47 protein-coding genes and 1 riboswitch (2 of these 48 cut by a window edge) are annotated in these 57,306 nt (G+C 68.4%); of the genes, 15 read left to right on the forward strand and 32 right to left on the reverse strand.

Annotation, left to right across the window (positions count from 1 at the left end):
• The 6 genes from D8S75_RS00520 to D8S75_RS00545 all read left to right on the forward strand — a co-directional run.
• Positions 1 to 1,656, forward strand: the 3' portion of a protein-coding gene (locus tag D8S75_RS00520; protein ID WP_119963981.1) for a 3-hydroxyacyl-CoA dehydrogenase NAD-binding domain-containing protein. The gene continues 441 nt to the left of window position 1, outside the view; the window shows 1,656 of its 2,097 coding nt (coding positions 442-2,097); its start codon lies beyond the left edge, outside the window; its stop codon occupies positions 1,654 to 1,656.
• Positions 1,657 to 1,677: 21 nt separating this feature from the next.
• Complete coding sequence (locus D8S75_RS00525) at positions 1,678 to 2,856, forward strand: acetyl-CoA C-acyltransferase (protein ID WP_119963982.1); 1,179 nt, start codon at positions 1,678 to 1,680, stop codon at positions 2,854 to 2,856.
• Between the two features lie 46 nt (positions 2,857 to 2,902).
• The gene (locus D8S75_RS00530) at positions 2,903 to 3,676 is read left to right on the forward strand and encodes an SDR family oxidoreductase (RefSeq protein ID WP_119963983.1); all 774 of its coding nucleotides are present in this window, start codon (positions 2,903 to 2,905) and stop codon (positions 3,674 to 3,676) included.
• Between the two features lie 16 nt (positions 3,677 to 3,692).
• Positions 3,693 to 4,919 carry an acyl-CoA dehydrogenase family protein gene (locus tag D8S75_RS00535; RefSeq protein ID WP_119963984.1) on the forward strand — a complete coding sequence of 409 codons (1,227 nt, stop codon included), beginning with the start codon at positions 3,693 to 3,695 and terminating at the stop codon, positions 4,917 to 4,919.
• A 9-nt stretch (positions 4,920 to 4,928) separates the two neighbouring features.
• A complete protein-coding gene (locus tag D8S75_RS00540; RefSeq protein WP_119963985.1) occupies positions 4,929 to 6,626 on the forward strand; it encodes a long-chain fatty acid--CoA ligase in 1,698 nt (565 codons plus the stop codon).
• A 108-nt stretch (positions 6,627 to 6,734) separates the two neighbouring features.
• On the forward strand, positions 6,735 to 7,556 hold the full coding sequence (locus tag D8S75_RS00545; protein ID WP_157982571.1) for a type IV pili methyl-accepting chemotaxis transducer N-terminal domain-containing protein: 822 nt from the start codon (positions 6,735 to 6,737) through the stop codon (positions 7,554 to 7,556).
• Positions 7,557 to 7,619: 63 nt separating this feature from the next.
• Here the strand turns inward: D8S75_RS00545 and D8S75_RS00550 are convergent, their stop codons facing one another.
• The 7 genes from D8S75_RS00550 to D8S75_RS00580 all read right to left on the reverse strand — a co-directional run bounded on the left by D8S75_RS00550 (position 7,620) and on the right by D8S75_RS00580 (position 15,707).
• On the reverse strand, positions 7,620 to 8,786 hold the full coding sequence (locus tag D8S75_RS00550) for an ABC transporter substrate-binding protein (RefSeq protein ID WP_119963987.1): 1,167 nt from the start codon (positions 8,784 to 8,786) through the stop codon (positions 7,620 to 7,622).
• Between the two features lie 201 nt (positions 8,787 to 8,987).
• Entirely contained in the window at positions 8,988 to 9,695 is a 708-nt protein-coding gene (locus D8S75_RS00555) for an ABC transporter ATP-binding protein (protein ID WP_119963988.1), read from the reverse strand.
• Complete coding sequence (locus tag D8S75_RS00560; RefSeq protein WP_119963989.1) at positions 9,682 to 10,446, reverse strand: ABC transporter ATP-binding protein; 765 nt, start codon at positions 10,444 to 10,446, stop codon at positions 9,682 to 9,684. The genes D8S75_RS00555 and D8S75_RS00560 overlap by 14 nt, the downstream gene beginning before the upstream one ends.
• The gene (locus tag D8S75_RS00565; RefSeq protein WP_119963990.1) at positions 10,433 to 11,401 is read right to left on the reverse strand and encodes a branched-chain amino acid ABC transporter permease; all 969 of its coding nucleotides are present in this window, start codon (positions 11,399 to 11,401) and stop codon (positions 10,433 to 10,435) included. The genes D8S75_RS00560 and D8S75_RS00565 overlap by 14 nt, the downstream gene beginning before the upstream one ends.
• Positions 11,402 to 11,403: 2 nt before the next feature.
• Positions 11,404 to 12,267, reverse strand: coding sequence for a branched-chain amino acid ABC transporter permease (locus D8S75_RS00570; protein ID WP_119963991.1), 864 nt, complete (start codon positions 12,265 to 12,267; stop codon positions 11,404 to 11,406).
• 395 nt (positions 12,268 to 12,662) lie between these two features.
• Positions 12,663 to 13,385: an outer membrane lipoprotein gene (locus tag D8S75_RS00575; protein WP_119963992.1), complete on the reverse strand. Its 723-nt coding sequence runs from the start codon at positions 13,383 to 13,385 to the stop codon at positions 12,663 to 12,665.
• A 258-nt stretch (positions 13,386 to 13,643) separates the two neighbouring features.
• Positions 13,644 to 15,707 (reverse strand): putative bifunctional diguanylate cyclase/phosphodiesterase, encoded by a 2,064-nt coding sequence (locus D8S75_RS00580; protein WP_157982572.1) that lies wholly within the window; start codon positions 15,705 to 15,707, stop codon positions 13,644 to 13,646.
• Positions 15,708 to 15,944: 237 nt separating this feature from the next.
• On the opposite strand from D8S75_RS00580, the gene D8S75_RS00585 reads away from it, so the two are divergent.
• On the forward strand, positions 15,945 to 16,487 hold the full coding sequence (locus D8S75_RS00585) for a shikimate kinase (RefSeq protein WP_119963994.1): 543 nt from the start codon (positions 15,945 to 15,947) through the stop codon (positions 16,485 to 16,487).
• On the opposite strand, the gene D8S75_RS00590 is transcribed toward D8S75_RS00585, so the two are convergent.
• Entirely contained in the window at positions 16,475 to 17,857 is a 1,383-nt protein-coding gene (locus D8S75_RS00590) for a sigma-54 interaction domain-containing protein (RefSeq protein ID WP_119963995.1), read from the reverse strand. The genes D8S75_RS00585 and D8S75_RS00590 overlap by 13 nt on opposite strands.
• 237 nt (positions 17,858 to 18,094) lie before the next feature.
• Between D8S75_RS00590 and ccoG the strand changes: the two genes are divergently transcribed.
• The gene (gene ccoG / locus D8S75_RS00595) at positions 18,095 to 19,504 is read left to right on the forward strand and encodes a cytochrome c oxidase accessory protein CcoG (protein WP_119963996.1); all 1,410 of its coding nucleotides are present in this window, start codon (positions 18,095 to 18,097) and stop codon (positions 19,502 to 19,504) included.
• A 125-nt stretch (positions 19,505 to 19,629) separates the two neighbouring features.
• Here ccoG and metH read toward each other — a convergent pair whose 3' ends face one another.
• The gene (gene metH / locus D8S75_RS00600) at positions 19,630 to 22,365 is read right to left on the reverse strand and encodes a methionine synthase (protein WP_119963997.1); all 2,736 of its coding nucleotides are present in this window, start codon (positions 22,363 to 22,365) and stop codon (positions 19,630 to 19,632) included.
• A 26-nt stretch (positions 22,366 to 22,391) separates the two neighbouring features.
• Positions 22,392 to 22,472: riboswitch (S-adenosyl-L-homocysteine riboswitch) on the reverse strand.
• Between the two features lie 230 nt (positions 22,473 to 22,702).
• Between metH and D8S75_RS00605 the strand changes: the two genes are divergently transcribed.
• The gene (locus tag D8S75_RS00605) at positions 22,703 to 24,646 is read left to right on the forward strand and encodes a diguanylate cyclase (RefSeq protein ID WP_119963998.1); all 1,944 of its coding nucleotides are present in this window, start codon (positions 22,703 to 22,705) and stop codon (positions 24,644 to 24,646) included.
• Between the two features lie 159 nt (positions 24,647 to 24,805).
• Here D8S75_RS00605 and D8S75_RS00610 read toward each other — a convergent pair whose 3' ends face one another.
• Positions 24,806 to 25,252, reverse strand: coding sequence for a PACE efflux transporter (locus tag D8S75_RS00610; protein WP_119964363.1), 447 nt, complete (start codon positions 25,250 to 25,252; stop codon positions 24,806 to 24,808).
• A 63-nt stretch (positions 25,253 to 25,315) separates the two neighbouring features.
• Here D8S75_RS00610 and D8S75_RS00615 point away from each other — a divergent pair, with 63 nt between their 5' ends.
• The 5 genes from D8S75_RS00615 (at position 25,316) to D8S75_RS00635 (ending at position 32,077) form a co-directional block, all read left to right on the forward strand.
• Entirely contained in the window at positions 25,316 to 26,248 is a 933-nt protein-coding gene (locus tag D8S75_RS00615; protein ID WP_119963999.1) for a LysR family transcriptional regulator, read from the forward strand.
• Between the two features lie 108 nt (positions 26,249 to 26,356).
• Positions 26,357 to 27,265, forward strand: a complete 909-nt coding sequence (locus D8S75_RS00620; RefSeq protein ID WP_119964000.1) for a PPK2 family polyphosphate kinase — start codon at positions 26,357 to 26,359, stop codon at positions 27,263 to 27,265.
• A gap of 127 nt (positions 27,266 to 27,392) precedes the next feature.
• Positions 27,393 to 28,706 (forward strand): Glu/Leu/Phe/Val family dehydrogenase, encoded by a 1,314-nt coding sequence (locus D8S75_RS00625; RefSeq protein WP_119964001.1) that lies wholly within the window; start codon positions 27,393 to 27,395, stop codon positions 28,704 to 28,706.
• Between the two features lie 273 nt (positions 28,707 to 28,979).
• On the forward strand, positions 28,980 to 30,620 hold the full coding sequence (locus D8S75_RS00630; protein WP_119964002.1) for a class I adenylate-forming enzyme family protein: 1,641 nt from the start codon (positions 28,980 to 28,982) through the stop codon (positions 30,618 to 30,620).
• Complete coding sequence (locus D8S75_RS00635; protein WP_232828806.1) at positions 30,617 to 32,077, forward strand: MFS transporter; 1,461 nt, start codon at positions 30,617 to 30,619, stop codon at positions 32,075 to 32,077. The genes D8S75_RS00630 and D8S75_RS00635 overlap by 4 nt, the downstream gene beginning before the upstream one ends.
• Before the next feature lie 30 nt (positions 32,078 to 32,107).
• Here the strand turns inward: D8S75_RS00635 and D8S75_RS00640 are convergent, their stop codons facing one another.
• The 13 genes from D8S75_RS00640 to D8S75_RS00700 all read right to left on the reverse strand — a co-directional run bounded on the left by D8S75_RS00640 (position 32,108) and on the right by D8S75_RS00700 (position 45,307).
• Positions 32,108 to 32,806, reverse strand: coding sequence for an SH3 domain-containing protein (locus D8S75_RS00640; protein WP_198673109.1), 699 nt, complete (start codon positions 32,804 to 32,806; stop codon positions 32,108 to 32,110).
• Positions 32,807 to 32,935: 129 nt separating this feature from the next.
• Positions 32,936 to 34,000: a hypothetical protein gene (locus tag D8S75_RS00645; RefSeq protein WP_119964004.1), complete on the reverse strand. Its 1,065-nt coding sequence runs from the start codon at positions 33,998 to 34,000 to the stop codon at positions 32,936 to 32,938.
• 299 nt (positions 34,001 to 34,299) lie between these two features.
• The gene (locus D8S75_RS00650) at positions 34,300 to 35,364 is read right to left on the reverse strand and encodes a homocysteine S-methyltransferase family protein (protein WP_119964365.1); all 1,065 of its coding nucleotides are present in this window, start codon (positions 35,362 to 35,364) and stop codon (positions 34,300 to 34,302) included.
• Positions 35,365 to 35,421: 57 nt separating this feature from the next.
• Positions 35,422 to 36,231 carry an N-formylglutamate deformylase gene (gene hutG / locus D8S75_RS00655; protein WP_119964366.1) on the reverse strand — a complete coding sequence of 270 codons (810 nt, stop codon included), beginning with the start codon at positions 36,229 to 36,231 and terminating at the stop codon, positions 35,422 to 35,424.
• A gap of 79 nt (positions 36,232 to 36,310) precedes the next feature.
• Positions 36,311 to 37,573, reverse strand: a complete 1,263-nt coding sequence (gene hutI, locus D8S75_RS00660; protein WP_119964005.1) for an imidazolonepropionase — start codon at positions 37,571 to 37,573, stop codon at positions 36,311 to 36,313.
• Between the two features lie 65 nt (positions 37,574 to 37,638).
• Positions 37,639 to 38,214: a HutD/Ves family protein gene (locus D8S75_RS00665; protein WP_119964006.1), complete on the reverse strand. Its 576-nt coding sequence runs from the start codon at positions 38,212 to 38,214 to the stop codon at positions 37,639 to 37,641.
• 18 nt (positions 38,215 to 38,232) lie between these two features.
• A complete protein-coding gene (gene hutU, locus D8S75_RS00670; RefSeq protein ID WP_119964007.1) occupies positions 38,233 to 39,930 on the reverse strand; it encodes a urocanate hydratase in 1,698 nt (565 codons plus the stop codon).
• 33 nt (positions 39,931 to 39,963) lie between these two features.
• The gene (gene hutH / locus D8S75_RS00675) at positions 39,964 to 41,499 is read right to left on the reverse strand and encodes a histidine ammonia-lyase (RefSeq protein ID WP_119964008.1); all 1,536 of its coding nucleotides are present in this window, start codon (positions 41,497 to 41,499) and stop codon (positions 39,964 to 39,966) included.
• A gap of 56 nt (positions 41,500 to 41,555) precedes the next feature.
• Positions 41,556 to 42,347 (reverse strand): histidine utilization transcriptional repressor HutC, encoded by a 792-nt coding sequence (gene hutC, locus D8S75_RS00680; RefSeq protein ID WP_119964009.1) that lies wholly within the window; start codon positions 42,345 to 42,347, stop codon positions 41,556 to 41,558.
• Between the two features lie 85 nt (positions 42,348 to 42,432).
• On the reverse strand, positions 42,433 to 43,821 hold the full coding sequence (locus D8S75_RS00685) for a HAMP domain-containing sensor histidine kinase (RefSeq protein WP_119964010.1): 1,389 nt from the start codon (positions 43,819 to 43,821) through the stop codon (positions 42,433 to 42,435).
• Positions 43,818 to 44,504 carry a response regulator transcription factor gene (locus D8S75_RS00690; RefSeq protein WP_119964011.1) on the reverse strand — a complete coding sequence of 229 codons (687 nt, stop codon included), beginning with the start codon at positions 44,502 to 44,504 and terminating at the stop codon, positions 43,818 to 43,820. Before D8S75_RS00690 ends, D8S75_RS00685 begins: the two co-directional genes overlap by 4 nt.
• Before the next feature lie 7 nt (positions 44,505 to 44,511).
• Positions 44,512 to 44,805, reverse strand: coding sequence for a hypothetical protein (locus D8S75_RS00695; protein WP_119964367.1), 294 nt, complete (start codon positions 44,803 to 44,805; stop codon positions 44,512 to 44,514).
• Between the two features lie 28 nt (positions 44,806 to 44,833).
• Positions 44,834 to 45,307, reverse strand: coding sequence for a Spy/CpxP family protein refolding chaperone (locus D8S75_RS00700; protein WP_119964012.1), 474 nt, complete (start codon positions 45,305 to 45,307; stop codon positions 44,834 to 44,836).
• Positions 45,308 to 45,552: 245 nt separating this feature from the next.
• Between D8S75_RS00700 and recQ the strand changes: the two genes are divergently transcribed.
• The gene (recQ, locus tag D8S75_RS00705) at positions 45,553 to 47,412 is read left to right on the forward strand and encodes a DNA helicase RecQ (protein ID WP_119964013.1); all 1,860 of its coding nucleotides are present in this window, start codon (positions 45,553 to 45,555) and stop codon (positions 47,410 to 47,412) included.
• 43 nt (positions 47,413 to 47,455) lie between these two features.
• Here the strand turns inward: recQ and D8S75_RS00710 are convergent, their stop codons facing one another.
• The 9 genes from D8S75_RS00710 to D8S75_RS00745 all read right to left on the reverse strand — a co-directional run.
• On the reverse strand, positions 47,456 to 48,541 hold the full coding sequence (locus D8S75_RS00710; protein ID WP_232828808.1) for an ATP-binding protein: 1,086 nt from the start codon (positions 48,539 to 48,541) through the stop codon (positions 47,456 to 47,458).
• Positions 48,542 to 48,545: 4 nt separating this feature from the next.
• Positions 48,546 to 49,667, reverse strand: coding sequence for an FIST signal transduction protein (locus D8S75_RS00715; protein ID WP_119964014.1), 1,122 nt, complete (start codon positions 49,665 to 49,667; stop codon positions 48,546 to 48,548).
• Between the two features lie 260 nt (positions 49,668 to 49,927).
• Positions 49,928 to 51,274: a response regulator c-di-GMP phosphodiesterase, NosR family gene (nosR, locus tag D8S75_RS00720; protein ID WP_119964015.1), complete on the reverse strand. Its 1,347-nt coding sequence runs from the start codon at positions 51,272 to 51,274 to the stop codon at positions 49,928 to 49,930.
• Complete coding sequence (locus D8S75_RS00725) at positions 51,267 to 52,685, reverse strand: PAS-domain containing protein (RefSeq protein WP_232828810.1); 1,419 nt, start codon at positions 52,683 to 52,685, stop codon at positions 51,267 to 51,269. The genes nosR and D8S75_RS00725 overlap by 8 nt, the downstream gene beginning before the upstream one ends.
• On the reverse strand, positions 52,682 to 54,874 hold the full coding sequence (locus D8S75_RS17835; RefSeq protein WP_198673110.1) for a PAS domain S-box protein: 2,193 nt from the start codon (positions 54,872 to 54,874) through the stop codon (positions 52,682 to 52,684). Before D8S75_RS17835 ends, D8S75_RS00725 begins: the two co-directional genes overlap by 4 nt.
• 62 nt (positions 54,875 to 54,936) lie before the next feature.
• On the reverse strand, positions 54,937 to 55,812 hold the full coding sequence (locus tag D8S75_RS00735) for an HDOD domain-containing protein (protein WP_119964017.1): 876 nt from the start codon (positions 55,810 to 55,812) through the stop codon (positions 54,937 to 54,939).
• Complete coding sequence (locus tag D8S75_RS17350) at positions 55,809 to 56,021, reverse strand: hypothetical protein (protein WP_157982573.1); 213 nt, start codon at positions 56,019 to 56,021, stop codon at positions 55,809 to 55,811. The genes D8S75_RS00735 and D8S75_RS17350 overlap by 4 nt, the downstream gene beginning before the upstream one ends.
• Entirely contained in the window at positions 56,003 to 56,863 is an 861-nt protein-coding gene (locus D8S75_RS00740; RefSeq protein WP_370807172.1) for a response regulator, read from the reverse strand. Before D8S75_RS00740 ends, D8S75_RS17350 begins: the two co-directional genes overlap by 19 nt.
• Positions 56,799 to 57,306, reverse strand: the 3' portion of a protein-coding gene (locus D8S75_RS00745; RefSeq protein ID WP_198673111.1) for a hypothetical protein. It continues 140 nt past the right edge of the window; the window shows 508 of its 648 coding nt (coding positions 141-648); the start codon falls outside the window, past its right edge — the gene reads right to left on this strand; its stop codon occupies positions 56,799 to 56,801. The genes D8S75_RS00740 and D8S75_RS00745 overlap by 65 nt, the downstream gene beginning before the upstream one ends.

Genomic DNA, 57,306 nt, shown 5'->3' on the forward strand with positions numbered 1-57,306 from the left:
CTGATCGGGCTGGAGGACGCCCTGAACATGGTCGTCTCGGGCCAACCCGCGCCGGCCCAGGCCTTCGCCGGCACGCCGCTGGTGCACGCGCTGATCGAGGGCGACCTGGTCGAAGGCGCGGTGGCCTTCGCCGCCCAGGTGGCGGCCCGGGGCGAACCGCTGCCGCGCGCCCGCGATCGGAAGGTCAAGCAACCCAACGCCGACGCCTTCCTGCAGTTCGCGCGCAACACCGTGGCGGCCGCGAGCAAGCCCTTCCCGGCGCCGCTGCAGTGCGTGGAGGCCGTGGCGGCCTCGCTCAAGCCCTTCGACGAAGGCCTGCAGACCGAACGCACGCTGTTCCAGGCGCTGATGCAAACGCCCGAGTCGCGCGCGCTGCGCCATGTGTTCCAGGCCGAGCGCGCCGCGGCCAAGGTGCCCGGCCTGCCCGAGGGCACGCAGCTGCGCCCCATCGCCCGGGTGGGCGTGATCGGCGCCGGCACCATGGGCGGCGGCATCACCATGAACTTCCTCAACGCCGGCATCCCCGTGGTGCTGCTGGAGATGAAGCAGGAGGCGCTGGACCGGGGCCTGGCCACGATCCGCAAGAACTACGAGAACTCCATGAAGAAGGGCAAGCTCAAGCCCGAGCAGGTGGAGCAGCGCATGGGCCTGATCACGCCAACGCTGGAGTACGCCGCGCTGAAGGACGCGGACCTCATCGTTGAGGCCGTGTTCGAGGAAATGGGCGTGAAGGAAACCGTTTTCCGCCAGCTCGACGCCGTGGCCAAGCCGGGCGCCATCCTGGCGTCGAACACCTCGTACCTGGACATCGACCGCATCGCCACCTTCACGCAGCGCCCGCAGGACGTGATCGGCCTGCACTTCTTCAGCCCCGCCAACGTGATGCGCCTGCTGGAGATCGTGCGTGGCGCCCAGACCGCGCCCGACGTGCTGGCCACCAGCCTGGCCTTGGCCAAGCAGATCAAGAAGGTGGCCGTGGTCTCGGGCGTGTGCGACGGCTTCATCGGCAACCGCATGCTGGCGCGCTACGGCGCCGCCGCCCAGGGCCTGATCAACGCGGGCGCCCTGCCCCAGCAGATCGACGGCGCTCTGCAGAAGTTCGGCCTGGCCATGGGACCGTTCCGCATGGGCGACCTCGCGGGCCTCGATATCGGCTGGGCCACGCGCAAGCGCAAGGCCGCCGAGGCGGGCGTGGCAATGCAACCCATCGTGGCCGACAAGCTCTGCGAAGCCGGGCGATTCGGCCAGAAGACCGGCGCGGGCTGGTACCGCTACGAGGCCGGCAACCGCACGCCCCTGCCCGACAGCGTGACAGAGCAGCTCATCGCCGACTACCGCGCCGCCCACGGCATCACGCCGCGCAAGATCAGCGACGAGGAGATCGTCGAGCGCTGCATCTTCGCGCTGGTGAACGAGGGCGCGCGCATCCTGGAGGAAGGCATCGCCGCGCGCGCCTCGGACATCGACCTCGTCTACCTCAACGGCTACGGCTTCCCGCTGCACCGGGGCGGCCCCATGCTGTACGCCGACACCGTGGGCCTGCCCCAGGTGGTGCGCAGCCTGCGCCGCTTCGCCGCCGAGCCGGGCGCCGACGCCTCGTGGCAACCCGCGCCACTGCTCGTGCGCCTGGCCGAAGCCGGCCAGAGCTTCAACTAACACCCCACAGGACAGCACACCATGACAGAAGCAGTGATCGTTTCCACCGCCCGCACCGGCCTGGCCAAGAGCTGGAAGGGCGCCTTCAACATGACCTACGGCCCCACGCTGGGCGGCCATGCCGTGCAGCACGCCGTGGCGCGCGCGGGCATCGACCCGGCCGAGGTCGAGGACGTCATCATGGGCGGTACCTTCGGCGAGGGCACGACCGGCGGCAACGTGGCGCGCCAGATCGCGCTGCGTGCCGGCCTGCCCATCACCACCGGGGGCATGACCATCAACCGGTTCTGCTCCTCGGGTCTGCAGACCATCGCGCTGGCCGCGCAGCGCATCATCGCGGGCGAAGGCCAGGTGTACGTGGCCGGCGGCGTGGAGAGCATCTCCTGCGTGCAGAACGAGGCCAACACCCACATGCGGCGCGACCCCTGGCTGGTCGAGCACAAGCCCGAGATCTACTGGAACATGCTGCAGACCGCCGAGCAGGTGGCCCAGCGCTACGGCATCGGCAAGCAGGCCCAGGACGAGTACGGCGTGCGCAGCCAGCTGCGCGCCGCCGCCGCCCAGGCCGCCGGCCTGTTCAAGGACGAGATCGCTCCCATGACCACCACCATGGGCGTGGTGGACAAGGCCACGGGCCGCATCACCATGAAGGAGGTGACGATAGCCTCCGACGAGGGCATCCGCCCCGACACCACCCTGGAGGCCGTGCAGAAGATCCGCGCCGCCCTGCCCGGCGGCGTGGTCACGGCCGGCAACGCCAGCCAGTTCTCGGACGGTGCCTCGGCCTGCGTGCTGATGGACCGCCAGCTCGCCGAACGGCGCGGCCTGCAGCCCTTGGGCATCTTCCGTGGCTTCGCCGTGGCGGGCTGCGAGCCCGACGAGATGGGCATCGGCCCGGTGTTCGCCGTGCCCAAGCTGCTGGCCAAGGCCGGCCTGAAGGTGGACGACATCGGCCTGTGGGAGCTCAATGAAGCCTTCGCCGTGCAGGTGCTCTACTGCCGCGACAAGCTGGGCATTCCCGACGAGCGGCTCAACGTCAACGGCGGCGCCATCGCCGTGGGCCACCCGTATGGCGTGTCGGGCTCGCGCCTGACGGGCCACGCCCTGATCGAGGGCAAGCGCCGGGGCGTGAAGTACGTGGTGGTCACCATGTGCATCGGCGGCGGCCAGGGCGCGGCCGGTCTTTTCGAAGTGTGCTGACACAACGGCCCCGTCGCGGGCCATGAACAACCAAGGAGCAACAGCAATGAGCGTGAAACAACTTTTTGATCTGACCGGGCAGGTCGCCCTCGTCACCGGCGGCTCGCGCGGCCTGGGCCTGCAGATGGCCGAGGCGCTGGGCGAGATGGGTGCCAAGCTCGCCATCACGGCGCGCAAGGCCGATGAACTGGCGCAGGCCAAGGCCCACCTCGAAGGCCTGGGCTACGAGGTCGAGACCGTGGTCAACGACCTGTCGAAGTTCGACCAGATCCCGGCCATGGTGGACCAGGTGCTGGCGCGCTTCGGCACCATCGACATCCTGGTGAACAACGCCGGCGCCACCTGGGGCGCCAACGCCGAGGACTACCCCGACGCTGCCTGGAACAAGGTGATGGACCTGAACGTGAACGCGCCCTTCTTCCTCTCGCGCGAGGTGGGCAAGCGCGTGATGATCCCCAAGGGCCGGGGCAACATCATCATCACCGCCTCGGTGGCCGCCATCAAGGGCACGCCGCCGGGCATGAACACCATCGCCTACAACACCTCCAAGGCCGCCGCGCTGCATTTCGCGCGCACGCTGGCGTCCGAGTGGGGCCACTACGGCATCCGCGTCAACGCCATCTGCCCGGGCTTCTTCCCGAGCAAGCTGGCCAACGGCCTGATCGAGAAGCTCGGCCCCACGATGGTGGAGCGCACGCCGCTGCGCCGCATCGGCGGTGACGAGGACCTCAAGGGCGCCGTGGTCTTCCTGGCCTCGGACGCGTCGCGCCACATCACCGGGCAGGGCTTGGTGGTGGACGGTGGCGCCAGCCTGATCTGACCGCAAAGGACTACCCATGGATTTCTCCTACTCCCCCAAGGTCATCGATCTGCAGAAGCGCGTCACCGCCTTCATGGAAGAACACATCTACCCCGCCGAGGCCGTGTACCACCACGAGGTGGACGAGAACCGCAAGGCCGGCAATCCCTGGCAACCCACGAAGGTGATGGAGGAACTCAAGGCCAAGGCCAAGGCGGCCGGCCTGTGGAACCTGTTCCTGCCCGAGTCGAAATACGGCGCGGGCCTGACCAACCTGGAATACGCACCGCTGTGCGAGATCATGGGCCGCTCCCACGTGGCGCCCGAGGCCTTCAACTGTTCGGCGCCCGACACCGGCAACATGGAAACCCTGGTGCGCTACGCCACCGAAGAGCAGCAGCAGCGCTGGCTGCTGCCCCTGCTCGACGGCACGATCCGCTCGGCCTTCGCCATGACGGAACCCGCCGTGGCCTCGTCGGACGCGACCAACATCGAGGCGCGCATCGAGCGCGATGGCGATGAGTACGTGATCAACGGCCGCAAGTGGTGGACCTCGGGCGCGCCCGACCCGCGCTGCGAGATCCTGATCTTCATGGGCAAGACCGACCCTGGCCATGCCAGCCGCCACCGCCAGCAGTCCATGATCCTCATCCCCATGAAGACCCCGGGCGTGACCATGGAGCGCGCCCTGCCCGTCTTCGGCTACGACCACGCGCCGCACGGCCATGGCGAGGTCAGCTTTGACAACGTGCGCGTGCCGGTCAGCAACGTGCTGCTCGGCGAGGGCCGGGGCTTCGAGATCGCCCAGGGGCGCTTGGGCCCCGGGCGCATCCACCACTGCATGCGCCTGATCGGCGTGGCCGAGCGCGCGCTCGAACTCATGTGCAAGCGCGCCCTGGGTCGCGTGGCCTTCCACCGCCCCGTGGCCGACCAGGGCGTGACGCGCGAGCGCATCGCCAACGCGCGCATCCTGATCGACCAGGCGCGCTTCCTGGTGCTCAACGCCGCCTACATGATGGACACCGTGGGCAACAAGGTCGCGCAGAAGGAAATCGCCATGATCAAGGTGGCCGCGCCGAGCATGGCCTGCCAGGTGATCGACTGGGCCATGCAGGTGCACGGCGGCGCGGGGGTGAGCGACGACTTCCCGCTCGCCGCCGCATACGCGAGCGCGCGCACGCTGCGCTTCGCCGACGGCCCCGACGAGGTACACCGCAACCAGATCGGCAAGATGGAACTCGCACGCTACATGACCGCCAGCTGAGCACCGCCCATGTCCGACCGCCACTTCGCCCACTGGCCGCGCACGCTGCCGCGCCACCTCACGGTACCGGCCACGCACCTCTACCGCAACATCGAAATCTCGGCCCTGCGCTACCCGGACAAGGCCGCGCTGGTGTTCTACGACTCGGTCATCTCCTACGCCCGGCTTCAGGACGAGACCGAACGCCTGGCGGCCCACCTGCAGCAGGTGTGCGGCGTGCGCAAGGGCGACCGCGTGCTGCTCTACATGCAGAACAGCCCGCAGTTCGTGATCGGCTTCTACGCCATCCTGCGCGCCGACGCGGTGGTGGTGCCGGTCAATCCGATGAACCTCACCGAGGAACTGCGCCACTACGTGAGCGACGCCGGCGCAAGCACCATCCTCGCGCCGCAGGACCTGTTCGCCCAGGTGCGCCCGCTGCTGCGCGAGGGCCTGGCCGCCGCCGCGGCCGACCCCGCAGCGCCCGGCATGCGCCACGCCGTGGTGGCGGCCTACAGCGACTACGCCACCGCGCCCACCGATCTGACGGTGCCCTCTTTCGTCAGCGCACCGCGCGAGCCCGTCACCGAGCCGGGGGCCGTGGCCTGGACGGAGGCGTTGGCAGCCGGCCGCCGCCCCGCACCGATCGAGGCCGGGCCCGACGACCTGGCCGTGATGCCCTACACCTCGGGCACCACGGGCCACCCCAAGGGCTGCATGCACACGCACCGCAGCGTGATGTACAACACCGTCGCCGGCACACAGTGGCTGGGCACGCCGCAGGACGCGGTGTCGCTGGTGGTACTGCCGCTGTTCCACGTCACCGGCATGCAGAACGGCATGAACGGCTCGCTCTACGTGGGCGCCACCATCGTGCTGCTGCCCCGCTGGGACCGCGACGCCGCCGCGCAGCTCATCCAGCGCTACCGCGTAACGGGCACGCAGATGATCGTGACCATGGTGGTGGACCTGCTGTCCAACCCGCGCCTGGCCGAATACGACCTCTCCAGCATCAGCCGCCTGAGCGGCGGCGGCGCGGCCATGCCCGAGGCCGTGGCCACCCGGCTCAAGGAACTGTGCCAGCTCGACTACATCGAGGGCTATGGCATGTCCGAGACCATGGCGCCCACACACATCAACCCGCCCGAGCGCCCCATGAAGCAGTGCCTGGGCATCCCGATCTTCGACGTGGACGCGCGCGTGGTGGACCCGGCCACCTTCGCCGAGCTGCCCCCGGGCGAGGTCGGCGAGATCATCGTGCACGGCCCGCAGGTCATGCAGGGCTACTGGGGCCAGCCCAGCGCCACCGAGGCGGCGTTCATCACGCTGGACGGCAAGCGTTTCCTGCGCACCGGCGACCTGGCGCGCACCGACGAGCATGGCTACTTCTACATGGTGGACCGGCTCAAGCGCATGATCAACGCCAGCGGCTTCAAGGTCTGGCCGGCCGAGGTGGAGGCGCTGATGTACGCCCACCCCGCCATCCAGGAGGTCTGCGTGATCGCCGCGCGCGACGAGCGCCGGGGCGAGACCGTGAAGGCCGTGGTGGTGCTGCGCGACGCCTTCAAGGGCCAGGTGAGCGAGCAGGAGATCGTCGACTGGGCGCACGGCCACATGGCGGCCTACAAGAGCCCGCGCCTGGTGCAGTTCGTGGACAGCCTGCCCAAGTCGGGCACCGGCAAGGTGCAGTGGCGCGCGCTGCAGGACCGCGAGGCGGCCACCCGCTGACCGGGGAAGACCCGCCTTCCGCCAAGGCCGCCCCCTATACTGCTGCGGGCACCCTGCCCCGAAGAGCCGGTTCATCGGCCTTTTCCCTTCGCTTTCGCGGGAGGTATCGTGGATCGACTCCAATTCTGCGCGACGCTCCTGGGCGGCATGGCGCTGGCGGCGCTGCCACGGGTGGCGCTTCCCCAGACGCCACGCAGCCTCCGGCTGGACACACCCACCGCCGTCGACATGGCCGGCCGCCTGCGCATGCTCTCGCAGCGCAGCACCAAGGCCTACCTGCAATGGGGCCTGTCCATCGCGCCGGAGGGCGCCCGCGCGCTGCTGCGGGACTCGGTCGAACGCTTCGATGCCCATCTTGCCGCGCTCAAGACCTTCCAGCCCACCCCCATGGTGCAGGCCAGCCTGCCGCCGCTGGAAACACGCTGGACCGACTTCAAGGCGGTGCTCGCGGGCCTGCCCAGCCGCGACGGCGCGGCGGCGCTCTACGATGCCAGCGAACTGCTGCAAAGCGCCGCGCACCGGACCACCGTGGCCTACGAAAACACCACCGGCTCGCCGCTGGACCACCTGGTCGGCATCGCCGGGCGCCAGCGCATGCTGTCGCAGCGCATGGCCAAGTTCTACCTCTACCGCGCCTGGACGCTCCATGACGCACCGGCGGACATGGAGCTGCACCTGAGCCGCGCGCATTTCACCGCCGTGCTGACCCAGCTGGAAAGCTCGCCCCGCGTGGCCCCACCCGCCAAGGCCGCCGCCACGCGCGTGCGGCACGCCTGGGAGCCATACCAGAACGCCCTGTTCACCCACAAGGACCCGGCGCTGCTGCGCCAGGGCGCCGTACTCATGGCCGAAGAAAGCGAGCGCATCCTGGCCGCCACGGAAGAGCTGGTGGGCCTGCTCGTGGCCCAGGCCCAAGGGCAGCCGCTGTAGCCCCGGCGCCTGGACCAACGCCCGCCACCGAGCGGCAGCGGGCGTTCCGGTGGCACGCTCGGCTTACTTGGCCAGCGCGCTCAGGCGCACTTCCTTGATCTTGCCGGACTCGACCACGGCCACGCGGGTGTTGGCCGTGGTGCCGCCGCGCTCGTTCACGCCGTCGATGTCGTGCGGGTTGTGCGCGTCGGGCAGGGCCTTGAAGGCCTTGTCGAGGTTGGCGCGGATGGCGGCGGCATCGGTGGCGCTGCCGGCCATTTGCATGGCCAGGGCCGTGGCGTGCACCGCCGTGTAGTTCAGCGACACCTCGGAACTCGGGTCGCGGCCCGGGTTGAGCTTGCGGTAGCGCTCGACGAAGGCCTTGGTGATCGGCGAGCTGTCCTCCACCACGGGCAGCACGCCGATGGAGCCTTCCAGGGGGCCGTAGCCGCCCGTGATCTTTCCGATCTCGTCCATCTTGGCCTGGTCGATGATGACGAAGCCGCCCTTGAAGCCCAGTTCGCGCGCCTGCTTGACCACCAGGCCCGTGGGCTCGGAGGCGCCGCCGATGAACAGCACGTCGGGCTTGGCCGCCAGCACGCGGCTCACGCCGCTGTAGAAGTCGGTGGCGCGGTTGTAGGACATGGGGTTCTCGGCCACCACCTTGCCGCCGGCCGCTTCCCAGGCCGGCTTGAAGGCCGCCGTCCAGGCCTTGGCGTAGTCGTGGTCGGCATTGGCCACGGCCATGGTCTTGCCATACTTGCCCATGGCATGGCCCACGAAGGGCTTGATGTAGGAGGTGAACTCGGGCGGAATGCGCAGCGTGAGCTTGTTGCCCTTCTCGGTGATCTGCGGCACGCTGGTGTAGGACAGCAGCAGCACTTTCTGCTGCTCGTTGATGGCTTGCACGGCGAAGCTGCCACCCGAGTGCGGCACCAGCACGGCGGCGGCCTTGTGCTCCTGCACCAGGCGCTGGGTGTTGATGGCGGTCTCCGACGGGTTGTACTTGTCGTCGAGCGCGACGATCTCGAACTTGACCTTCTTGCCCGCCACGTCCAGGCCGGCCTCGTTGATTTCCTTCACGGCCATTTCCATGCCGCTGAGCACGTTCTTGCCGTACAGCGCGGCGCCGCCGCTCAGGGGGCCGGAGTAGCCGATCTTCACGACCTGCTGGGCCATGGCCGGGGCGATGCCCAGCAGCGTCGCGGCGAAGGTGCTGGCGCACAGGCGGAGGATGGTCTTGCGTTTCATGCTGTCTCCTTGGAGTGGAAAAAAAGAGGTGTCACGCGGTTTTGAGCCGTCTTGTTTGTTCATTGCACCGCGCGGCCCAGGCCAGGGCCACCGCGCAAGGGCCGCCCCGCCGCGCGGGTGGCGTCCCCCTTCCCCGCGTCGCGCAGCGATGCGAGAGAGAAGGGGGAAGCGGCGTAGCCGCTCAGGGGGTTGGCCCTCATCTCAAGCGCCGATGTAGGCTTTGCGGACCGCTTCGTTGTTCATGAGGCTTTCGCGGTCGCCTTCCATGACGATGCGCCCGCTCTCGATGACGTAGGCGCGGTGCGCGATCTTCAGCGCGGCGAAAGCGTTCTGCTCGGCCAGCAGCACCGTGGTGCCGGCCTGGTTGATGCGCTGGATGACCTCGAAGGTCTGCTTGATGACCAGCGGCGCCAGGCCCAGCGAGGGCTCGTCGAGCAGCAGCACCTTGGGACGGCCCATCAGCGCGCGGCCGATGGCCACCATCTGCTGCTGGCCGCCGCTGAGCGAGCCGGCCGGGTCGTCCTTCTTCTGATCGAGGATGGGGAACAGCGCCAGCACCTCGTCGAGCCGCTGGCGGTTGCCGGCGTTGTCGGCGCGGTGCACGTAGGCACCGAGCATGAGGTTCTTCAGCACCGACATGCCGGGGAACAGCTTGCGCCCCTCGGGGCATTGCACCACGCCGTGGGCGACGATCTGCGAGGGCTTCATGCCCACGAGATTGCGGTCGCCGTAGCGGATGCTGCCACCCGCCGCCTTGTGGATGCCGCTGATGGTGAGGAAGATGGAACTCTTGCCCGCGCCGTTGGCGCCCAGCAGCACCACCAGCTCGCCCTGGTCGGCGTGCAGGCTCACACCGTCGAGCGCCGTGAAGCTGCCGTAGTTCAGCGATACGTTCTCAAGCGTCAGCATGCTCGCTCCCCAGGTAGGCATCGATCACGGCCGGGTTGGCGCGGATCTCGGCGGGCGTGCCCTCGGCGATCTTCTCGCCATAGCTCAGCACGAGGATCTTGTCGGCCAGGCTCATGATCATGTTCATCTTGTGCTCGATCAGGCACACGGTCAGTCCGCTCTGCACCATCTTGCGGATGAGGTCGGCCAGGCCCTGCGTTTCATCGGGGTTCACGCCGCCGGCGGGTTCGTCGAGCAGCACCAGGCGCGGGCCGGTGGCCAGGGCCAGCGCGAAGGCCACGCGCTTGCGCTCCTCCTGCGAGATGTCGCCCGCCATGCGGTTCTCCAGGTGCGACAGGCCGACGAAGTTCAGCGCGTCGCGCGCCTTCTCGCGGCAGATGCGCTCCTCCTCGCGCAGCAGGCTGGAGCCGCGCAGCACGTCGAGCAGGCCCGAGCGGGTGCGCAGGCGGTGGCCGACGATGAGGTTGTCGAGCACCGAGGCCATGTCGAACAGCGCCGTGGTCTGGAAGGTGCGCGCAACGCCCAGGCGCGCCACCTGGTCGGTGCGCAGCGAGGTCACGTCCTGGCCTTCGAGCGTGATGGTGCCCGAGGTCGGGCGGTGCACGCCGCTGATGAGGTTGAAGAACGTCGTCTTGCCCGCACCGTTGGGGCCGATGATGGCGTTGATCTTGCCCGCCTCGATGGTGGTGCTGACGTCGTTGACCGCCGCCAGGCCGCCGAAGCGCTTGGTCAGGTGTTCAATCTTGAGCATGCGGGACTCCTTGCGCGGCGCGGCGCGCGCGCCAGCCCAGATAGCTGCCCACGATGCCGTGCGGGACGAAGATCACCAGCAACACCAGGATGGGCCCGAAGACGAGGAAGCGGTACTCTTGCAGGAACTGCAGGTACTGCGTGAGCCAGGGCATGGCCAGCGCACCCAGCAGCGGCCCGAGCAGCGTGCCCAGGCCGCCGATCAGCATGTACATGGTCATGTCGAAGGTGTGCTCCACCCCGGCCACGCCCGGGCCGATGAAGCGCACGTAACCGGCGTACAGGCCCCCGGCCATGCCGGCGTAGAACACCGACAGCATGAAGGCCAGCGTCTTGTTGCGCATGAGGTTGATGCCCAGCGACTCGGCCAGCTCGTCGCTGTTGCGAATGGCCATGAAGGTGCGGCCCAGCAGCGAGTTGACGATGCGCCGCATGGCCCACAGCCCCAGCACCAGCCAGAAGAACACCAGGTAGTACAGCGCCAGCGGGGTGTCGAAGCGGACCGCCCCGATGGGCTCGGGCGCCGGGATGCCCATGATGCCCACCGTGCCGTGCGTCAGGCCCTCCCACTTCTCGATCACCAGGAACATGATGTAGCCCACGCACAGCGTGAAGATCGAGAAATAGTGGCCCTTGAGCCGCAGCGACAGGATGCCGATGAAGTAGCCGAGGAACGCCGTGACCACGCCCGACAGCGCGAACGCGCCCCAGAACGACCAGCCATGGTCCACCGTGAGAATGCCCACGGTGTAGGCGCCCACCGCCATGAAGCCCGCGTGCGCCAGGTTGAACTGCCCGGTGTAGCCGGTGATGAGGTTCAGCCCGATGGTGGCGATGGCGAAGATGTAGGCCGTGCCCATCACCGTGAGGTGGTAGTCGTTGCCCGTGAACTGCGGGAACAGCAGGCCCGCGGCCAGCAGCAGGGCCCAGCCCAGCTTGCCTTCGAGATATGCCATGGTCAGCGTGCTCCCTTGGTGAACAGGCCCTGCGGGCGCAGCGACAGGATGAACACCAGCAGCACGAAGGCGATGATGTCCTTGTAGTCGGTGGAGATGTAGAAGGCGCCAAAACTCTCGGCGAAGCCGATGATCAGCCCGCCCAGGATGGCGCCGGGCACGCTGCCCATGCCGCCGAGGATGATGATGACGAAAGCCTTGGTGATCACCAGGTGGCCCATGGCCGGGTACACGAGGTTGATGGGCGCGTACAGCGTGGCCGCCACGGCGGCAAGCACGCCCGAGATGCCGAAGGTCAGCATGGCCACGCGGTTGGCGTCGATGCCGACCAGCGAGGCGCCATCGCGGTTCTGCGCCATGGCGATGATGGTCGAGCCCATCACGGTCCGGGTCAGGAACAGGTGCAGCACCACCATGAGCGCGAACGCGGCGGCGATGATCAGCAGGCGCTGCACGGGCGCCGTGACGCCGGCCAGGTCGATGATGCCGGTGTAGGGCGTCTGCATGCGGTGGAAATCGGCGCCCCACAGGGCCTGGGCGGCCGCTTCCAGGAACAACAGCATGCCGATGGCCGCGATCATGGGGTGCAGGCCCGAGGCGTTGCGCAGCGGGTGGAACACCAGCCGCTCGGCCAGCACCGCGACCAGCGCCACGCACAGGGCCGCGCCGCCCATGGCCAGCCAGTAATTCCAGCCCCAGGCCGACATGAGGTGGAAGGACACGAAGGCGCCGAACATGTAGAACGCACCGTGCGCGAAATTGGGCACGTGCAGGATGCCGTACACCAGCGTGAGCCCCAGGGCGACGAGGCCGTAGATGCCGCCCAGGGTCAGGCCGTTGAGGACCTGCTGCAGGAACATCTCCATCAGCCAGCCCTCCTGGCCGCCGCCGCCCTAGAGCCGGGCATGTGCCGGCCAGCGCGCGCGCATCCGTCCGCGCGGGCCCCGGTCACCGGGTCCGGATGTTTCTGCATGGTCTCGCTCCTGTCAGAGTTGCATTGCGCGGCTTGGATTTGCGTCAATCTCCTTCCGCGAAACCACGGAAGGGCATGAAATCCAGGCAGCGAGCGCAGCTTACTGGCCGGGCAACCAGCGCGGGCCCGCTATTCCGCCATGCAGCACAACATCAGGGAAAACACCCACGGTATGCCGCCCTTCGAAGTCACATAGATGACTTTGCCAGGAGTTGGCGGCTGTTGAGATCCGGCAACGCGAAGCCTCGCGCCGATGATTCCGCTAGGCAGAATCACTGCCACACCCACTCACTGCGGCGGCACCACGCCACCCGGCCCGTCGCCGGGGGCAGCGGCGGCGGCACGGAAGCCCCGGCCCTGCACGACCACCGGCATGCCCACGTCCACCGGTTCGGCACGCTGGAACTGGCGCACCGAGCCATCCTGCATGCGCACGCGCACCTGGTACACCGTCCGGGTGCGCGTGTTCTGCTCGACCCTGTGGCCCACATAGCCCCCGCCGACGGCCCCCAGCACCGTGGCGGCGGCGCGGCCCGAGCCCTTGCCCACCTGGTTGCCCACGACGGCGCCCAGCACGCCGCCAGCCACGGCGCCCACGCCCGTGGCCGGCGCGGCCTGCTCGACCGCCTGCACCGACTCGACCCATCCGCAGTTCGCACAGGACACGCCGCGCGCTCCGCCAGGGGCCGGAGCGGCCACGGCGCGGGAGGGCGCCGGATCGGCCCGCAGGGGCTGCAGTGGAACGGGCCGCGCACCGATGCCAGGCGTGGGCGCGGGCCGCGCCCGGGGTTCGGAGCCCCTGCGCTCGTCGATGATCTCGGCTTCCGGCGTGCGCGGCACGTTCGCCACAGGGGATTCCACCGGGCCGCGCTGCTGCATGGCCAGGGCGCCCCCCAGCGCCAGCACCACGGCCCCCAGCACCCCGACGGCCGCCCAGAGCCAGCGCTGCGGCACGGCGGAGGGCGGGACTGCGCCAGGGGCGGAAACGGACGCGGGGGCGGGGGTGTTCATGGTTCTTCCTTGCTGTGGTGGGTGCCGGCCACCCTGCGGTGGACAGCCGGGCAGCACGGTACACAGCCCTCCGGCCCGGCTTGTACGCATTGGTAAGCAAGTGCGGGCGGCACAGCGGCGCCCCGCCGCGCGCTCCAGGGAGCCGCGCCGCCGCAAGCCACGAAAAATCACCCTTTGATGCTATCTTTTATATAGCTATTGGCGCAATACCAGAAAGCCTTGGAGGCCATTTTTACCTGCAATTACAGTTGCCGGCACTCAGGCGCGCTGGCGCAGCCACTGCACCAAGTCCGCCTCCGGCATCGGGCGCGCGTAGAGGTAGCCCTGGGCGGCATCGCAGCGCTCCCCGGCCAGCACGGCCCATTGACGCTCGGTCTCCACCCCCTCGGCGATGGTCACGAGCCCCAGGCTGTGGCCCAGCGCGATGACGGCCCGGCAGATGGCCGCGTCGTTGGGATCGACGAGGATGTCGCGGACAAAGGACTGGTCGATCTTGATCTGGTCGAGCGGCAGACGCTTGACGTAGTACAGCGAGGAATAGCCGGTGCCGAAATCGTCGAGCGAAAAGGTGACGCCCATGCCCTTGAGCGCCTGCATGGTCGCGATGGTCTGCTCGATGTTGTCCACCAGCATGCTTTCCGTGATCTCCAGCTTGAGGCGCGCCGGGTCGATGCCCGTGGCCCGCAAGTGGGCCTGGATCTCGCTGACGAACCGGGCCTCGCGGAACTGGCGCATGCTGACGTTGACCGCGATGCTCAGCTGCGCGGTCAGCGGGTCGGCCTGCCAGGCACGCAGGGTGCGGCAGGCTTCGCCCAGGACCCAGTGGCCGATGGGCAGGATGAGCCCGGTTTCCTCGGCCAGCGGAATGAAGTCCAGCGGCGGCACCCGGCCCCGGTTCGGGTTGTTCCAGCGGATCAGGGCCTCGACCCCCACGCAGCGCCCCTGCGGGTCCACCTGGGGCTGGTAGTGCAGCACCAGCTCGCGCCGGGGCACGGCATGGCGCAGCTCGGTTTCCATCAGCGCGCGCGCGGCGATCCGCGCCTGGATGGCCGGATCGAAGAAGCGCAGCGTGTTGCGCCCGCCCGCCTTGGCCTGGTACATGGCCAGGTCGGCGCGCTTGAGCAGCTCGTCGATCGGCACGCCCTGGCCCAGGAACAGGGTAATGCCGACACTGGCCGTCCCCTGGTGCACCACCGGCCCAAGGTCGCAGGGCTCGGCCAGCCGGGCGACGATCTTGCTGCCCACCATGTCGGCCTGGGACACGGCCGTTTCGAGGTCCTCGTCCAGTTGCTGGATCAGCACCACGAACTCGTCGCCCCCAAGGCGGGCCACGGTGTCGCCCTCGCGCACGCAGGCGCTCAGCCGGCGCGCGGTCTCGACCAGCAGGCGGTCGCCCACCTCGTGGCCCTGGGTATCGTTGAGGTTCTTGAAATGGTCCAGGTCGAGGTACAGAACGGCGCGGTATTTGCCGCTGCGCGAACTGGCCGCCATGCTCTGCTGCAGCCGGTCGAGCAGCAGGCGGCGGTTGGGCAGGCCGGTGAGCGGGTCGAAGAAGGCCAGGCTGTAGGCCTCCTCTTCGGCCTTCTTGCGGTCGGTGATGTCGCGCCAGACGCAGTAGAGCGCCTCGTGCCCTTGCAGGTCGAGCCGCGCCAGCGTGACCTCGACCGGGAAGCGGGAGCCGTCGGCGCGGCAGTGCACCCACTCGAAGCGGGCCACGCCCTGCTTCATGGCCTGCTGCATCATCTCCTCGGCCTTCTCGTACGAGGGCCGGCCATCGGGCTGGAACTCGGGCGAGAGGCGCGAGGGGTGCTGCAGGATCTCGTCGCGCTGGGTGTACCCGAGGAGGCTGACCGCCGCGTGGTTGCAGTCGGTGAAGACGCCATGCTCGATCAGCCAGCAGGGGTCGGGGGAGTTGTCGAACAGGTCGCGGAAGCGCTTTTCGCTGTGGCGCAGCTCCAGGGTGCGCTCCTGCAGTTGCTGCGCGACCCGGGACAGCCGCCGCCCTTCCAGCAATTGGGCCAATGCGGCGCAGAACGGCGGCAGCAGAGCCTCCCAGGCGGCGAACGCCCGGGCATCGGTCACGCGCAGCGAAAGCGCCCCGTGGCTGGAGCCTCCGGCAACGAGGCCGAAATCCCGGAACGGGGCGCCGCGCGGCGGCAGCCCCGCAGGCAGCAGGGCCGCTGCGTCCACCCCGGGCAACTGGCCCAGCGCCTGCGCCAAGCCGGGGCCCAGGGCCTCGTCGGACCAGGCGGCGACGGCGGCCAGCAAGCCCATGAGCCGCCCCGCCAGGGCTGTCGCGCCACCGTCCTCGTGATCCGTCATGCACCGCTCCATGCGGTCAACCCGCGTGTAAACCAGTCTGTCTCCCGGGCCGGGCAACGTCAATCCCGCACATCCCCGGGGCCCACATGCGGGATTGTGCGCCAGCAAACGCCACTGCGCGGCCGCACCCCGGCCCGGCCCGTTCGGGCGCCCCACCCTGGCGCGCGAACGGCCAGCGCACCGCCTGCCGCCTTACACTCTGCGCTCAGTGGGTTCAGCCCTTACCTCAGGACTTTTATGCAGATTCGCTGTGCACTGGTCGGCATGCCCGGCTCGGGCAAATCCACCGTTGGCCGGCAGCTGGCGCAACGCGCCGGGGTTCCCTTCATCGACCTGGACCACCGGCTGGAGCAGGCCATTGGCACCACCATCCGCAGCTTCTTCGAGGCCGAGGGCGAGGCGCGTTTTCGCGAGCTGGAGTCGGAAATGCTGGCCGAGGTCGCCCGCGAACCCGGTGGCATGGTGCTCTCCACCGGCGGCGGCGCGGTGCTGCGCGCCGAGAACCGCGAGGTGCTGCGCCAGTTCGGCCCCGTGCTTTATCTACGCGCCTCGCCCGAGGAAATCTTCAAGCGCGTGAAACACGACCGGACGCGCCCGCTGCTGCAGGGCGGCAACCCGCTGGAAAAGCTGCGCGACCTCTATGCCCAGCGCGACCGCCTGTACCGCGAGACGGCGCACTTCGTGATCGAGACGGGCCGCCCCACGGTGCACACCCTGGTCAACATGATCATGATGCAGCTGGAGATGGCGGACAACGTCGCCGCGTCTCACGCTCCCTGATCACCCCCCTGTTCCAGCGCGCGCAGGCGCCGGTACAGGGTGCGCGGGCTCACGCCCAGGGCATGCGCCTGCTGGCGGCGGGTGCCGGCACTGGCCTGCAGCGCGGCGCGCAGGGCCGCGTCCTCCATGCCGCGCAGGCTCGCGGCCGCCCGCCCCGTTCCCGGCCCCAGGCCCCGTGGCGGCGCGGCCTCCGTGCCGGCCAGGGCGCGGTCGAACGCCAGGGCACGCTCCACGGCCTGGGCGCTGACCACCGGGCCGTCGGTCAGCAACGCGGCGCGTTCCAGCACGTTGCGCAGCTCGCGCACGTTGCCGGGGAAGGGGTGCTGCGCCAGCCGGCGCAGGGCGGCCGGCGCCAGGGCCAGGCGGCGCCCGGGGGCCACGCGCTCCAGCAGCGACGGGGCCAGCAGTGGAATGTCCTGCACGCGCTCGCGCAGCGCGGGCAGCACGATGGGGAAGATGGCGAGACGGTAGTACAAGTCTTCCCGGAACCGCCCCTGCGCCACCATGGCGCGCAGATCGCGGTGCGTGGCGGCCACCACGCGCAGATCGGCGCGGCGCAGCTCGGTCTGGCCCACGCGGCGGTAGGTGCCGCTCTCCAGCAGGCGCAGCAGCTTGACCTGCATGGTCAACGGAATGTCGCCCACTTCGTCCAGAAACAGCGTGCCGCCGTGCGCGGCCTCCACCAGCCCGGCGCGGGCGGTGTGCGCGCCGGTGAAGGCGCCGCGCTCATGGCCGAAGAGCTCGCTTTCGAACAGCGTCTCGGGCAGACTGGCGCAGTCCACCGCCACCAGCGGCCGGCCCGCGCGGGGGCTGGCCTCGTGCACGGCGCGCGCCGCCAGCTCCTTGCCGGTGCCCGACTCCCCCAGCAGCAGCACGCTGGCCTGCGAAGGGCCCACGCGGGCGATCAGCTCCAGCACCGTCTGGAATGGCGGCGAGCGGCCGATCATGCCGCCCGCCACGGCGTCGCCCACACCACCGCCCGCCCGGCCCTGGGCCATGGGCAGCGGTTCCATTTTTTCCAGGAAGTACTGGGCCTGGCCGCCGGCATCGCGCAGGGGCAGCAGTTCGATCTGCACGTAGTCCTCGCCGCGCGGCGTGTGGTGCAGGTGCAGCACGCGCTCGCGCTGGCCGCTTTGCAGTGAGCGTGCCAGCGGGCAGGTTTCTCCCGCCTGGTCGCAGGGCACGGACGAGTGGTGCGACACCTCGTAGCAGGTACGCCCCACCACGGGCGCGCCCTGCGCATACTGGCGCCGGTAGGCGGCGTTGGCGGCCACGATGCGGTAGTGGCGATCGAACAGGATGTGAGGCTCGGGCAGCGCGTCCAGGTAGGCGGCGAGATCCGGACCGGGCGGTGGCGGGGTGTCAGGCATGGATGCGGGCGAGGCGAAGGAACGGGATCAGTGTGCCACATGCGCCACATATGGCAGCACATGGCACCCATTGGCAGCACCCTGACACCACTTCAATGGGTGGATGTCACGCACCGAAGGTGCCAAGCCCTTGTTTCTGCAATGGTTTTTCAGCCGCGCGGGCCACGCTGCGGCTGGCATGACTCTTGATTAAGAGCAAGACACATTGACCACCGCGCCCCACCCACGCGCCGCCCCATGACCACGCCCGACCCCACCCCCACGCCGCCGCAGCAGGTGATCCAGTTTTACCAGCCCAACCCCAAGGTTTACACGCGCTCCATCAGCGGCGTGTTCACCCGCTGGCGCTGGGCCCTGGTGTTCCTGACGCAGGCCGTGTTCTACCTGCTGCCGTGGCTGGAATGGGGCCAGCGCCAGATGGTGCTGTTCGACCTGGGCGCGCGGCGCTTCTACATCTTCGGGCTGGTGCTGTACCCGCAGGACTTCATCTACCTGACCGGGCTGCTCATCATCTCGGCGCTGTCGCTGTTCCTTTTCACCGCCGTGGCCGGGCGCCTGTGGTGCGGCTTCGCCTGCCCGCAGACGGTCTACACCGAGATCTTCATGTGGATCGAGCGCCAGATCGAAGGCGACCGCAGCGCGCGCCTGCGCCTGGACAAGAGTCCGTGGACCTGGGAAAAGCTGCGCAAGAAGACGCTCAAGCAACTGGCCTGGCTGACCGTGGCGCTGTGGACCGGCTTCACCTTCGTCGGCTACTTCGTGCCCATCCGCGCGCTCGGCGGCGAGCTGCTCGCGCTGCAGGGCACCTGGCAGATCTTCTGGGTGGGCTTCTATGGCTTCGCCACCTACGGCAACGCGGGCTACATGCGCGAGCAGGTGTGCAAGTACATGTGCCCCTATGCGCGCTTCCAGAGCGCCATGTTCGACAAGGACACGCTGATCGTCAGCTACGACCCGGCACGCGGCGAGCCGCGCGCCCCGCGCAAGAAGGACGTGGACGCCAAGGCCCAGGGCCTGGGCGACTGCATCGACTGCAGCCTGTGCGTGCAGGTGTGCCCCACCGGCATCGACATCCGCAAGGGCCTACAGTACGAATGCATCGGCTGCGGCCTGTGCGTGGACGCGTGCAACTCCGTCATGGACAAGGTGCAGTACCCGCGCGGGCTGATCCGCTTCTCCACGCAGAACGCCGTCAACCACCGCTGGAGCCCGGCGCAGATCGTGCGGCGCGTGCTGCGCCCCCGGGTGCTGGTCTACACCACCATCCTGCTGGCGCTGTGCATCGCCATGCTCGCCAGCCTGGTCACGCGCACGCCGCTGAAGGTGGACGTGGTGCGCGATCGCGCGGCGCTCTCACGCATCGTGCCCGGCGGCAAGCTGGAGAACGTGTACCGGCTGCAGATCATGAACGCCACCGAGGGGCCGCAGCGCTACCGCATCACGGCGCGGGGCCTGCCCGGCTTGGCGGTGGCCTCCGAGGCCGAGGTGGACATCGGCCCGGCCGAATCGCGCTGGGTGGTGGTGCAGTTGCAGATCCCCTTCGGCGCGGCGGCCCCAGGCTCGCACGCAGTGCACTTCGACGTCGAGGCGCTGGGGCGCGAGGCCGCCCATGTGAGCGAGAAGACGGTGTTCCTGGTGCCGCGCTGAGATCGACGCGTAACCAGCCCCGTGGCCCACAGCAAAAAGGCTCCGCACGCGGAGCCTTTTTGCATGAAATCAGCCTTCAAAGCCCGCAGGACAAGCGCCATTAGCTCATATTTTGATAGCAAGCATCAGAGATTGGGCGCCAGCAGCCGCACCAACGCGCCTTCCTCCATGCCGCGCCGTGCCGCCATGTCTCGCACCTGGTCTTCGCCGATCTTGCCCACGCTGAAATACGTGGCTTCGGGATGGCCAATGTAGAAGCCGCTCACGCTGGCGGCGGGCGCCATGGCCAGGCCTTCGGTCAGTTCCATGCCGATCTCGCCGCACTGCAGGTGCGCGAACAGGGCGCGCTTGGCGCTGTGGTCGGGGCAGGCCGGGTAGCCGGGCGCGGGGCGGATGCCCTGGTACTGCTCGGCGATCAGTGCCTCGTTGCTGAGCTGCTCGCCGCTGGCGTAGCCCCACAGGTCGGTGCGCACGCGCTGGTGCAGGCATTCGGCGAAGGCCTCGGCCAAGCGGTCGGCCAGGCTCTTGAACAGGATGGCCGAGTAGTCGTCGTGCGCGGCCAGGAACTCCTGCTCCTTCTTCTCCACGCCCAGGCCCGCCGTGACGGCGAACAGGCCCGCGTAGTCGGCGATACCGCTGTCCTTGGGCGCCACGAAGTCGGCCAGGCAGCGGCTGGGGCGCATCACGCCATCGACCGCGTGCTTCTCGGTCTGCTGGCGCAGGCCGTACCAGGTCAGCGCGACCTGGCTGCGGGTGTCGTCGGTGTAGAACTCGATGTCGTCGCCCACGCTGTTGGCGGGCAGCAGCGCCAGCACGCCGCTGGCCTGCAGCCAGCGGCCTTCGATGATCTTCTTGAGCATGGCCTGGCCGTCGGCGAACACGCGGCGCGCCTGCTCGCCCACCACCTCGTCCTGCAGGATGGCCGGGTAGGCGCCGGCCAGGTCCCAGGTCTGGAAGAACGGGCCCCAGTCGAGAAAGGGCACGAGTTCGGCGAGATCGAAATTCTTGAACACGCGGCGGCCCAGCGCGCGCGGCGCGGTGGGGCGGTGCGCGGCCCAGTCGATGGCGGTGCGGTTGGCGCGGGCCTTGTCCAGCGGCCACAGCGGCACCTGCTTCTTGTTGGCGTGCTGGCTGCGCACATTGTCGTAGTCGGCCTGCACCTCCTGCACGAAGCTGGCGGCGTTGTCGCCCAGCAGGCTCTGCGCCACGCCCACGCTGCGCGAGGCGTCGGGCACGTAGACCACGGGGCCTTCGTAGTGCGGGGCGATCTTCACGGCGGTGTGCACGCGCGAGCAGGTGGCGCCGCCGATGAGCAGCGGGATCTTCTTGATGCGGAAATGCTCGTCCTTCTGCATCTCGCCGGCCACGTACTGCATTTCCTCCAGGCTGGGCGTGATCAGGCCCGACAGGCCGATGATGTCGGCCCCTTCCGCCTTGGCGCGCGCCAGGATTTCGTGGCAGGGCACCATCACACCCATGTTCACCACCTCGAAGTTGTTGCACTGCAGGACCACGGTGACGATGTTCTTGCCGATGTCGTGCACGTCGCCCTTGACGGTGGCGATGACGATCTTGCCCTTGGTGCGCACGTCGCGCCCGGCGGCCTCGTCCTGGCGCTTCTCCTCCTCGATGTAGGGGATGAGGTGCGCCACGGCGAGCTTCATCACGCGCGCCGACTTCACCACCTGGGGCAGGAACATCTTGCCCTGGCCGAACAGGTCGCCCACGATGTTCATGCCGTCCATCAGCGGGCCTTCGATCACATGCAGCGGGCGGCCGCCCTTGGCCACGATCTCGCGGTAGGCTTCCTCGGTGTCCTGGGTGATGAATTCGGTGATGCCATGCACCAGCGCATGGCTCAGGCGCTCGCCCACGGTCTTGGGAGCCTCGGGCGTGCCGCGCCATTCGAGCTTCTTGCTGTCGTCCTTGGCGGCCCCCTTGGCGCTCTCGGCGATCTCGACCAGGCGCTCGCCCGCGTCGGGCCGGCGGTTGAGCACCACGTCCTCCACGCGCTCGCGCAGCACCGGGTCGAGGTCGTCGTACACGCCCACCATGCCGGCATTGACGATGCCCATGTCCATGCCCGCCGCGATCGCGTGGTACAGGAACACGGTGTGGATGGCTTCGCGCACCGGGTCGTTGCCGCGGAAGCTGAAACTGACGTTGCTCACGCCGCCCGACACCTTGGCGCCCGGCAGGTTCTGCTTGATCCAGCGCGTGGCCTCGATGAAGTCCACCGCGTAGTTGTCGTGCTCCTCGATGCCCGTGGCGATGGCGAAGATGTTGGGGTCGAAGATGATGTCCTCGGGCGGGAAGTCCACCTCGTCCACCAGGATGCGGTAGGCGCGCGCGCAGATCTCGGTCTTGCGCGCGAAGGTGTCGGCCTGGCCCTTTTCGTCGAAGGCCATGACCACGGCCGCCGCGCCGTAGCGCTTGACCAGGCGCGCCTGGCGCTTGAACTCCTCCACGCCCTCCTTCATCGAGATGGAATTGACGATGCCCTTGCCCTGCAGGCAGCGCAGGCCCGCCTCGATGACCTCCCACTTGGAGCTGTCCACCATGACGGGCAGGCGCGCGATGTCGGGCTCGGAGGCCATCAGGTTGAGGAAGCGCACCATGGCGGCCTTGCTGTCGAGCATGGCCTCGTCCATGTTGACGTCGATGACCTGGGCGCCGTTCTCCACCTGCTGGCGCGCCACGGCCAGGGCCTCTTCGTACTGGCCGTTGAGGATCATGCGCGCGAACGCCTTGGAACCGGTGACGTTGGTGCGCTCGCCCACGTTGACGAACAGCGTGCCGGCGCCAATGGAGACGGGCTCCAGGCCCGACAGCCGCATGGGAGGAAGGGAAAGATCAGACATAGGCCCACCTGTGCAAAAAACCGGGAAACAGGTGAGCGTCGTTGCGATTCGAAAAGACAGTCCAAGCCTGACGGCCTCTGGCGGCCGCTGCAACGCTCCTTGGACGAGCCCGGATTTTACCGGCGATTGCCAGCCCGGCGCCCGGACCGCGCCGATAGCGGGCGCGGCTGCCAGGACATGGGGCCGCGCGCGGCGGCTCCCGGGCCAGATCGCGCACGGATTCTTGGGGCAAAATGCGCGCTACCTCTTGATACAAATCACCCGCTCCCGGTGCGCCCTCGCGCCGGCATGTCTGGCGCCCCGGCCCTGCGCAGGACAGCAACCATGAGACCCTGCCATGCACGATGACCCCCGCGGCCAAGCAGATGGTGCCGACATCCAGGACCCGCCGCAACGCAACGGCCTGCTGCGCCGCCTCCTGCGGCTGCTGACCTTCGTGGACCTGCCGATCAAGCAGAAATTCCTGCTGCTGACCCTGGGCACGCTGTTCTGGTTCGGCTCCATGGCCATCGTCACGGTGTTCGCGCTGACCGCCATCCAGTACAAGTACCACCAGGTGGCCGAGCAGATCATTCCACACGACCAGGCCACGCGCGAGGTGCTGGCGCACCTGCAGAACCTGGACCGCGACCTGCAGTTCAGCATGCACACCGAACCAGGCTCCGACCTGCTGGCGCTGCAGTCGATCCGCGACCACGTCAAGGCGATCCGCGCCGTCAATGCCCGGCTGAGCCTGCGCCAGACGGCCGTCTCGGGCAGCCTCGTCGAGAACCTGCTGCGTTCCATGGCCAAGTCCAGCCCGGAAAGCCTGGAATACCTGCGCGACATCATGGTCCTGACCGACCGCATCGACCAGGCACTCGACAGCTACACCACCGCGCGGCGCAAGCCACCGCGCGGCGGCGAGGCCGAAGTCACCGCCGCCGCCTTGGACACCGCGCGCGCCCGCGTGGCCGATGGCATCGCGCTGACCCTGCAGCACAGCAAGAGCGTGACCGAATCGTATGGCGACATCAACAACGCGATCTACCAGATCATCCGCGAATCGGTGAACGCCATCCTCGTCGTGCTGCTGATCGCATCGACGCTGCTGTTCTTCTTCGTGCGCTGGATCATCGTGGCCTTCCAGCGCCCCATCGCGGCCATCATCCGGCAGATCGACTCGCTGAGCACGGGCGACATCAACCTGGCCAAGAAGGTCGCGATCAAGTCGCAGGACGAGATCGGCACGCTCTCGAAGAAGTTCAACACCCTGGTCGACAGCGTCTATGGCATGACGATCTACAAGAAGGTGATCGAGGACGACGCCGCGCTCGACGACGTCTACCACCGCCTGGGCGACGTGTTCGAGAACGAGCTGGGCATCCGCGAATACACCATCTACGATGTCAACGCGCAGAAGAAAGCCATGCGCGTGGCCCATCCGCCGCTCGTCGGCGATGCCATGCTGCACTGCGACGCCGACATCCTGAGCGACTGCTCGCAGTGCCGCGCTGTCAAAACGGGCGGCAAGGTCTCCTCGTTCGAGTTTCCCGGCGTCTGCCGCCGCTTCGTGCCCGAGGCCGGCATGGGCCATATCTGCATCCCGCTGGTGGCCGGCGGCATCGCCGGCGGCGTGGTGCAGCTGCGCTTCGCCGCGGACCCGCAGGGCACCATGCGCGACCCCACGACCCCGCAGAAGTTGTTCAACGCCGAAACCTACATCAACCAGTCGCTCTCGGTCATCGAGGCCAAGCGCCTGATGCAGACACTGCGCGAATCGGCCATGGTGGACCCCATGACCGGGCTCTACAACCGGCGCTTCCTGCAGGACCACACGGCCCAGATCATCAGCGGCGTGCTGCGGCGGCGCACCCAGATCGGCCTGCTGGTGTGCGACATCGACTACTTCAAGCAGGTCAACGACACGCACGGCCACGACGCGGGCGACCTGATCCTGCGCGAGACCGCCCTCGTGCTCAAGAGCGCGGTGCGCGAATCCGACATCGTGATCCGCTTCGGCGGCGAGGAATTCCTCGTGCTGCTGATGGACGTGCAGCCCGACGATGCCCTGCTGGTGGCCGAGAAGATCCGCCAGGCCATCGAGGCGATGAAGATCACCGTGGGCGACAAGGTGCTGCAGAAAACCATCTCGATTGGTGTCGCCGAGTTCCCGGGCGACACCGACGGCTTCTGGCAGGCCATCAAGTACGCCGACGTGGCGCTCTACCGTGCCAAGGACCAGGGGCGCAACCAATGCGTGCGCTTCGCGCCCGATATGTGGCAGCACGGAGACTTCTGACAACCCCCTGTGGCGCTGCGCGCCTTCCCCCTTCTCTCGCAGCGCTGCGCTTGCGGGAAGGGGGACGCAGCCCTCGCTGCGGGGCGGCCCTTGCTCGGCTGCCCTGGCTTGGGCCGCACCCAGGCAGCAGCCATGGCGATAGCCGCCTGACGCGCCGCCTCACGCCGCCGAGGCAGGCAGGCCGAACACCCGGTCGAAGCTCCAGTTGAAGACGAAGGTGTAGCAGAGGAAGAACACCACCAGGCCCAGGTCCATCACCAGGGCCTGCCACAGGCTCACGCCGAACCACCAGGCGAACAGCGGCACCAGGATGAACACCAGGCCGCCCTCGAAGCCCACGGCGTGGGCGATGCGGCGGCGCAGGCTGCGGCCGCGCACTGCCTGGCGCGCTTCCCAGCGCTCGAACAGCGTGTTGAAAACGATGTTCCAGGCCACCGCGATGGCCGAGGACGCCACCGCCATCACGCCAGCATGGGCCGTGCCCTGGTCCGAGAACTGGGCCAGTCCCAGCGTGGCCACGGCGATGGCGATCAGCTCGTAGATGGTGACGTAGACGACGCGGCGGCGCGCGCCGTGGAGGCCGGGAATGAGGGCGGGAGACTGCATGGCGCCCAATTTATAAGCATTCGACTGATAATTGAAGTCAGCTTATTTCAATATTTCTGACAGATGGCCTTCACCTCCGACAGCGTGCACCTGTTCCTGGCCGTGCTGGACCACGGCTCGTTCTCCGCAGCGGCGCGTGCGCTGGGCCGTGTGCCTTCGGCCGTGAGCATGGCCATGGGCCATCTGGAAGCCGAGCTGGACATGCCGCTGTTTGATCGCGGCGGACGCGAGCCCCGGCCCACGGCGGCGGCGCGCGCGCTCGAACCCCAGGCGCGGCTGCTGGCCGCGCAGTTGCGCCAGCTCAACGCCCAGGCGCTGGCGCTCACGCAGGGGCTGGAGGAACGGCTCACGCTGGCCATCGCCCCCGAGCTGCTGGCCGCGCGCTGGACTGCGCCGCTGGCCGCGCTGGCGCACGAGTTCCCGCTGCTGCAGGTGGAAGTGCTGGCCGCGCCGCAGGCCGACGCGCTGGCCCTGCTGCACGCCGGGCGCGCGCAACTCGCGCTGGTGTTCGAGCGCCCCAGCATCGACGGGCGCGAAGGCTTCCAGGAGATGGGCAGCGAAACCCTGGTGGCCGTGCTGGCGCCCGACCACCCGGTGCTACAGGCCGCGCGCGCCGCCGCCGTGGCGCGCGGCGAGCCCCCCGAGGCCGCACGGCTGCGCGAGGAGCACCTGACCACCACGCGCCAGATCGTGGTGGCGGGGCGCGACCCGCTGCAGCGCGACCCGCGCTTTGAATTCGCGCGCCATGGCTGGCGCACCGACAACCATGTCGCGGCACTGCGCCTCATCGAGGCCGGGCTGGGCTGGGGCTGGCAGCCGCGCGCGCTGGTGGCCGCGCACATCGCCGCCGGCACGCTGGTCGAGATGCCGTTCGAGAACCTCAGCAACGGCGCGCGGCTGTGGGTGGACCTGGTCTGGTCCAAGGAGCGCCCGCTGGGCCTGGGCGCGCGCCGCTGCATCGCGCTGATGGCGCAGGCCGGCCCGGATGGGGCATGAAATAGGCCACAAAGCCCATCCAAAAAGCGCTAGCAGCTACAAATAACATAGCAACCCACTGCACGGGTTCTGGCGCTAAGCTTGGGCCATTGCCTTCCGGAGGAACCCATGGCCCAACCGTTCGAGAGCAACAGCAAGGACCTCGCTCAGCGCTGGGCGCGCTGGCAGCCCGGCACTGCCGGCCACGATACCGACAGCCGCGCCGACGGCCCGCCCGAGCGGCGCAAGGCTGGCAAGCGCCGGACGGTTTCTCTCAAGGACTTCGACCCCTCGGCCAAGCCCTTCTCCCTCGGCGACAAGGCCCAGGACAAGGCCGTGGTGGAGTCGCTGGCGATGGAACTCGACGAGCTGCAGAACCTGTTCTACGCCGACAAGCGCCACAAGCTGCTGGTGATCCTGCAGGGCACCGACACCTCGGGCAAGGACGGCACCATCCGGGGCGTGTTCGGCCGCATGAGCGCGCTGGGCGTGCACACCGTGGGCTGGAAGGCGCCCACCGAGGCCGAGCGCGCGCACGACTACCTCTGGCGCATCCACCAGCAGGTGCCGGCGGCCGGCGAGATCACCATCTTCAACCGCAGCCACTACGAGGAGGTGCTGGTGCCGGTGGTCAACGGCTGGATCACGCCCGAGCAGCACCACCAGCGCTTCGGCCACATCAACGACTTCGAGCGCATGCTGAGCCAGACGGGCACCACCGTGCTCAAGTTCCTGCTGCACATCGGCTTCGACGAGCAGCGCCAGCGCCTGCAGGAGCGCCTGGACGACCCGACCAAGCACTGGAAGTTCGCCATGGGCGACATCGAGGCACGCAAGCAATGGCCGCAGTACCAGAAGGCCTACGAGCAGTTGCTGGCGGCCACGCACACCCCCTGGGCGCCCTGGACCATCGTGCCCGCCAACTCCAAGACCCACCGCAACCTGATGATCGCCACCGTGCTGCGCGAGGTGCTGCGCAACCTCGACCTGCGCTACCCGCCGGGCGACCCGGCGCTGGCGCATTTCACGGTGGAATGACCCCGTCGCCGCCAGGGCCACGTTATGCGCCAAACGCATAATTTCGTAACACACCGGCCTTGGACAGCCCACCAGCACACACCTATCCTTCGCGGCTTGCATTGATCCCACAAGGAAACAAACCGCTATGTCGCATCCCACCGGAACGCCCGGCCACGCCGCCAGCATCCATACCCTGCCGTCGTACCTCGACCCGCAGCACCTCGGCCCCTGGGGCATCTACCTGCAGCAGGTCGACCGCGTCACCCCCTACCTCGGCCACCTGGCCCGCTGGGTCGAAACGCTCAAGCGCCCCAAGCGCGCGCTCATCGTGGACGTGCCGATCGAGCTGGACAACGGCACCATCGCCCACTTCGAGGGCTACCGCGTGCAGCACAACACCTCGCGCGGCCCCGGCAAGGGCGGCGTGCGCTTCCACCAGGACGTGACGCTGTCGGAAGTGATGGCCCTGTCGGCCTGGATGTCGATCAAGAACGCGGCCGTGAACGTGCCCTACGGCGGCGCCAAGGGCGGTATCCGCGTCGACCCCAAGAAGCTCTCGATGGGTGAGCTGGAGCGCCTGACGCGCCGCTACACCAGCGAGATCGGCATCATCATCGGGCCCTCCAAGGACATCCCCGCGCCCGACGTGAACACCAACGGCCAGATCATGGCCTGGATGATGGACACCTATTCCATGAACGTGGGCTCCACCGCCACCGGCGTGGTCACCGGCAAGCCGGTGGACCTGGGCGGCTCGCTGGGCCGCGTCGAGGCCACCGGCCGCGGCGTGTTCACCGTGGGCGTGGAAGCCGCCAAGCTGACCGGCCTGCCGATCGAAGGCGCCCGCCTGGCCGTGCAGGGCTTTGGCAACGTGGGCGGCACCGCCGCCAAGCTGTTCGCCGACGCCGGCGCCAAGGTGGTGGCCGTACAGGACCACACCGGCACCATCTTCAACGGCAAGGGCCTGGACGTGCCCGCCCTGCTGGCCCATGTGCAGGCGCGCGGCGGCGTGGGCGGTTTCGCCGGTGCCGACACCCTGTCCAACGACGAATTCTGGGCCGTGGACTGCGAGATCCTGATTCCCGCCGCGCTGGAAGGCCAGATCACCCAGGACAACGCGGGCAAGATCAAGGCCAAGATGGTGATCGAGGGCGCCAACGGCCCCACCACGCCCGAGGCCGACGACATCCTGCACGACAAGGGCGTGCTGGTGCTGCCCGACGTGATCGCCAACGCCGGCGGCGTGACGGTGAGCTACTTCGAATGGGTGCAGGACTTCTCCAGCTTCTTCTGGAGCGAGGACGAGATCAACGCGCGCCTGGTGCGCATCATGCAAGAAGCCTTCGCCGGCGTCTGGCATGTCGCCCAGGAACACAAGGTGAGCCTGCGCACCGCCACCTTCATCGTGGCCTGCCAGCGCATCCTGCACGCCCGCGAAATGCGCGGCCTCTACCCCTGAGGCCTGCCATCCCCCGGTAGCCACCGGCCCCACCCGGGCCGGTGCCGCCAAGCAACCGCCAGTGCGCCGCGACCCGGCCCTGGCGGTTTTCTTTTGCGCCATGCTGTGGCGCGCGGACGACGCGGCGGTGCCTGCCTGCGCCGTTCACGGACGGAATCCGACCGCACAGCCAGGGCGGAAACACCCGGATACGCGGCCATACAACTGGTGATGGTTCGCCCGCGCGGCGCATGGAAAACTGCCCTGGATGCACGGCCTTTCCAGGAGACTCCGGTGACCCTTCCCTCGTTGCGCGGCCTCACTTCGCGCTTTCTGCTCAGCCGCCTGCGCACGGCCCGCGCGGTGGCGCGCCTGGCCTTCCGCCTGCACCAGCGCAAGCCCGCGCTCATCGACCGGCGCGGCACGCTGAGCTACGCCCAGTTGCAGGAACGCGTGCTGCGCCTGCAGGCCTGGATGCGGGCGCAGGGCCTGCGCAAGGGCGACATCGTCTTCACCCTGCTGCCCGAGACCGGCGAACAGTACGAAACGCGCCTGGCCACGTTCGAGAACGGCACCGTCTTCGCCAGCTTCCACAAGCACCTGCCCCCCGAGGCGGCGCTGGCCATGATCGAGCGCGTGCGGCCCGCGCTCTTCATCCACGACCCGCTGCTGAGCGCGCCCATCCTGGACGCCGTGCGCGCGCGCCTGCCCGGCCTGCGCCTGCTGGCGCTGGGCGCCGACTACGAGCAAGCCCTCGCCGGCCACGCCCCCGCCTGGGGCACGGAGGAGGTGGGCGAGGAAGACCTGTTCGCCCTGCACATGACCTCGGGCACCACGGGCCTGCCCAAGGCCATCGGCTACAGCCACCGCAAGTACCTCGACAGCATGCGCCTGATCGCGCGCTCCATCGACCTGCGGCCCTCGGGCCGCCAGCGCCCTGTGCACATGCTGGGCGTGCCGCTCACCGGGCCCGGCTCGGGCATGGTGCTGCCCACGCTGCTGTCGGGCGCGGTGCTGGTCATGCCCGAGGACTTCCGGGCCACCACGCTGGCCGCGCTGGTGCAGCAGCACCGGGTAACGCGCGCCTTCCTCTCGCCCTCGGCCATCATCGACCTGCTCGACGAGCCCGCTCTGCAGCAGTACGACCTGTCCTCGCTCACCCACGTGCCCTACGGTTCCGAGATGATGCCGGCACCCAAGATCGCCGAAGCCATCCGGCGCTTCGGCCCCATCTTCCAGCAGGGCTACGGCTGCCTCGAAGCCCTGCCGCCCATCACCTGGCTGCTGCCGCACGAGCATGTGGACGTGCATGGCCTGCCGCGCGGCCACGACATCCTCTCCACCGTGGGCCGCGTGATGGACGGCGTGGAGGTGGTCATCCGCGACGAGCAGTTCCGCCCGCTGCCGCAGGGCCAGACCGGCCTGATCACCGTGCGCACGCCGGTGCGCTTCGAGGGCTACTGGCTCGACCCCGAGAAAACGCACGAAACCCTGCGCGACGGCTGGGTGGTGATGGGCGACGTGGGCCATTTCGACGCCGAAGGCTATCTGCACGTGCTGGGCCGCAGCGCCGACCGCGTGCAACGCGGCGGCCAGATGCTCAACCCGCGCGAGATCGAGGAGGTGGCGCACTGCCACCCCGCCGTGAAGGAGACCTGCCTGGTGCAGCACGGCGCGGTCGCCGTGCTGGTGGTGAGCCTGCGGCAGAACTGGCGCGCGCAGCGCAACTGGCAGGCGCTGGAGCATGACATCGCCGAATACCTGGCGCAGCACCTCGCGCCCGGCCTGCAACCCGACGACATCCGCGTCGTCGAGGAAATCCCGCGCAGCTTCCTCAACAAGATGCTGCGGCGCGAGGTCCGGCTGATGCTGGAGGCCGCGCCACCCCGCGCGCACGGGCACGCCCCGGCGGCGCCCACCCGGCTGGCCGCATGATGCGCGGCGCACCCGCAACCGCCCGGCTCGCGCTGGGCACCAAGCTGGGCTACGCCACCGGCAACGTCGGCCTGCAGATGCTGGTGGCGGCCATGAACTTCCTGCTCATGATCTTCTACACCGACGTCGCGCTGGTACCACCCGCCATCGCGGGCGCCGCGCTGCTGGTGGGCAAGGTGTGGGACACGGTGAACGACCCGCTGTTCGGCTGGATGACCGACCGCACGCGCTCGCGCCACGGCCGCCACCGGGTCTACCTGATTTACGGTGCCCTGCCGCTGGCCGTGGCGGCCGCCGCCGTGTGGATGGTGCCGCCGGGCCTGAGCCCCATCGCGGCTTTTTTCTGGATCGCCATCAGCTACACAGTGTTCGACACGCTGATGACCCTGGTGCAGCTGCCCTACCAGGCCCTGGCCGCCAACCTCACGCGCGACTACGACGAGCGCACCAGCCTGACCGCCTACGCCTCGCTGGGCGCGCTGCTGGGTTTCTTCGCGGGCAGCGTGCTCATGCCGGTGCTGGTGCGCGCAGCGCCGGATGCGCGCACCGGCTATGCCCTGGCGGGCGCCTGCTTTGGCCTGGCCGCCGGCCTGGCCGTGGCCGTGGTGGCCTGGCGCGTGCGCGAACCCGCCAGCGCGCCGCCACCGGACGCCACGCGCCCCACCTGGGAGGCGGTGCGCGCCACGCTGCGCGCGGCCCTGCGCAACCGGCCCTTCCTGGCGCTGGTGGCCGCCGTGGGCTTGGTGCGCCTGGGGCTCACGCTGGTGCAGGCCGCGCTGGCATATTTCGTGGTCTACCAGCTGCAGGGCGACAAGGGCGACCTGCCGCGCATGATGGCCGTGCTGCTGGGCGTGGTGGGCCTGTCGCTGTATTTTTGGAAGCGCGTGGTGGACCGCTGGGAGAAGAACCGCGCCTACATCCTGGGCCTGCTGCTGTGCAGCGCGGGCCTGGTGGCCCTGGGCACCATGGGACCGGGCCAGCCGGGCTGGGTGACAGCCATCCTGGCGCTGGTGGGCATCGGCATGGGCGCGCACTGGATCGTGCCCTTCGCGATGGTGCCCGACACCATCGACCACGGCCACCTGCAGGCCGGCGAGCGCCAGACCGGCATGTACTACGGCCTCTACGGCCTGGTGGACAAGCTCGCGCGCACCCTGGGCACGGTGCTGCTGGCCGCCACACTGGACCTGACGGGCTACGTGCCCAACGTGGCGCAGTCCGCAGCCGCGCTGCAGGGCATCGCATGGATGACCGGCATCGTCCCCGCGCTCTGCCTGGCGCTGGCGGTGCCGCTGCTGCTGGCCTACCCCATCACGCGCGCGCGCCATGCGGCCATCCGGCGCGGGGTGGACGCGGGCACCACCCCGCCGCCCGCCAGCGGCAACGGCTCCACGGCGCCGGGCCGCGGCGAGGGGTTGGCGCAGGCGAGCGGTCGCGCTTCACGGTTCCCGGCGTGAGCCTTCGAGCCCCTCCGGGGCGCCACCCCGTCAGGGGCGGTTGGCGCCCGCCGGGTCGTTGGGCGGGTTGTTGCCATCGAATCGGCTCCGGGGCTGGGGCGGGCGCTGCGGTTGTGCCCGTTGCGGCTGCGGGCGCTGGGCCTCGGAGCGGTCACGGCTCTCCGGGCGGGCCTGCGGGCGCGGCGGCGCCGTGCGGCCGCTGTCCCAGTGGTCGCCCGCGCGGGGCGGACGCCGGGCATCTTCATGGCGCCGCCCCGGGTGGCGCGGATCGTCGCGGTCCTCCCAGCTCCAGGTGCGGGGCCCGGGGCGGGGGTGCGCAGGACGCGGGTTCCAGCGCGGGTGGTCGTACCACGACCGGTCGCGGTAATGGTCCGCCCAGTAGCTCCCCAACGTGAATGCCAAGATGGGAATGCCGATGGAAACCGCCGCGTTGGGCAGCGCGATGGAGCGGCCGTACTGGGGGTAGCCGAGGTAGGGGGCATAGGCCCAGCCGCGCAGCCCGTCGGACAACTGCACGTCGCACCACTGGTAACCCGGCGTGCAGCCGTACACGGTCAATTGCACCCCCGGCTGCATCACGGCCACCACGGGATAGTCGACGGCCGGACCCGCGCGCAGGTTCATCTGCTGGGCCACGTAGGCCAGCTGCTGCGCTCCGGCCAGGAGCGGAACGGCGAGCACGAGCGCGCCCGCCATGGTGCGAAAAGAGAGAAAAAGTGCACGGGACATGGCCGTCTCCTGGGAAGCGCCCGCAGTGGCGCGACACCATCCTGGGCCCGGCACGCCGGCCGGCGTGTCAGGCAAAACCGACGAAACACGACAGAACATGCCAGGTGGGAACGCAGCACGGCCCCCTGCTCACCCGCCCATCGGTGGCAGCGGCTCCACGGGATCGGGCGGCGGCACCGCGCGCAGCGCCAGACAGAAGGGCTGCGCGCAGGACGCCCGCCCGGCGTAGGGGCAGCCGGGCGCCTGGCACAGGCCGGCCTCGCGGTCGCGCAGGCCATCCTCGTCCTTGGGCAGTTGCCCACTGGCCTGCAGCACGGCCATCTGCAGCCACGGGTCCTGCCGCGCCTGCAGCAGCTCGCGGCCATACACCGCCGGTTGCGCCAGCGGCTGGAAGTCGAGCGCCAGCAGCGCGCTGGCGCGGGGGGCCACGGGCTCGGCGGACTGCAGCACCAGCGCCCAGGTGCCCGACTGCAGCGCCTGGGGCTTGCCCGCGAACAGCGCCGCCAGGGGCGGCGCTGGCGCGGGTGGCGCGGCGGGCTGGGCCTGGGACTGCAGCCAGGGCACCGGCACGCGCAGGGTGAGCGAGAAAGCGCGCTCGCCCTCGGCGGTCAGCACCACGCCCTGGCGCACCAGCCAGGTTTGCAGCGGGGGCAGCCCCGTCGCGGCGCCGTCCTCCGTATCGACCAGCGGCTGCAACGCCGCCGGCCAGGGCTGCACGGCCACCACGCGCTGCGGCTGGGCCGGGGCCGTGATCTGGCGCACCAGGTCCGCCACCAGGCCGCGCAGCGGCGCGCTCACGCCCGTGGCGGGCCAGGGGGGCAGCGGCGCGGCGCCCGCCATGCCGAGGGACGGGGCCGGACGGCCCGGCACCGCTGCTGGCGCCCCGGGGCTGCCGGGCGTGGGCACGGGCGTTCCCGGCCCGGCCGCCAGGCCCGCCTGGGACGCCGCGAAGCTGCCACGCGCCTGGGGCGAGAGGCTGACCTGGTCGGCTCCCACGGGCAGCGGCACCGTGGGCGGCACCGGCGCCTGCGGTGGCGGCGCCCCGGGCGGCGCAGGAAAGTCCGGCACCCGCGCCGGGAGTGCGCCTTCGCGGTCGGTGCCCAGCAGGGCGCCCTGGCGCTGCAGTGCGGCCTCGGCCAGCACCTGCGCCACGGCGGGCAGCGGGCCCCGGGGAGGATCGATGTTCACGGTCATACCGGCCTGCCATGGGTGGCGCGCAGGACATCCACGCACCGCCTGTGCATTCTGCGGCGATTTGTGGTCGATGGCTACCGGGGCACAATTGCTAGAAATGTTATAGCTACTAGCGCCCGTCCATTGGGCGCAATAGCCCCATTTCTTCCAAAATACCGCTTGCCTTTTCCGAGGGCGCGGCCCAGGCCAGCGGCCACCGCGCAAGGGCCGCCCCGCCGCGCTGGTGGCGCCCCCCTACATTGCGCAGCAGTACGAGAGAAGGGGGAAGGCGCGAAGCGCCACAGGGGGCTGTATCGCTCTTACGCCGCTTCGCGGTAGAACAGCGGGCGTGCCTTGACCGGCCCCACGGCGCTGGCGATGGCGCCGATGTGGTCGGGCGTGGTGCCGCAGCAACCGCCGACGATGTTCACCAGGCCCTCGGCGGCGAACTCATGCACCAGGCGGCTGGTGACCTCGGGCGTCTCGTCGAAGCCGGTGTCGCTCATGGGGTTGGGCAGGCCGGCGTTGGGGTAGCAGCTGATGAAGGTGTCGGGCGCGGCCTTGGCCAGCTCCTGGATGTAGGGGCGCATCAGCGCGGCGCCCAGCGCGCAGTTCAGGCCCACGGCCAGCGGGCGGGCGTGGCGCACGCTGTGCCAGAAGGCGGTGACGGTCTGGCCACTGAGGATGCGGCCGGAGGCGTCGGTGACGGTGCCGCTGATGAGGATGGGCAGGCGCTCACCGGTCTGGTCGAACGCCTCCTCGACGGCGAACAGCGCGGCCTTGGCGTTGAGCGTGTCGAAGATGGTCTCGACCAAGATCACGTCGGCACCGCCCTCGATCAGCGCCAGGGTTTGCTCCAGGTAGGCGGCGCGCAGCTGTTCGAAATCGACATTGCGCGCGCCGGGGTCGTTCACGTCGGGGCTGATGCTCGCCGTCTTGGGCGTGGGGCCGAGCGCGCCGGCCACGTAGCGGGGCTTGTCGGGGGTGCTGTACTTGTCGCAGGCCGCGCGGGCGAGCTGCGCCGAGCGCAGGTTCATCTCGCGCGCCAGGTGGGCCATGCCGTAGTCCTCCTGCGCTATGGACGTCGCGCCGAAGGTGTTGGTCTCAATCAGGTCGGCGCCGGCGGCCAGGTAGCGCTCGTGGATGTCGCGGATCACATCGGGGCGAGTCAGCGAGAGCAGCTCGTTGTTGCCCTTCACATCGCGCGGGAAGTCCTTGAAGCGATCGCCCGCGCCGTCGGGCCCGGTGTAGCCCTCGCCCCGGTACTGCGCCTCGCCCAGCTTGAAGCGCTGGATCATGGTGCCCATGGCGCCGTCGAGGATGGCGATGCGTTGGGCCAGGATGGCGGGAAGCTGCTGGGCGCGGGTGTAGTGGAGGGCTTGCATGGGGGCCATTGTAGAAAACGCGCCCCCACGCACAGCCCGCAGGGGCTTTGCGCGGGCTCAGGCAGCCGCGCCGCGCGCGAAACCCAGCGCCGCCGCCAGCATGTGCCGCAGGTGCGGCTGCACCTGGGCGGCGCGCTCGGGCAGGTAGGCATAGGGCGGCGCCTCGTCCATGTAGGTGCGCCAGGTCAGTTCGAGCTGCACCGCGTGGATGTTGCGCGCGGGCTCGCCGTAGTGGCGCGTGATGTGGCCGCCCTTGAAGCGGCCATTGAGCACCGCTGTGTAGCCCGGCGCCGCCTCGGCAATCGGCAGCAGGGCCTGCGCCAGGGCCGGGGCGCAGCTCGCGCCATCGGCCGTGCCAAGGTTGAAGTCGGGCAGCTGGCCCTCGAAGAAGCGCGGCAGCACCGAGTGGATGGAGTGCGCGTCCCACAGCACGGCCACGCCGTGCTGCTGGCGCAGGCGGTCGAGTTCGGCGCGCAGTTGCGCGTGGTAGGGCTGCCAGATCGCCGCGCGGCGCGCGGCGATTTCGGCCTCATCCGGCACGTCACCACGGGGGTAGAGCGGGGTCTCCTCGAAGGTGTCCACGGGGCACAGGCCGGTGACGTTCTGGCCGGGGTAGAGGCTGGCGCCGTCGGGCGGGCGGTTCAGGTCGATGACGTAGCGCGAGTGCGTGGCCACGAGGATGGACGCACCCAGCTCGCGCGCGAAGGCGTAGAGGCGCTCCAGGTGCCAGTCGGTGTCGGGCACCTGCAGGGCCGCGCCGCTCAGGCGCGCGGCGAGCGCGGGGGGCACATGGGTGCCGGCGTGCGGGATGGACACCAGCAGCGGCTGCGTGCCCTGGTGAAAGGTGAACGGGGGGATGGTGGTCATGGTGGAGGCTTCCGTGCCGGGGGCGATGCTGGGCACCGTTTCCCGGAACCGTGGATGCTCCCCTGCCCGCCCGGACCTGTCAACCGTGCACGCCCAGGGCATCGCGCACCACCCGGCCCTGGCGCACGATGGTGCAGGCGGGCTTCTGGCCCAGCCAGTAGGCCAGCTCGGCGGCCTCGGCCACGGGCCAGAGCACCAGGTTGGCCGGGCGGCCCGCCGCGATCAGCCCGTGCGTGGCCTGCAGGCCCAGGGCGCGCGCGGCATGCGTGGTGATGCCGGCCAGCGCCTCGGGCACGGTGAGGCGGAACAGCGTGCAGGCCATGTTGGCCATGAGCAGCAGACTCAGCGCGGGCGAGGTGCCGGGGTTGTGGTCGGTGGAGACGGCCATGGGCACACCGGCGGCGCGCAGCGCTGGAATGGGCGGCAGCTGCGTGTCGCGCAGCGTGTAATAGGCACCCGGCAGCAGCACGGCCACGGTGCCGGCCCGCTGCATCGCGGCTATCCCCTCTTGCGAGAGGTGCTCGATGTGGTCGCACGACAGCGCGCCGTAGCGCGCGGCCAGGGCGGAACCGCCCATGTCGGAGAGCTGCTCGGCGTGCAGCTTGACCGGGAGGCCCAGCCGCCGCGCGGCCTGGAACACCTGCTCGGTCTGCGCCAGCGTGAAGGCGATGCGCTCGCAGAACACGTCCACCGCGTCCACCAGGCCCTCGGCGGCGAGCGCGGGCAGCATCTCGTGGCACACCAGATCGGTGTAGTCCTGATCACGCCCGGCGTATTCGGGCGGCAGCGCATGCGCGCCCAGGAAGGTGGTGCGCACCGTCACGCCAAAGGCCTCGCCCAGGCGCCGCGCCACGCGCAACTGCTTGCGCTCGTGCTCCAGCGCCAGGCCGTAGCCGGACTTGATCTCGATGGCGCACACGCCTTCGTCGAGCAAGGCCTGCAGGCGCGGCGCGGCCAGGGCGAAGAGCTCGTCCTCGCTGGCCGCGCGCGTGGCGCGCACCGAGGAGACGATGCCGCCGCCCGCGCGCGCCACCTCTTCGTAACTGGCACCGGCCAGGCGCAGCGCGAACTCGTGCGCGCGCTGGCCGCCGTAGACCAGGTGCGTGTGGCAGTCCACCAGCCCCGGCGTGGCCAGCAGGCCGCCGGCCTGCCAGCGCGGCAGCGCGGCGAACGCGGCGGGCAGGGCCGCATCGGGCCCCACCCAGCGCACCTGGCCCTGCCGCACCACGACCGAGGCCAGGGCGCCCTCGGGCAGCGCCACGTCGGGCACGGCCAGGCCCTCGGCCAGGCGCAGGCCCTGCCAGACGCCGTCGGCGCTGGGGTGTGCATGCAGGGATTCCATGCCTTGATACTCCTAAAACAGTAGCTGTTAGCGCTTATTACACGGGCGCTACAGGCCGATTTTGCTTAATTTTCCGGCGCCAGCACCACCCAGGCCAGCGCGGGGGCATCGAGCCCGCCCGGCACGGGCCGCAGCGGCGCACCGGGGCGCGGCGCGCTCCACCACAGGCCCTGGCCCGGCGCGTAGGCCTCGCCCGCGCGCTCCCACTGCCCGGCCAGCACCAGGCACAGGCCGGCGGGCGATTCGCCGGGCGTGCAGGCATCGTGCAGCACCCGCAGCACGCCGCGCCACTGGCCGCGCCGCAGCATGAGGTTGAGGTCGCGCACCGGGCCACCCTGCAGCGTGCAGTCGATGGCCACCTCGCCCGCGAAAGCGAACGGCGCGGTGGCGCGGTCCAGCACGCGGTCCACACTGCCATCGGCGGCGCGCAGATGCATGCCCTCGCCCTGCCACAGCAGGATCTGCCGGTCCACGCCGGGGTAGCACGAGAACGGCCCCGGCGCGGCGACGTCGGCCACGCTCACGCGCCAGCCGAAGCGCTCCAGGCCGGCGCCCGGCGGCCAGCAGGCCAACTCGCGCGTGGCGCCGCCGCCGTTCTTCCACGGCGTGGGTGCGATGGCGGCGAGGTCCAGGCGCTGCATGGCGGGGCCGTGTGCGGGTTACTTCACCATGGGGAGCTTGAGCCCCTGCTTCTTGGCGGTGGCGACGGCCAGCTCGTAGCCCGCGTCCGCATGGCGCATGACGCCCGAGCCGCAGTCGTTCACCAGCACGCGCGCCAGGCGCTCGGCCGCCGCATCGGTGCCGTCGGCCACGATCACCATGCCCGAGTGCTGGCTGTAGCCCATGCCCACGCCGCCGCCGTGGTGCAGGCTCACCCAGGTGGCGCCGCCGGCGGTGTTGAGCAGGGCGTTGAGCAGCGGCCAGTCGGAGACGGCGTCGGTGCCGTCCTTCATGGATTCGGTCTCGCGGTTGGGGCTGGCCACGCTGCCGGTGTCCAGGTGGTCGCGGCCGATGACGATGGGGGCCTTGAGTTCACCGTTCTTCACCATCTCGTTGAAGGCCAGGCCGGCGCGGTGGCGCTCGCCCAGGCCCAGCCAGCAGATGCGCGCGGGCAGGCCCTGGAAAGCGATGCGCTCGCGCGCCATGTCGAGCCAGCGGTGGGTGTGCTTGTTCTCGGGGAACAGCTCCTTGATCTTGGCGTCGGTCTTGTAGATGTCCTCGGGGTCGCCCGAGAGGGCCACCCAGCGGAACGGCCCCTTGCCCTCGCAGAACAGCGGGCGGATGTAGGCGGGCACGAAGCCGGGGAAGTCGAAGGCGTTCTGCACGCCCTCATCGAACGCCACCTGGCGGATGTTGTTGCCGTAGTCCACCGTGGGCACGCCCATGGCCTGGAAGTCGAGCATGGCCCGCACATGGACGGCGCAGCTTGTGGCGGCGGCGGCCTTGAGCGAACCATGCTGCGCGGGGTCTTTCTGCGCGGCCTGCCACTGCGGCACGGTCCAGCCGCTGGGCAGGTAGCCGTGGATGAGGTCGTGCGCGCTGGTCTGGTCGGTGACGAGGTCGGGTTTGATGCCCCCGGCCTGGGCGCGGCGCACCAGCTCGGGCAGGATGTCGGCGGCGTTGCCCAGCAGGGCGATGGAGACGGCTTCCTTCTTTCCGGTGTGTTCCTTGATCAGTTCGATGGCGTGGTCGATGTCGCGGGCCTGCTTGTCCACGTAGCGCGTGCGCAGGCGGAAGTCGATGCTGCTTTGCTGGCATTCGATGTTCAGCGAGACGGCACCGGCCAGCGTGGCAGCCAGGGGCTGGGCGCCGCCCATGCCGCCCAGGCCGGCGGTAAGGATCCACTTGCCCGAGAGGTCGTTGTTGTAGTGCTGGCGGCCGGCCTCGACGAAGGTCTCGAAGGTGCCCTGCACGATGCCCTGGCTGCCGATGTAGATCCAGCTGCCGGCGGTCATCTGGCCGTACATGAACAGGCCCTTGCGGTCGAGTTCGTTGAAGTGCTCCCAGGTGGCCCACTTGGGCACGAGGTTGGAGTTGGCGATCAGCACGCGCGGGGCGTTGGGGTGGGTCTTGAACACGCCCACGGGCTTGCCGGACTGGACGAGCAGGGATTCGTCCTCGTTCAGGTCCCGCAGGCTGGCCAGGATCTGGTCGAAGCACTGCCAGTCGCGCGCGGCGCGGCCGATGCCGCCGTAGACCACGAGATCCTGCGGGCGCTCGGCCACCTCGGGGTCGAGGTTGTTCTGCAGCATGCGGTAGGCTGCCTCGGTGAGCCAGTTCTTGCACGCAAGTTGGCTGCCGCGCGGGGCGCGGATCACGCGGGAGGCATCGTGGCGGGGGTCGTTGGTGGTGGTCATGGCAAGTCTCCGGGGGTGTGCAACCAAGGGGTTTCAGGCGGTGTGGCTGGGCAGGCAGGCCAGCAGCGGCGCGGGCCAGGTGCTTTGCTGGGCCCAGGCGCGCATGGCTTCGATGTCGGGCGCCAGGTAGCGGTCCTGCTCCAGGAACGCCACGCGGCGGCGGATGGCGGCGAACTGTTCTTCCACCAGCGGGGAAGATGGCAGCGAACGGTCGAATTCCATGCCCTGCGCGGCCGACATGGCCTCGATGCCCACCATCACCGCCGCGTTGCGCACCATGTCGAGCAGGCGGCGCGCGCCGTAGGTGGCCATGGAGACATGGTCCTCCTGGTTGGCCGAGGTAGGCAGGCTGGTCACGCTGCTCGGGTTGGCCAGACACTGGTTCTCGGCGGCCAGCGCGGCGGCCGTGACCTGGGCGATCATGAAACCCGAGTTCACGCCGCTATCGCGGATCAGGAAGGCCGGCAGGCCCGACAGGCCGGGGTCGAGCAGCAGCGACAGGCGGCGCTCGGAAATCGCCCCGATCTCGGCCACGGCCAGCGCGATGATGTCGGCCGCGAAGGCCACGGGCTCGGCGTGGAAGTTGCCGCCCGAGATGACCTCGCCGGTGTCGGTGAAGACCAGTGGGTTGTCCGACGCCGCATTGGCCTCGGTGCGCAGCACGCGCGCGGCGTGCTGCAGGTTGTCCAGGCAGGCGCCCATGACCTGGGGGATGCAGCGGATCGAATACGGGTCCTGCACGCGGCCGCAGTGCGGGTGCGAGGGGTCGATCTGGCTGCCGTCGAGCAGCGCGCGCACGGCGGCGGCCACGGCGATCTGCCCGGCCTGGCCGCGCGCTGCGTGGATGCGCGCGTCGAACGGCTTGACCGAGCCCTTGATGGCTTCGAGCGAGAGCGCGCCGGCCACCAGCGCGGCGCAGAACACATCCTCCGCGCCGAACAGGCCGGCCAGCGCCAGCGCCGTGGACACCTGCGTGCCGTTGAGCAGCGCTAGCCCTTCCTTGGGGCCGAGCACGATGGGCTGCAGGCCCACGGCGGCCATGGCTTCGCGCCCCGGCACCACCTTGCCGTCCACTGTGGCCTGGCCCTCGCCGATGAGCACGCAGGCCAGGTGCGCCAGCGGCGCCAGGTCACCCGAGGCGCCCACCGAGCCCTTAGCAGGGATGACCGGCAGCACGTTGGCGTTGGCCAGCGCCAGCAGCGCGTCCACGATTTCGGGGCGGATGCCCGAGTGCCCGCGCGCCAGGCTCACGGCCTTGGTGGCCAGCACCAGGCGCACCACGCCATCGGACAGCGCCTCGCCCGTGCCCACGCTGTGCGACAGCACCAAGTTGCGCTGCAGCTCGGCCAGGCGCTCGTGGGCGATCTTCGTGCTCGCCAGCTTGCCGAAGCCGGTGTTGATGCCGTAGACCACCTGGTCTTCATCGACGATGCGCTGCACCGTGGCCAACGCATCGCGCATGCCGGCCTGCGCCGAGGCGTCAAGCGCCAGCGGCGCGGCGCCAGCGTGAATGCGGCGCAGCTGCGCCAGCGTGACATGGCCGGGGTCGAGGGTGATGGGGGTGGTCATGATGCTAGTCCTGTCTATACAAGTAGGTATCAAAGAAAAAGGGGCCGATCACCGGCTCAACCGGCGACCGGGTGGCCGTCGGTGCGGAAGCGGCTGCCGAGCCGGTAGCGCGAGGCCGGGTGCAGGCAGCGCACCACGGTCACGGGCACGCCGCGCGACCAGGTGCGCCGCGTGAGCAGCAGGCAGGGTTCGTGCGCGGGCATCTCCAGCAGCGCGGCCTGCTCGGGCGTGGGCAGCACGGCATCCACCACATGCTCCACCTGGTCGAAGGGCACGCTGCGCAGCAGGTATTCGGAGGGCGGCACGGCGGCGAAGTCCTGCGCCAGAAAGTCGGGCGCCATGGCCGGGTTCACATGGCGGTCTTCGAGCTGTACCGGCACGCCGTTCTCACGGTGCACGCACTGCGTGTGGAACACGGAAGCCCCCGTGCCCAGGTCCAGAGCGGCGGCCACCTCCAGCGTGGCGGCGGCGCGCCGGGCGGCGAGCACGTCGCAGCGGTAGTCGTGCCCGCGCTGGCGGATCTCGCTGGCCAGGTTGGCGATCTGCAGCAGTGTGGACTGCGGCTTGTCCTCGGCCACGAAGCTGCCCACACCGGCCACGCGCACGATGCGGCCCTGCTCCGTCAGCTCGCGCAGGGCGCGGTTCACCGTCATGCGCGAGATGCCGAACTGTGCCACCAGCTCGTGCTCGGAGGGCAGCCGGTCGCCCGCGCGCCAACTGCCGTCCTGGATGCGGCGCACGATGAAGTCTTTCACCTGCTCGTACAGTGCCAGGGCGGGCGCGGCCGCCGGTGCGGAAGCCGGGCGGCGGGAAGGGCTGGCGGAGCGGGGCGAAGTGGTGCGGGTCATGGCTTGATGAACTTGTATATACAGGTTAACCGAAATCCGCCGCACGGGTCAACCCCCTGGTTTTCCCGGGGGTGCTCCAGGCCCTTCAGGCCGCGTGGGGATCGGGCTCCACCGGCACCGGCAGCACCACCCGCGCCTCCAGCCCCGGCTGGGCGTTGCGCAGCGCCAGGCTGCCGCCGTGCGCCTGCGCCACCAGGCGGCACAGGTACAGGCCCAGGCCCACGCCGCCGGTGGCGCGCTGGCGCGCGCTGTCGGGGCGGTAGAAGGCCTGTGCGAGTTGGGCCAGGTGTTCGGGCGGCACGCCAGGGCCGTGGTCTCGCACCACGATCTCCACCGCTTCGTCCTGCCAGCGCAGGTGCAGCTCGGGCGGCGGTGTGCCGGGCTCGCTGTGGCGCAGGCTGTTGTCGAGCAGGTTGCGCAGCAGCAGGCGCATGCGCGCGCGGTCCAGCGGCAACGCGGGCAGCGCGGACGGCGCCTGCACGCGGATGGCGGCGGCGCCGGGGTGGCGGTCGCCGAGTTCGGCGATGACCTCGCGCGCCAGCGCGGCCAGGTCCACGGGCTCGCGGTGCAGCGCGGCATGGGGGGCGGCGAGGCGCTCGCTCTCCAGCAGGTCGGTGATGACGCGCGCCATCTCGCCCAGGTCGCGCAGCAGCGCCTGGCGCGGCGCCTGGGCCTCGGCGCTGTCGGGCAGCAGCTCGGCGTTGAGGCGCGCGCGCGTCAGCGGGCTGCGCAGCTCGTGGCTCAGGGCCAGCAGCAGGGCGCGCTTGGCTTCGAGCATCTGGTGGATGTCGCTGCCCATGGTGTTGATGGTGGCGGCAAGCTGGCCCAGCTCGTCGGGCTTGTGCGCGTGGCGCACGGGAATGGGCTGGTCGAACGCGCCCGCGCCGAAACGCAGGGCACCGGCGCGGATGTCGTCGAGCGGGCGCAGCAGGCGCCGCACATACAGGTAGGCCAGCGCGGTAAGCAGCAGCAGCGCGCCCAGCGTGACCCAGGCGATGCGCGGGCGCTGCTCCCAGCCGAGCACATGCAAGCCGAATTCCAGCCGGTGGCCGTCCGCCGTGGTGCGGCGCAGCAGGTTCTGGTCATCGCCGTTGCGCCAGGGCGGCTCGCGCCCGGTGGAGCCGTTCACCCAGGCGGGCCGGGGCAGCGCGGGGTGCGAAGCCCAGTTCACCTGCGGGCCTTCAATGCGAATGGTGATGGGCAGGCGCTGCACCAGGGCCTGGGCGCGCGCGATGCTCGGCGGGCTGCCGACCTCCTGCGCCAGGCGGTCCACGTAGTCCACCAGCAGCGGGCGCGCCGCGGCGCGCCAGCCCACCGAGAGCGCCTTCTGCACGCCGCCGATAAAGGTGACCGCGAGCGCCAGCGCCAGCACGAGGAACACCAGCACCAGGCGCCAGCGCAACGAGCGCCGCAGCGCCAAGCGCGCGCGCTGGTGCCAGGGGCAGTGCGGATCGTCGTCGCGGCAGGGCTTCATCCGGCCACCCGGCGCAGCGCCAGCGAGTAGCCGGCGTTGCGCAATGTCTTGATGCAGTCCAGCGGTTCGAGCTTCTTGCGCAGGCGGCTGACCACGATGTCCACGGCGCGCGTGTACAGCTCGGCCTCGTGGCCGCGCAGCTGGTTGAGGATGTCGTCACGGCTGAGGACCCGGCCGCTCTCGCGCGCCAGCAGGTGCAGCAGCTCGAATTCGGTGCCGGTCAGTTCCACGTCGCGGCCCAGGCACTGCACGCTGCGGCGCGCGGCGTCGATGCGCAGGCCCTCGAATTCCAGCAGGCCGGGCGCCTCGGCCGGGCTGCTCGCGCGGCGGCGGCGCAGCACGGTCTGCAGGCGGGCGACCAGCTCGCGCGGTTCGAAGGGCTTGGGCAGGTAGTCGTCGGCGCCCAGTTCCAGGCCGACCACGCGGTCCATCACCTCGCCACGCGCGGTGAGCATGACGATGGGCAGGTCGCTGCCGCGCCGGATGGTGCGGCACAGTTCAAAACCGTCCATCTCGGGCAGCATCACATCGAGGATGGCGGCGTCGAAACCACCCTGGCCCAGCAACTCCAACCCCGCGCTGGGGCGCAGCGCCTGCACCAGTTCCAGCTCGAAGCGCTGAAAGTAGGCGGCCAGCGGCGGGCCGAGCTGTTCGTCGTCGTCGATGAGCAGGATGCGGGGCATGCTGCGATTACACCGCACCGCAGCGCGCGCGGTGGCGCAGGATCATCTGGCGCAGGCGCCGCTGGGCCGGGGCGTGCAGCGCGTCGAAGCGGTCGGCCGCCTCCAGCAGCGCGGGCAGCGCGTGCGCCGCGTGCTGGGGCTGGCGCGCCACCAACCCGAGGGCGTGCTCGCGGTCGAAGCGCGGGCCCCAGACCAGCGCCAGCAGTTCGTCGTGCGGCTGCGGCATGCCGGCCAGCAGCACCGGCCCGTGCGTGCGCAGGTCGCGCGCCAGACGGTGCAGGGGTTCTTGCGCGGTGGTCATGGCCATCACCTATTTCGTGCGGTCCGCTTCAGCCGTGGCGGCCCATCCAGCCGCGGCGCTTGCTCATCAGCTCGCGCACCTTCTGCTGCTGCTCGGGGTTGAGGCTGTCGTAGAAGTCGGCCATGGCGGTCAGCACCTCGGGGCTACCGGTCTGCACGGCACGCAGCTTCTCATCGAGCAGGGTCTGGGCACGGGCACGGTCGAACTTGTCGCCGGCCACCAGGGCCTGCACCTCGGCACGCGGGTCACCCGCCTTGCCCACGAAGGCCGCGCACTGGGCCTGCAACTTGTCGGCCAGCGTGGCGAGCTTCTGCTTCTGTGCCTCGTTCAGGTCGAGCTTGCTGCCGATGCGCTCCATCACCTTGCCGCGCACCTCGGCCATGCGCTCGGCGTCCATGGGGCCGTGGCGGTGGTAGTGCCCGCCCGAGCAGGCGGTGAGGCCGCCGACGAGGATGGAGGCGCCGAACAGGCCGACGAGGGCTTTCTTGATCCAGGATTTCATGGTGCGGGTCCTTTCGGGACGCTGTGGAACATGGCCTCCATGGTGCGGCGCGGGCGCGCTGGCGTCTTCTCCGCGCGGTTTCGGTTTATTTCGTTTTGTTTCAGCGGCGGGCCGGAGCCGGGGCCGCAGCCCGATTGCCGATAATCACGCAGGCCCGGCGCAGCCCGCGCCAGAAATTTCAAGCAAAAACAGCATCAAGCGCTTATGCAGCAAGCGCAAGCAGCTATCAATTCAAGAGCATCTCTTTGTCCCTCGCGCATTCCATCCTGAAAGACGTCTTCGGCTACGAGCGCTTCCGTGGCCCGCAGGAGGCCATCGTGGCGCATGTGGTGGCGGGCGGCGACGCGCTGGTGCTCATGCCCACGGGCGGCGGCAAGAGCCTGTGCTACCAGGTGCCGGCCATAGCTCGCCAGCGCGCGGGCCAGGGCGTGGCCATCGTGGTCTCGCCGCTGATCGCGCTGATGCACGACCAGGTGGGCGCGCTGCACGAGGCGGGGGTGGAGGCGGCGTTTCTCAACTCCACGCTCGACTGGCAGCAGGCGCTGGATGTGGAGCGGCGCCTGGCGCGCGGCGAGATCACCCTGCTCTATGCCGCGCCCGAGCGCGTGACGACCGAGCGCTTTCTCGACCTGCTCGACGGCCTGTACCAGCGCGGGCAGCTTTCGCTGTTCGCCATCGACGAGGCGCATTGCGTGAGCCAGTGGGGCCACGACTTCCGGCCCGAGTACCGCCAGCTCACCGTGCTGCACGAGCGCTACCCGGCCGTGCCGCGCATCGCCCTCACGGCCACGGCCGATGCGCTCACGCGCGCCGACATCGTCGAGCGCCTGCAGTTGCAGGAGGCAGAGCACTTCGTCAGCAGCTTCGACCGGCCCAACATCCGCTACCGCATCGAGGAAAAGAAGGACGCCACCACGCAGCTGCTGCGCTTCATCGAGCGCGAGCACCCCGAGGATGCGGGCGTGGTCTATTGCCAGTCGCGCAAGCGCGTGGAGGAGCTGGCCGACACGCTGTGCGAGGCCGGCATCAACGCCCTGCCCTACCACGCGGGCCTGGCGCCCGAGGTGCGCCAGCGCCACCAGGACCGTTTCCTGCGCGAGGAAGGCATCGTGATGGTGGCCACCATTGCGTTTGGCATGGGCATCGACAAGCCCGATGTGCGCTTCGTCGCCCATGTGGACATGCCCAAGAACATCGAGGGCTACTACCAGGAGACCGGCCGCGCGGGCCGCGACGGCCTCCCCGCCGACGCCTGGATGGCCTACGGCCTGCAAGACGTGGTGAACCAGCGCCGCATGATCGACGAGAGCCCGGCCGCCGAAGAGTTCAAGGCCGTCATGCGCGGCAAGCTCGACGCCCTGCTCGGCCTGGCCGAGGCCACCGATTGCCGCCGCGTGCGGCTGCTGGCCTACTTTGGCGAGGCGTCCGCGCCCTGCGGCAACTGCGACAACTGCCTGAACCCGCCGCCGGTGTGGGACGGCACGGACGCGGCGCGCAAGCTCCTCTCCACCATCTACCGCGTGCACGCGGCCAGCGGCCTGACCTTTGGCACCGGCCACATCATGGACATCGTGCGCGGCAAGGACACCGAGAAGGTGCAGCAGTTCGGCCACGACAAGCTCTCCACCTTCGGCCTGGGCAAGGAGTACACCGAGCCGCAATTGCGCGGCGTGCTGCGCCAACTGCTGGCTACGGGCGCCGTCGGCCTGCACAAGGTCAGCATGGAAAACGGCCACAGCTTCGACACGCTGACCCTCACCGACGGCTCACGCCCCGTGCTGCGCGGCGAGCAGACTGTGCTACTGCGCGAGGCCACGGCCCACGCCGCGCCCAAGAAGGCGCGCCGCACCGCCGCGCCGCCCGCAGCCGCCGCCAACCTGGGCCAGGAGGCGCAGGTGCGCTTCATCAACCTCAAGGCCTGGCGCGCCGAGGTGGCGCGCGAGCACAACCTGCCGGCCTATGTGATCTTCCACGACGCCACGCTGGCGGCCATCGCCGAGCGCTGCCCGGCGACGCTGGAGGATTTGCAGGGGATCAGCGGCATGGGAGCGAAGAAGCTCGAAGCCTACGGCGAGGACGTGCTGCGCGTGGTGCGCGCGGGCTGAATCGCCTCGGTGTAACTGACATCCCCAGTCCAATGACCAAGGGTTACGGCTTTTCCACCACCCATTCCATCGATTGCCGCAGTGGCAAATGGATGGTGAACGTAGTGCCCTGGCCCACGGTGCTTTGGACCGCGATACGGCCATGGTGCCGATGGACGGCGCTGTAGGCCAACGACAGGCCCAGCCCCGTGCCCACGCCCACGGGCTTGGTGGTGAAAAAAGCGTCGAAGATCCGGGGCAGCACCTCGGGCGCAATGCCCTGCCCGGTGTCGGAAAACTGCAACCACACCTCCTGATCCTGCACCCCGGTGCGGATGGTGATGGTGCCCTTGTCGCTTATGGCGTGGGCTGCATTCACCAGCAGGTTCATGAAAACCTGGTTCAGCTGGGACAGCATGCACTCGATCTCGGGCAGCTCGGCCAGCTCGCACACCACATCAATGCGGTCGCGCAGCTCGTGGCGCACCAGTGACAGCGTGCTTTGCAGGCCTCGCGTCACATCCACCGTTTCCCACTCGCCCGAATCCACGCGCGAGAAATCCTTGAGGTTCTGCACGATCCGCTTGACGCGATCCAACCCATCCTTGGACTCTGCCATGAGACCGTCGAGGTCGGATTGGATGAAATCGAAGTCGATCTCCTGGCGCAGTTGCTGCAGGCGGGCCTGGGCGTCGGGCGGTAAAAGGGGCTCCTGCTCGATACAGGCCTGCAACAGTTTGCGCAACTGCTGCAGGTACTCCCCCAGCGTGCCCATATTGGAGTGAACGTAGGCGATCGGGTTGTTGATTTCATGGGCCACGCCGGCAGCAAGCTGGCCGATGGATGCCATTTTCCCCGCTTGCAGCAACTGCTCCTGTGCCGCCTTGAGCTTGCGGTTGAGGTCCAGCAGCTCCAGATTGGTCTGGCGCAGCACGTCCATCATGTGCTGCTTCCCGGCCAGCTGCTCGGCCAGTTGGCGGTTGCGCTGCCCCAGTTCCTGCGACATAACCTCCAAGGTGCGCTCGATGAGCGCACGGTCATTTTCAAAGCTCGTGTAGGCCTCATCCACCGCCGCGCTCAGCGCTTGCATGTTGGCGGCGCCACCGGGCGTACAGTGCTTCTTGAGCTGCCGTGCCAGCAAGGGGTGCATGCGCCTAGTCCTCGGTGAAAGTGGTCACGGTCATGGTCTGGTTGTGCAACTCGCAAGGAGTGAACGCGCCATGCGGTGCGATCTCACCGTAGGAATAAAACCCGCACAGCACGGCTTGCGGACCCAGGATGGCTGCCACCCCCTCGGTTTCTTCTTCGATACGCTGCTTGAGCACGAGCTTGCGGCCAATGCAACTGATCAGCACAGCCCACTGCGCCGCCCTGCCCTGCAACTGGGACTGGTTGACCTGGGCCGCATCGATGGCGCCATCCACCAAGCGGTTGAAATTGGCCTTCATGAGCTGCACGGTCGCCTCTTGCGGGATGTCCCCGGCAAATGTCATGCTTTGGTCTTGCTCGTTCACCGCCAGGATGGTGCGTACCACAGGCGCCTGCGCGCCAGGCACGCGCATGGACATGGGGAACAAAAGCCCTGAGGACGGTAGATTGGCCGCGTGCGAGCCAAGGTAGGTTTTGTAGAGTTGCAGAGCCGACTCGTTGTCAAGCCCATACAGCACATTGCCTTCGGAGCGGGTGACGATGCGCTCGGGACCGAAAACATCCCATCCACCCACGGAGCCGTAGCCCACGTGCAAGCGTTCGCCATAAAAGCCGATCGCGGCCACCTGTCCGGACGCCGCCGGGCCATTGGCCAGAACGGTTGTTTGTACAAAGTCGGCCCCATCGCCCGCCAGGCCCCCGGTTACATTCACGCCTTCGGGCAGGGGATCACGCAGGCCCTGCACCAGTTCGCTACCATTGACCAACAGGCCGTCGGACACCACCAAAATGTGCCGCAACCCCTCGTCCAGCAGTTCCGTGGTCAGGGCCTTGCCCACGGCGCGGCTATCCTGCGGGTGCGCCACGGTTGCGGTCGCCACGCGAACACGGGTGTCCGCAAACTCCACCACCGTGACGACCACCGTGCCGTCGCTCACGCTGGTGCCGCAGATCTCCCCGGCCGTACTGCATCCCACAATGCACGCCTGTGCACAATGAGAACGCAAGGCCTCGTACAAGTCTGGCCGCTGCAGCGCGCTGCGCGCGCCAAACACCAGCACCAGTTGTGCATTGGCGGGCAGTTCTTCCACCGACAAGGGCGCATCCGACGCCACGACTTGCTGCATTACATGCATAACGCCCCCTCGTTCTTGGGAGCAGAATGCATGAGGTCCTCGGCACTGTCAACCACTGTCCAAGCATGCGTTCGTGCAAAGCAAGATTTGCAATCCAGCGTGAAGTGTGCTCCGCTCCATCACTCTACCTGTGCGGGCATGCGGAACGCTGCTGGTATGCCTCCCAGATGCTGAACGCGATGAATAGCGCGGCGCATGGCGTCCCCCAGGACGGCGTGAAGATTCGCAACACCGGGATGCACCGTGCGCTTTCAGTCTTTGACGTACACGCTCAACTCTAAGCCCTCCGAGCTTTCATAAGCCTGCATGCGCTCAATCAGTTTTTCGCTCAAGACCTGGTCCACGCCCAACAGTAATGCACCGCCAGTTCGTGTGAATTCCCGGCTCAGCACCATGCCCGGCTGCAGCTCGGAAAGCTTGAGCCGACGCTCGCGCGTTGGAGGCTTAGGGGGCGCGGTGGTGACGGCCATCAAGGCGTCCAGCGCTTGTGGGTCGTAGCGCTTGCCACGGTCCTTTTCTAGCGTCTGGCGCGCTTCTTCGGGCTTGAAGTGCAGCGCCGAGAAGGTTCCGATCTGCAGGCTGTCGTAGTCGTTGGCCACGGCCAGCAAGCGGGCTCCCAGTGGAATGTCGTACCCTTGCAGTCCGTCTGGAAAGCCCTGCCCGTCGAAGCGCTCATGGTGGTGGCGCACCAGCTTGGTCACCGACGCCAGTTCGTCCAATGCCATGAGCGCTGTCGCCCCATCAATGGGATGCTTGCGGTAGGTCACCAAATCTTCGGAACTCATGGTGCGAACCGCACGAGTCAACAACCCGTCCGGGAACCCGATCTTTCCGATGTCATGCAACATGCCGGCAATAAAAACGTTTTGAACGTTCAGATCGTTCATGCCTATGTGGATGGCCATGGACCGCGCCAGTGCCGCCACCCTGCGTGAATGCCCTGCCAGCACAGGGTGGCGCATCTCCATGAGCGTGGAAAAAATCTTTACCGCGGTGATAAAACTCTGCTTGAGCTTCTCGTGGGCTCTTTGCAAATCGGCCGTGCGCTCCTGCACCTTGGCTTCGAGCGATTCGTTGAGCTGGCGCAGGGCTTCGTTCTGCTCACGGGTCAGTGCTTCGAGCCGGTCTTTTTCACGCTGCAGTGCGCGTGTTTCGAGGGCCTGGCGCACGGTCAGCACCATGTCTTCATCGGTCCAGGGCTTGCTGACGTAGCGGTAGATCTGCCCCTGGTTCACGGCCTCGATGGTGGAGGAAATGTCGGCATAGCCCGTCAGAAGAATACGCACCACTTCGGGCCAGCCCTCGCGCACGGCCTTAAGGAACTGCGCCCCATCCATGTGAGGCATGCGCATGTCCGAAATCACCAGATCGACCGGCTCGCTGCGCAGCAACTCCAAGCCCTGCGCCCCTCCATCAGCCACCAGCACCCGGTATCCGCAGGGCCTAAACAACCGCCGCAGCGACGCCAGGATGTTGGGCTCATCGTCCACGCACAGCACGGTGCACTGCGGCTGTGGAGGCAGGGGAGAAATGGCCTGCGCGTGGTCGGCTGGCGCCACCGCAGAGGTGACTCCAGCAATGTCCTCCGTATCAGACATGGGGCGTCTCCTTTGACAGGGTATCCAGCGCCTGCGCCACCGGCAGCACGATCCGAAAGACCGTGCCTTTGCCTACTTCGCTGCGCACGGTAATGCGTCCGTGATGCTTTTGCACAATGCCATACGATAACGACAGGCCCAGCCCCGTGCCCTTGCCCACAGGTTTGGTTGTGAAGAAGGGGTCAAAGATCTTTGTCTGAAGCTCGGGAGAAATACCGCTGCCGTTGTCCTCGAATTCAAGCCAGACCTCGTCATCCTGGGTACCAGTGCGTATGGTGATGCAGCCGCGCTGCGCACCCATGGCGTGGGCGGCGTTGACCAGCAGATTCATGAACACCTGGCTCAATTGCGAGGGCAGGCATTCCACGGGCGGCAACTGCCCATACTGCTTGACCACGTCGGCCTTGTACTTGATCTCGTTGCTGACGATATTGAGCGTGGAATCGATGCCGTGGTGCAGGTCGGCGCTCTGCCATTCCTGGCTGCTGTCCACGCGCGAAAAGTCCTTCAGATCCTGCACGATTTTCTTGACCCGAGTGATTCCCTCCTGGGATTCGCGGATCAGTGACGGGATGTCCTCGCGCAGGTATGCCACGTCGATCTTCTGCCGCAGGGCCTGCACATTGGGGTTTTCGGGCAGGGCTTCGTAAGCGTCGAGCAGTTGCATCAGCTCGGCAATATAGGTTTGCAGGGTGCCAATATTGGAATGCACATAGCCGATGGGATTGTTGATTTCGTGCGCCACCCCAGCAGCCAGTTGACCGATGGAAGCAAGCTTTTCCGACTGGACCAATTGCTGCTGCGCGGCTTCCAGCTCGCGGTTGCGCAGGGCGAGCTTTTCTTGTGCTGCGGCCCTTTCGGTGACATCGGTCCAAATGGTCACAAACCCGCCGCCGGGCAAGGGTTCACCGCGAATGTCCAGCACCCGGCCGTCGGGGCGCTTTCGTTCGAAATGATGGGGCTCCATCTTTCGTGCCTTGTCCATGATTTTCTCTGCCAGTGCCTGGGGATCCCCGGGGCCGTATTCGCCTCGCTGCGCATTGAAGTACAGCAGTTCCCGAAACAGTGGCAATCCGCTGGAAAACAAACTATCTGGAAAATCAAGCAGCACGCATGCCATGCGGTTGAAGATGCGCACTTGGAAATTACCATCCACAACACACACGCCAACCGGAAGGTAATCCATCACTTGCAAGAAGGCCTGCAAGGTGCGGGAACCCTCGCTCTGAGGCTGCGTCGAACCAGGCTCTGCATCACCGAGCTGCTGCTCTGCCGACAATTGCGCCAATGCCATGGCCACCTGTGCCAGGCTGGCGCGCGGCCCCAAGCGGGACCCTAACGAGCCGATGATGCTGGCCGTTTCAACGTGGATCCGGTCGTCAAACAAAAAACCCAAGCGCTGGACGTTCACTTGACTTCCTCCACATATTCCCCAGGCTGCTTCGGTGGCGCGACATGGCGTATGGGCAGCACCACCCTGAACGTACTACCGCGCCCCACCTCGCTCTCCACCTCCAATTGGCCACCATGCGCCTGCACAATGCCATAGGACATCGAGAGTCCCAGACCCGTGCCTTTGCCTATCGGTTTGGTGGTGAAGAATGGATCAAATATCTTGGTGCGCAATTGCTCCGGAATCCCGCAACCCGTGTCGCTCACCTCCACCCAAACATTGGTGCCATCCGCGCCTGTGCGAAGGATGATGTTGCCGCGATCTGGTCCGATGGCATGGGCTGCATTGACCAGAAGGTTCATGAACACCTGGTTGATTTGGGACGGCATGCACTCCACCTCCGGCAAATCACCGTATTCCTTGACGACATCGGCTTTGTATTTGATCTCATTGCCCACGATGTTCAAGGTCGAGTCCAGGCCTTTATGCAGATCAGCCCATTGCCATTCATCGCTCGAATCCACATGCGAGAAATCCTTCAAATCCTGGACGATTTTTTTCACCCGGGCAATGCCTTCCTTGGACTCGCGCACCAGCGCAGGGATGTCTTCTTTCAAAAACTCCACGTCGGAATCACGCCGTACCGTTTCTAGTTTGGACGCGGTATGGTGGCCGCTTTCCCTGACCAAGCACTCGTAACTTTCGAGCACCTTGAAAAGATCATCGATGTAGCGCTCCAAGCTGCCGATGTTGGAATGAACATAGCCGATAGGGTTATTGATTTCATGTGCCACCCCCGCTGCAAGCTGCCCGATCGAGGCCAGTTTTTCTGATTGCAGCAATTTTTTCTGCGCCTGCGTCAGTTGCTCGTTGAGCCGCTCCAGTGCGGCATTGCGTTCGAGCAATTGCAATTCCGCTTGGCGGCGCTGCTCCACGTCTTGTGCCAACTGGTCGTTGGCCGCGGCGAGTTGTGCCGTGCGCTCATGGACCTGCTGCTCCAGCGCATCGTGGGCCTGCTGCAGCGCCAGTTCACTGGACTTGCGGCGCGTCACATCAATCAGTGTCTCAATGGCGCCGACAATGCGCCCCTGTCCATCGCGTAGCGGCGAAGCGGTGAAGGCAAACCACATGCCCTGACTGCCTGCCGTGGGGAAGAAGCCTTCGGCCTCCCAGGCATCGGGCACTATTTCCGAGGGTTTGGAGCGGTCTTCATAGAGTGCGCGGACTTGCGATTCGGTGGCGCCATCGATCAGCAAATCGGCCAGTATGGGTCGTTGGGCGGGGTAAAACGGCATCCACTGATTGCATGTGCCCACCATGTCGCTTGCCACCAGACCTGACACCAACTCCAACGCACGGTTCCAGTGGGTGATTTCGTGTTGCGCGTTGATCACCAGCGTGGGAACCGGATTGCCGTCGATGATCTGCGCGAGCATCTGGCGGATGTAGGCTTGGCGCGCCTCGGCCTTGCGCTGGCCTGTCAGATCGGCATACGTGTCCAGCAGTGCAAGCTGGCCATCCACGGGCAACAAGCCCAGGGTCTGTTCCACCCAGCAGAGGCTGCCTGCAGCGGTTTGCAAGACGTTCTCGAAGCGGTGCTGGCTGACGTCACCCTCGATGCGCGCCTGCACACGCTGCTGCAACTGTTTTCTGCGGTCGGGGTGGGTCAGGCTGCCATAGGGCATGGCCTGCAGCGCTGCCAAGGTGTAGCCGATGAGGCTCAGCATGGCCTGGTTGGCATACAGAATGCGATCCTCGCGGTGCAGCAGTACCGGAACGGCCAAGCCTTCGAGCATGGCATGAAAGCGCTCCTGACTGTCCATCACCAGCATGGGAAAGTCCTGAGCACGCGTGGCAGAGATGGCCAGCAGCAGCACTCTGTCCATGGCACCTTGCGCCTCGCGCAGCGGCGCCATGGTCACCTGCACGAGCAACACGCCGCCATCGGCCTTGCGCAGCGCCAGTTTGCCCAACCAGCAGCGGCTATGGGCCAAGAAGGCCAGAAGATCCGACGGGTTGAATCCCTCGGCACCTTCTGCCGCGATGACCGAAAAAGAGCGGCCCTCCAAATCCGTGGTTTCGTACCCCAGCGCACGCGCCAGGTGCGGGTTGACCGCTTCGATCACACCACTGTGGTGCACCACGGCAAGCATGAAGCCTTCCCAGAGCGATGCGAGCAAACCGGGCAGTGTGGGTAGTGGCGCCATGGCAGACATTCCGGTGCTGAAGTGGTGGTGCGTAACTGGCAACGTGCGATATCGATGCCTGCTCAGGAAACCAGTTGCTGGCAGACGACGGTAAAGCGCTCCTCGATGCCCGCCAGCAGGCTGTTGCTGTCGCTCCAGTCCAGTTGCAGCCCGTCCCAGACCGATTGCGGCACCTCCGGGACCTGATCCTCGGGCGCGTGCAACAGGTCGAGTGCATGGGCCAGCGCATGGCCCACCAGCACCAGCCAGACCAAACGGTCGGTCTGCGGATCGTCGCAGCGGTGATGCAGCGCCATGCAGCGGCGCAAGCTGGCGGGTAGTTGCCAGCGCTGGGCGAGCATGTCGCCTACTTGGCAGTGATCGAAACCCCACACGGCCTGTTCGGCTTCCAGTTTGAGCGCAGTGATAGAGCGCGGTCCATCGGATGCGCTCGCATGGCGAATACGTTCCTGTACCGCGCCATAACGTTGGTGGTCGATGCCAAGCATGGCCAAGTGTCCCAAATCGTGCAGCAGGCCTGCGCTGAAGGCCGTGTCCACCGCGACGCGGGCACGGCGTGCTAGCGCCTGTGTGCACACTGCCACGGCCACACTGTGGCGCCAGTGCTCCTGGTGTGCGGACTGCAAACGCAGATCCGTGGGTTTGAACTGTTCCATCACCGTCACCGCCAGCGCCATGGACTGCAGGCTGCGCAGCCCCACGAGCGATACCGCGTGGGCGATGGAATCGACTTTTTGCGCAAGCCCAAAAAAAGGTGAATTGGCCACGCGCAATATGCGGGCGGCGATCACAGGGTCTCTCTCCACCCATTGCACCAGACAAGAGAGATCCTGATCCTCCTGGGCCAGGCATTGCAATAGCTGGGAACGCACGGGAGACATGTCCGCCAGCCGATCCATGCACAGGGCCATTTGCTCCAGGGTCATGGGGGGGGTCATGGCCGTATCTCCAATCGGTAGCGTTGCACCATGTCGCGCAACTTCTGCATGGCGGGCGTGGGCGGCGCGTTGCGAAACAGCCAGTCCAATCTGCGCACGATGGCCTGTGCGGCGACGGGATCGTTGAAGGTCGAGGGCGCAGCAACGGTGGTGGGTGACGGCGGCACGGGGGTAGCGGCAGTGGCTGGGCTCAGGGGTTCGAGGGACATGGCGCCTCCTGCACGGGAATGAACGTGATGAGCATCCCCTGGCCTTGGGAGCCGGCACCGAAGCGGCGGGGGGTGGCACGCCAAGGCGGGCCGTCCTCGGATGCAAGGATCAAAGCGGGTGGGAGTGTTGCTTCTTGCAGTGCGCGTGCCAACGGCTGCAGGGAGGGCGAGTCTTGAATGAGGGCACCGGGAACGGCCATGGGGAAACACTGCTGCGCTGCCGCGTTGATCAGCACCACCATGCCCGTGCCGTCCACCCCCATGAGGGGAACCGCCACGGCGTCGAAAATCTCATGCGAAACGCCGATGACGACTTCATCCTGCACTAGCCGCTTTTGCTGCAGGCACACCAGGTCGGCCAGTTGCGCATGGGCCTTGAGCAGTTCGGCATGGGTGGACTGGAGCTGGGCGTGCAGGCGCTGGTTCTCGGCCTGCAGTGCGCGCTGGCGAAAGGCGTCAGCGATGTTGGCCCGCAAATGCCCATCGTCCCAGGGTTTGGTCAGGAACTTGTATACGGCGCCTTCATTGATGGCGTCCGTCACAGACTGCAGTTCGGTGTACCCCGACAGCACGATACGGATGGTGCTCGGGAAGCGCTTGCGCGCCTCGCGCAGAAACTCGACGCCAGTCATGCCGGGCATGCGCTGGTCGGAGACGATCACGTCCACGGACGTGGTTTCCATCACCTGCAGACCCTCCTGTCCGCTCTCAGCCGTCAATATCTGGTAACCATCGCGACGCAAGAGACGCTTAATGGCGCTGAGAATGAAAACCTCGTCATCGACCAGCAATAGGGTCGGGGGGCTGTGTTCCATGGTGTGAACCATGGTATCGGCTTTCATGTTCCGTGGAAACTGAACCCCCTGCGGGATCCGCGCCATCCAGGATCCGGGCAGACCCTGCGCGCACCGGGCTGTACATCCCCAGAATCAACCCCAGCACCACCGACCACAGCGCCGCCAGGCCGATGCGCCAGTCCGGCGGCAGCGCGAAGGTGACGGCGTGCGCGGGCACCCAGAACCAGGCCAGGCTCCACAGGCTGCGGTCGATGTGCTGCCAGCCGCTGGTGCCGCTGATGCGGTTGTTGAGCCAGCGGTGGCCCAGCACCAGCAGCGGGCCGAACTGCAGGTTGATGGCCACCGAGGTGGCCAGCGCCAGCAGCAGCGGCTCGCCCTGCGGCAGCCAGCCGTGGGCGGCGAGCGCCTGCACGAAGCCCGCGTAGCCCACGAAGGCCACCTTGATCGGCACGGCCAGCAGCGCCCACTTGGCCATCTTGCGCCACCAC

The organism is Simplicispira lacusdiani, from assembly GCF_003604195.1.
GTDB classification, from domain to species: Bacteria; Pseudomonadota; Gammaproteobacteria; order Burkholderiales; family Burkholderiaceae_C; genus Simplicispira; species Simplicispira lacusdiani.

Excerpts from the sequence above, each read along its gene's own strand:
- D8S75_RS00525 (WP_119963982.1), top strand. The coding sequence starts at position 1,678 with ATGACAGAAGCAGTGATCGTTTCCACCGCCCGCACCGGCCTGGCCAAG.
- D8S75_RS00530 (WP_119963983.1), top strand. The coding sequence starts at position 2,903 with ATGAGCGTGAAACAACTTTTTGATCTGACCGGGCAGGTCGCCCTCGTC.
- D8S75_RS00535 (WP_119963984.1), top strand. The coding sequence starts at position 3,693 with ATGGATTTCTCCTACTCCCCCAAGGTCATCGATCTGCAGAAGCGCGTC.
- D8S75_RS00540 (WP_119963985.1), top strand. The coding sequence starts at position 4,929 with ATGTCCGACCGCCACTTCGCCCACTGGCCGCGCACGCTGCCGCGCCAC.
- D8S75_RS00550 (WP_119963987.1), bottom strand. The coding sequence starts at position 8,786 with ATGAAACGCAAGACCATCCTCCGCCTGTGCGCCAGCACCTTCGCCGCG.
- D8S75_RS00555 (WP_119963988.1), bottom strand. The coding sequence starts at position 9,695 with ATGCTGACGCTTGAGAACGTATCGCTGAACTACGGCAGCTTCACGGCG.
- D8S75_RS00560 (WP_119963989.1), bottom strand. The coding sequence starts at position 10,446 with ATGCTCAAGATTGAACACCTGACCAAGCGCTTCGGCGGCCTGGCGGCG.
- D8S75_RS00565 (WP_119963990.1), bottom strand. The coding sequence starts at position 11,401 with ATGGCATATCTCGAAGGCAAGCTGGGCTGGGCCCTGCTGCTGGCCGCG.
- D8S75_RS00570 (WP_119963991.1), bottom strand. The coding sequence starts at position 12,267 with ATGGAGATGTTCCTGCAGCAGGTCCTCAACGGCCTGACCCTGGGCGGC.
- D8S75_RS00575 (WP_119963992.1), bottom strand. The coding sequence starts at position 13,385 with ATGAACACCCCCGCCCCCGCGTCCGTTTCCGCCCCTGGCGCAGTCCCG.
- D8S75_RS00580 (WP_157982572.1), bottom strand. The coding sequence starts at position 15,707 with ATGACGGATCACGAGGACGGTGGCGCGACAGCCCTGGCGGGGCGGCTC.
- D8S75_RS00585 (WP_119963994.1), top strand. The coding sequence starts at position 15,945 with ATGCAGATTCGCTGTGCACTGGTCGGCATGCCCGGCTCGGGCAAATCC.
- D8S75_RS00590 (WP_119963995.1), bottom strand. The coding sequence starts at position 17,857 with ATGCCTGACACCCCGCCACCGCCCGGTCCGGATCTCGCCGCCTACCTG.
- ccoG (WP_119963996.1), top strand. The coding sequence starts at position 18,095 with ATGACCACGCCCGACCCCACCCCCACGCCGCCGCAGCAGGTGATCCAG.
- metH (WP_119963997.1), bottom strand. The coding sequence starts at position 22,365 with ATGTCTGATCTTTCCCTTCCTCCCATGCGGCTGTCGGGCCTGGAGCCC.
- D8S75_RS00605 (WP_119963998.1), top strand. The coding sequence starts at position 22,703 with ATGCACGATGACCCCCGCGGCCAAGCAGATGGTGCCGACATCCAGGAC.
- D8S75_RS00610 (WP_119964363.1), bottom strand. The coding sequence starts at position 25,252 with ATGCAGTCTCCCGCCCTCATTCCCGGCCTCCACGGCGCGCGCCGCCGC.
- D8S75_RS00615 (WP_119963999.1), top strand. The coding sequence starts at position 25,316 with ATGGCCTTCACCTCCGACAGCGTGCACCTGTTCCTGGCCGTGCTGGAC.
- D8S75_RS00620 (WP_119964000.1), top strand. The coding sequence starts at position 26,357 with ATGGCCCAACCGTTCGAGAGCAACAGCAAGGACCTCGCTCAGCGCTGG.
- D8S75_RS00625 (WP_119964001.1), top strand. The coding sequence starts at position 27,393 with ATGTCGCATCCCACCGGAACGCCCGGCCACGCCGCCAGCATCCATACC.
- D8S75_RS00635 (WP_232828806.1), top strand. The coding sequence starts at position 30,617 with ATGATGCGCGGCGCACCCGCAACCGCCCGGCTCGCGCTGGGCACCAAG.
- D8S75_RS00640 (WP_198673109.1), bottom strand. The coding sequence starts at position 32,806 with ATGTCCCGTGCACTTTTTCTCTCTTTTCGCACCATGGCGGGCGCGCTC.
- D8S75_RS00645 (WP_119964004.1), bottom strand. The coding sequence starts at position 34,000 with ATGACCGTGAACATCGATCCTCCCCGGGGCCCGCTGCCCGCCGTGGCG.
- D8S75_RS00650 (WP_119964365.1), bottom strand. The coding sequence starts at position 35,364 with ATGCAAGCCCTCCACTACACCCGCGCCCAGCAGCTTCCCGCCATCCTG.
- hutG (WP_119964366.1), bottom strand. The coding sequence starts at position 36,231 with ATGACCACCATCCCCCCGTTCACCTTTCACCAGGGCACGCAGCCGCTG.
- hutI (WP_119964005.1), bottom strand. The coding sequence starts at position 37,573 with ATGGAATCCCTGCATGCACACCCCAGCGCCGACGGCGTCTGGCAGGGC.
- D8S75_RS00665 (WP_119964006.1), bottom strand. The coding sequence starts at position 38,214 with ATGCAGCGCCTGGACCTCGCCGCCATCGCACCCACGCCGTGGAAGAAC.
- hutU (WP_119964007.1), bottom strand. The coding sequence starts at position 39,930 with ATGACCACCACCAACGACCCCCGCCACGATGCCTCCCGCGTGATCCGC.
- hutH (WP_119964008.1), bottom strand. The coding sequence starts at position 41,499 with ATGACCACCCCCATCACCCTCGACCCCGGCCATGTCACGCTGGCGCAG.
- hutC (WP_119964009.1), bottom strand. The coding sequence starts at position 42,347 with ATGACCCGCACCACTTCGCCCCGCTCCGCCAGCCCTTCCCGCCGCCCG.
- D8S75_RS00685 (WP_119964010.1), bottom strand. The coding sequence starts at position 43,821 with ATGAAGCCCTGCCGCGACGACGATCCGCACTGCCCCTGGCACCAGCGC.
- D8S75_RS00690 (WP_119964011.1), bottom strand. The coding sequence starts at position 44,504 with ATGCCCCGCATCCTGCTCATCGACGACGACGAACAGCTCGGCCCGCCG.
- D8S75_RS00695 (WP_119964367.1), bottom strand. The coding sequence starts at position 44,805 with ATGACCACCGCGCAAGAACCCCTGCACCGTCTGGCGCGCGACCTGCGC.
- D8S75_RS00700 (WP_119964012.1), bottom strand. The coding sequence starts at position 45,307 with ATGAAATCCTGGATCAAGAAAGCCCTCGTCGGCCTGTTCGGCGCCTCC.
- D8S75_RS00710 (WP_232828808.1), bottom strand. The coding sequence starts at position 48,541 with ATGCACCCCTTGCTGGCACGGCAGCTCAAGAAGCACTGTACGCCCGGT.
- D8S75_RS00715 (WP_119964014.1), bottom strand. The coding sequence starts at position 49,667 with ATGCAGCAAGTCGTGGCGTCGGATGCGCCCTTGTCGGTGGAAGAACTG.
- nosR (WP_119964015.1), bottom strand. The coding sequence starts at position 51,274 with ATGTCTGATACGGAGGACATTGCTGGAGTCACCTCTGCGGTGGCGCCA.
- D8S75_RS17835 (WP_198673110.1), bottom strand. The coding sequence starts at position 54,874 with ATGGCGCCACTACCCACACTGCCCGGTTTGCTCGCATCGCTCTGGGAA.
- D8S75_RS00735 (WP_119964017.1), bottom strand. The coding sequence starts at position 55,812 with ATGACCCCCCCCATGACCCTGGAGCAAATGGCCCTGTGCATGGATCGG.
- D8S75_RS17350 (WP_157982573.1), bottom strand. The coding sequence starts at position 56,021 with ATGTCCCTCGAACCCCTGAGCCCAGCCACTGCCGCTACCCCCGTGCCG.
- D8S75_RS00740 (WP_370807172.1), bottom strand. The coding sequence starts at position 56,863 with ATGAAAGCCGATACCATGGTTCACACCATGGAACACAGCCCCCCGACC.